This window comes from Variovorax sp., from assembly GCF_035634955.1.
Lineage (GTDB): Bacteria > Pseudomonadota > Gammaproteobacteria > Burkholderiales > Burkholderiaceae_C > Variovorax.
In genome coordinates this window covers 1-55460 of record NZ_DASQBZ010000021.1, presented here as the reverse complement: position 1 = coordinate 55460, position 55460 = coordinate 1, and the positions used below count along the sequence as shown (strand labels likewise).

Here is a 55460-nt window from a genome sequence, read left to right as displayed (position 1 = left end):
TTAGCTTTCAGATGGCGCGGCGCATCAGGCCTGCGCCGCGCCGTGGCCGCGGCGCAGCCACCATTCGAGCGCCTCGAACGCTGCTTCCGCGACCAGCGCCAGCGCCGCGGCAGGCAGCGCGCCGGCCACCAGCAGCTGGGTGTCGTTGAGCGCCAGGCCGGTGACGATGCGTTCGCCGAAACCGCCGGCGCCGATGAAGGCGGCGATGGTGGCGGTGCCGATGGCGATGGTCGTGGCCGTGCGCACGCCGGCCACCAGCGTGGGCAACGCCAACGGCAGCTGCACCAGCCGGAGCGTCTGGCCCGGCGTCATGCCCAGCGCCGTGCCGGCCTCGCGCAGGCCGTCGGGAACCTCGGCCAGGCCGGCGACGGTATTGCGCATGATGGGCAGCAACGCATACAGCGTGAGCGCCACCAGCGCCGGCACCATGCCGATGCCGTTGAGCAGCCAGATCAGGATGGCCAGCATGGCCAGCGACGGGATGGTCTGCAGCAGCCCCGTCAGCCCCAGCACCAGGGCGCGCAACGGCGGCCGCCGGAACACGGCAATGCCCACCGGCACCGCGACCAGCGTGGCGATCGCGACCGACACCGCCACCAGCAGCAGGTGCTGGCGAGTCAGGCGCGCAAGGTCGTCCCCGAACAGCTTGCCCATGAAGCCGCGCCCGGCGGCCGCCGGCTGCGCTGCCGTTGCGCCACCGGCGGGGCCTCGCGTGGCGGCTCCGGCGTTGCCGGTTGCCAGGTAGTCGCGCGCGATCGTGTCGAAGGCCGCGCCGTCGAGTTCAGCGCGCGCGTTCATCGCGATCATCGCGTGTTCGTCGATGCGGCCCGCCAATTGGCCGATCGCTGCCCAGGCCTTGGGAAAGCGCTGCGGCACGTCGAGCCGGTACAGCACCACGGCGTCGTAGCGCGGAAAGTAGTTGCGGTCGTCCTCCAGCACGCGCAGGCCGAGATGGTCGATCTTCGCGTCGGTGGTGTAGATGTCCATCACGTCGATCTGGCCGGCCGCGATCGCGTCGTACGCCAGGCCGTGGTCCAGCCCGGTGGGCCGCTGCGGTAGCCCGTAGCGTGCGGCAAGGCCGGCCCAGCCGTCGGCGCGTCCGATGAATTCGTTCGACAGGCCCAGGGTCAGCTCGGGATGCCGCGCCAGGTCGCTCAGGTTGCGGATGCCCAGGCGATCGGCGTCTGCCGCGCGCATGGCCAGCGCATAGCCGTCGTTGAATCCCAGTGCCGGCCCCAGTCCCAGCCCGAGCGGCGCGAGCCCGGCCTGCATCTGCTCGCGCGACATCGTGGGCGAGCCCTTGAGGATTTCCAGCGCGATCGTGCCGGTGTATTCGACGTACAGGTCGATCGCGCCGGAACGCAGTGCCTCGTACACGATGGCCGTGTTTCCCAGGCCCTGGCGCACTTGCGGCGGGGCGGGGAGTGCGGGCGCAGCCTTCTGCGCCAGCACCTCGGCCAGAACGTAGGATTCGGTGAAGCGCTTGGAGCCGACACGAAGCGTGTCTGCCGCCGCCGCTGGCAGGAAGGCGAGGAGCGTGACGCCGGCCAGCAGCATGACGGCGAAGGCGCCGGACAGGCGGCGAAGGGTGGGCCGATGCATCATGCGCAGTGTAAAGGCGTGAGTTGTGCACCCGGGCGGTGCTCGCGCCGGGCTCCTACACGCGATGGCGATGCGCACTGCCGCAGACCGGCCGCGGCGCCACCCACAGTGCGCGCATGAAATCAGACTCAGCCCGGACACGCCGCAAACCCGTCGACGAAGCAGCCGCGCTGCGACATGGCGCGCTGAACCTGCCTTCGGTGCACGTGGACGGCTACAGCCTCATGGTGCGCGGGCCCACCGGCTTCGTCGGCGATGCCGCCAGCCAGACCGCCTTCCGAAAGCTCCTGCAAGCCTGGCGCAAACGCCATCGGCGCCGCAACAGGGCCGACCCGCTGCGCGGCAAGGACAGCAAGCGCATCGCCAAGCGAGAGCTCGACGAGGTGCTGCGCGCACCGGTGGCCAGCGCCGCGAGCGACATGCTCGACGCCGCGATCGAGGAATTCGCGGTCGAGCTGGTGCAGGTGATCGAGCGCTATTGCAAGCATCCGACCTGGCAGCGGGTCGAGCGGGTGGTCATCGGCGGTGGCTTTCCCGGCAGCGCGGTGGGCGAGCACGCGCTGCTTCAGGCCGGCACCATCCTGCACCAGCAGGGCAGCCGCGTGACCTTGGCGCGCCTGTGCAACGACGTGGACGATGCCGGCCTGATCGGATGGGTGCACCTGACGCCGCCCGCGCTGGTGGCGCAGTACGACGCGATCCTGGCGGTGGACATCGGCGGCACCAATGTGCGCTGCGGCATCGTCGAGACGCGGCGTGCCAAGGCCAAGGACTTGTCCCGCGCCAGGGTGCTGCGCCGCCACAAGTGGCGCCATGCGGACGACTCCCCGTCGCGCGGCGACCTGATGGAGGGCATCGCGCAAATGCTGCACGAACTGGCCGCGCACGCCAGGCGCAAGGGCATCGCGCTGGCGCCATTCGTCGGCGTGGCATGCCCGGGCCGGGTCCTGGGCGATGGCAGCATCTCGCGCGGCGCGCACAACATGCCGGGCGACTGGAGCAGCGACCACTTCCACCTGCCGCAGGCATTGGCCCAGTTGCTGCCTGACATCGACGGCCGGCGGCCAGATGTGCTGTTGCACAACGACGCGGTGGTGCAGGGGCTGAGCGAACTGCCCTTCATGCAGGACGTGCGGCATTGGGCGGTGCTGACGATCGGCACCGGGCTGGGCAACGCCACCTACACCAACGTCGCCGCCGAAAAGAAGGGTTGAGGCGGCCCGGCCGTGGCGGCACTCCGGTGGGGCCAGCGCTTCACAGCTGGAAGGCCAGCGTCAGCACGAGTCCCTCGCCGATGTCGCGCGCCAGGCTCGGCGTGCGGGCCCGGTAGGTTTCACCGGCGGAGGCCGTGACCTCGATCCAGTGGGCCAGCCATTCGATCTGCCGGATGTCGTAGAAGATCACCGTGGCCTCGTGGTTGAGCAGCAGGCTGCGTCCGTCGAGGTTGATCGATCCGCAGGTGGCCAGGTCCTCGTCCACCACCACGGCCTTGGCATGCGACATGAACGGCAGCATGCGGAAGATGACGCCGGCACGCGCCAGGTCGCGCATCGCGCGGGCGCGTACGAAATCGGCCAGGCGGTGATTGGACACCTGCGGCATGGCGATCGTCACCTGCACCCCGCGTCGCGCCGCCAGCCGCAAAGCATCGCGCAGCCCGTCGCTGGGCACGAAGTAGGGCGTCACGGCCAGCAGGCGATGCTCGGCGCGAAAGCACGCGTCGATCAGCAGCGCCATGGCCGTGTCCTCGCTCTGGTCGGGGCCGCTCGGCAGGAACTGGGCCAGGCAGGCGCCACGCGGTGGCTGCGCCGACGAGGCGATGGGGCGGGCGTCGTGTCCGCGCGCCGAAGCCCAGTCCTGCTCGAACTGGCGCGCGGCCGCCGTGGCCGCGTCGCCATGCAGGTCGAACGACAGGTCCCGCCAGGGCTGCGGATGGGCCGCGTTGCCGCAGAAATACTCGCCGGCCAGGTTGCGCCCGCCGGTCCACAGCCACTGGTCGTCGGCAATGGTGAACTTGCGATGGTTGCGCAGGTTGCGCGGCCCGTTGCGGCGCAGGCTGAACAAGGGGCGAAAGACCGCCACCTGGGCGCCCGCGGCGCGCAGCTTGGTGAAGTGTCCGCGCGGCAGCTGCAAGGCGCCGAAGCCGTCGAGCAGCACGCGCACCTTCACGCCTTCGCGCGCGCGGCGGGCCAGGCGCTCGAGCGCCTCCTGGCCGAGTTCGTCGGCGCCGATGATGAAGGTGCAGACATCGAGGCGCTCGCGCGCGCCCTCGATCACCTGCCACAGCGCGTCGCGCGCGGCTGCGCCATCGGCGTGCATCCGGATGGCGCAGGGGGCGGGTGCGGCCAGCCCGAAGCTCTCGGCCAGCTCGGCGGCCCAGTGCTGCACGGCGCCGTTGCGCGGGGGGCGCTGGGTGCCTGCCGGCCGCAACTTGCGCTGGCCGAACAGGAGGTACATCGGCAGCATCACGTACGGCAGCAGCACCAGCGCCATCACCCAGGCGATGGCAGTGGTCGGCGCGCGATGTTCGCGCCGCACGCGCGTGGTCAGCACGTACACCAGCAGGGCGACGCTGACCACCAGGAAGTGCTGGGAGGGGCTGGGCAGCCAGTCGAGCGGCGGGGCCTTCATGGCCGCCAGTTCACCACGGCCGCGGCGTCAGGTCGAGCCCCAGACCTCCTGGGCGGTCTCGACCACCAACTGCAGCTTGCGGCGCTGGTCTTCCACGGCGATGTTGTTGCCGTGCACGGTACTGGAGAAGCCGCACTGCGGGGACAGCGCCAGCTGCTCGAGCGGCACGTACTTGGCCGCCTCTTCGATGCGCCGCTTGAGTTCGTCCTTGTCCTCGAGTTCGCCGAACTTGGTGGTCACCAGGCCGAGCACGACCGTCTTGCCCTTGGGCAGGTAGCGCAGCGGCTTGAAGTCGCCCGAGCGGGCGTCGTCGTATTCCATGAAGTACGCGTCGACGTCCATTTCCTTGAGCAGCGCCTCGGCCACCGGCTCGTAGTTGCCGGCCGCGGCGTGCGTGCTCTTGAAGTTGCCGCGGCACAGGTGGATGCCCAGCAGCATGCCTTCGGGCTTGTGCGCCACGATCTTGTTGATGAACTGCGCATAGCGGTGCGGCAGCTCGTTGGGGTCGTCGCCGCGCTGGCGGGCCGCCTCGCGCAGGTTCACGTCGCACAGGTAGGCCAGGTTCGTGTCGTCCATCTGGACGTAGGTGCAGCCGGCGTCGGCCAGCGAGCGCAGCTCGTCGCCATAGGCCTTGGCCACGTCGTCGTAGAAGACCGGGTCCAGCTCCGGGTATGCCTCGCGGCTGATGCCCGCGCGCCCGCCGCGGAAGTGCAGCATGGTCGGCGAGGGGATCGTCACCTTCGGCGTGTTGCCCGCCGAGACCTGGCTCTTGAGGTATTGGAAGTCCGCCAGCTGGATGTTCTTGGCGTGCCGGACCTTGTCGATCACGCGGATCACCGGCGGAGCCAGCTCCTCGGTCCCGTCCGGCTTGCGGATGGTGACCGGGATGTCGGTCTTCACGCCGCCGAGCTGCTCGAGGAAGTCGATGTGGAAATAGGTGCGGCGGAACTCGCCGTCGGTGATGCTCTTGAGGCCGATGCCTTCCTGGAACTTCACGATCTCGGTGATCGCCTTGTCTTCGACTTCGCGAAGCTGCTGGGCGTCGATCTCGCCTTTGGCCTTCTTCTCGCGTGCCTCGATGAGGTAGGCGGGACGCAGGAAGCTGCCGACGTGGTCATAGCGGGCAGGCAAGTGGGCGTGTTGGGACATGGGGGGTCTCCGTGCGGGCAGGAAGAAAAGAGGAAAGATCGTAAACGGACTACAAACCGCTGCACTGTATACAGCAAGCTCGGTGTTTACCCTCGAATTGTCGCAAAACTATTGGATTTGACGCTTGTTCTGTATACATTGAGTATCCATGAACGCTGCATCTCGCCCTTTTCCGCTGAACGCCTGGTATGCCGCCGCCTATGACGTGGAGGTGCGGCACGCCCTCATGCCGCGCACCGTCTGCAACCAGAAGCTGGTGCTGTTCCGCCGCACCGACGGCCAGGTGGCGGCATTGGAGGACGCCTGCTGGCACCGCCTGATGCCCTTGTCGCTGGGGCGCCTCGAGGGTGACGAGCTGGTGTGCGGCTACCACGGGCTGGTCTACAACAGCCAGGGCCGCTGCACCCACATGCCGAGCCAGGAGACGCTCAATCCGTCGGCTTGCGTGCGCAGCTACCCGGTGGTGGAAAAGCACCGCTTCATCTGGGTCTGGCCGGGCGATCCGGCCAAGGCCGATCCGGCGCTGGTGCCCGACATGCATTGGAACGACGACCCGCAGTGGGCCGGCGACGGCAAGATGATCCGCGTCGCCTGCGATTACCGGCTGGTGGTCGACAACCTCATGGACCTGACGCACGAGACCTTCGTGCACGGCTCGTCGATCGGCAACCGCGCCGTGGCCGAGGCGCCTTTCGTTGCCACCCATGGCGATCGCAGCGCAACTGTCACCCGCTGGATGGAGGGCATCGACGCGCCGCCTTTCTGGGCCGCGCAGATCCGCCATGCGCGCGGTTACCAGGGCAAGGTGGACCGATGGCAGATCATCCGCTTCGAGGCGCCCTGCACCGTGAACATCGACGTCGGCGTGGCGCCCGCCGGCAGTGGCGCCGTGCCCAGGGGCGACTCGCCGGGCGACCGCAGCGGCGGCGTGAACGGCTATGTGCTCAACACGATCACGCCAGAGACCGACAAGACCTGTCTGTACTTCTGGGCCTTTGCGCGCAACTACTGCCTGGGCGAGCAGCGCCTGACGCACGAGTTGCGCGAAGGCGTCGCCGGCATCTTCCGCGAGGACGAACTGGTGCTCGAGGCCCAGCAACGCGCCATGGACGAGCGGCCGGATCACACCTTCTACAACCTCAACATCGACGCCGGCTCGATGTGGGCGCGCCGGCTGATCGACCGCCTGGTGGCGCGCGAGGCACCGCCTGTCCCGGTGATTCCGATTCGGCCGGCGGTGGCGGCGGCATGACGGCCGCCGGCCCGCGCGGCCTGGAGGCCGGCGCTGCCGAAACGCAGGAGGCCGGTGGCTCGCAGGCCGTCAAGGCGCAGCTGCGCTTGCGCGAGATGATCCTGGCCGGCGATCTCGGCGGCGGTGCCCGCATTGCCGAAGTGGCGGTGTCCGAAATGCTCGGCGTGTCGCGCACGCCGGTGCGCAGCGCGCTCATGCGGCTCGAACAGGAGGGCCTGCTGGAGGCGCTGCCCAACGGCGGATTCGCGGTGCGCACGTTTTCCGAGCGCGACGTCTCCGACGCCATCGAACTGCGCGGCACGCTCGAAGGCCTCGTCGCGCGGCTGGCCGCCGAGCGCGGTGCGCCCCCGGTGGTGCTGCGCGAAGCGCACGGCTGCCTGGCGCGCATCGACGAGCTGCTGCGCCAGCCGGCCCTGGACGATGCGGCCTTCTCGCGCTACGTGGAGTTCAACGCGCGCTTTCATGTGCTGCTGTCCGAAATGGCGGGCAGCGCGGTTCTGGCCAAGCAACTCGACCGGGTCGTGAACCTGCCTTTCGCCTCGCCTTCCGGCTTCGTGGTGGTGCAGGCGAACTCGCCGGCGGCACGCGACATGCTCGTGATCGCCCAGGACCAGCACCGGCAGGTGCTGGACGCCATCGAGGCGCGCGAGGGCGCGCGTGCCGAGGCGCTGATGCGCGAGCACAGCCGCATGGCGCGGCGCAACCTCCACGAGGCACTGCACGGCAGTGCCCACCACGCATTGCCCGGCGTGCAGCTGATCCGCCGGCGCAACTGAACATTCTTCGATTCCAGACGACCTTCGACCATGAAAAGCGACATCCAATGGATGCCGGCGCGCATTGCCGCCACGCGTACGCTCAGCCCCACCGTGCGGGAGTTCGAGATCCGGCCCGAATCCGGCGTGGCCGCGCCCTACGAACCTGGTGCCCATCTTCAGGTGCAGGTGCTGGCGGGCAACGTGCAGACGCGTCACTACTCGCTGATCGGCGCTCCGGACGGACTGAGCTGGCGCATCGCGGTCAAGCGCATGGACGAAGGTCGGGGCGGCTCGCGCGCCATGTGGCAGCTCGAACCCGGCGACCGCCTGATGGTGAGCGATCCGCAGAACCACTTTCCGCTCGATCTGCAGGCGCCCGGCTATCTGCTGGTGGCCGGCGGCATCGGCATCACGCCGATGGTGTACATGGCGCAGCAGGCCGCCGCCGTCGCGGCCCGGCGCGGCGCCGCGCTGCGCATGCTCTACGGCGCCAGGACCACGGAGGAACTGGCTTACGGCGAACCGCTGCAGGCCCTGCTGGGCGAGCGCCTGGCCTTGCACGCGGGCAGTGCGGCGATCGACTTCGCGGCCGAGATCGCGGCGCTGGCGCCCGGCGCGCAGCTCTACGCGTGCGGGCCGGTGCCCATGCTGGAGGCGGTCAAGCAGGCCTGGGCCGACGCGGGGCGGCCGCCGGTCGACCTTCGCTTCGAGACCTTCGGCAGCAGCGGGCGCCTGCCCACGCAGGCCTTCCGGGTGCGCATCCCGCGCCACGGTCTCGACATCGAGGTGCCCGCCAACAGCACCTTGCTCGAGGCCCTGGAGGCGCATGGGGTGCAGGCGCTGTCGGACTGCCGGCGCGGCGAATGCGGCTTGTGCGCCATGGATGTGTTGGCAGTGGATGGTGAGATCGATCACCGCGACGTGTTCCTCTCGCCGCACGAAAAGCAGGCCTGCACGCGGATGTGCGCCTGCGTCTCGCGCGCGGTCGGCGCGATCACGCTCGACTCGGCCTACCGGCCCGATTGAGCTTTTTCCGTCGTCTGCGCGATGATCGCGCAGCCCCTATGGTTATCGCGCAACAATCGGCGCCGATACCGCCGCCATTGGGGCATGCAACGAACCCGAAATGTTGCAAAGTGTTCAAAATAGGCCGGCTTTGCACAGACTCTCTCATCGAAAAGGAGCTTCGGAATGAATCGCCGTCAACTCATTCAGGTCACCGGGCTGACCGCGCTTGCGCTGGCCTCGTCCATCGCGCTGGCGCAGGACGCACCTTTCAAGATCGGCCTGATCCTGCCGATGACCGGCCAGCAGGCCAGCACCGGCCGGCAGGTCGAGGCCGCGGCGCGCCTGTACATGGCCCAGCACGGCGACACGGTGGCGGGGCGCAAGGTCGAGCTGATCGTCAAGGACGACACCACGCTGCCGGACGTGACCAAGCGCCTGGCGCAGGAGCTCATCGTCAATGACAAGGTGGACGTGCTGGCCGGCTTCGGCATCACGCCGGCCGCGCTGTCGACCGCGCCGCTGGCCACGCAGTCCAAGACGCCGATGGTCGTGATGGCCGCGGCCACGTCCGCCATCACCAGTGCCTCGCCGTATGTGGTGCGCTCGAGCTTCACGCTCCCGCAGGTGTCTGTCGCGATGGGCGACTGGGCCCCCAAGAACGGCATCAAGTCGGTGGTGACGCTGGTGTCCGACTACGGCCCGGGCAACGACGCCGAGAAGTACTTCACCGAGCGTTTCGCCGCCAACGGCGGCAAGGTGCTCGACAAGCTGCGCGTGCCGCTGCGCAGCCCCGACTTCGCGCCGTTCCTGCAGAAGGTGCGCGACGAGAAGCCCGATGCGCTGTTCGTCTTCGTGCCCTCGGGCGCGGGCGCGGCGGTGATGAAGCAGTTTGTCGAACGCGGCATGGACAAGGCCGGCATCAAGCTCATCGCCACTGGCGACGTGACGGACGACGACCAGCTCAACGACATGGGCGACGGCGCGCTGGGCGTGGTCACCACGCACCACTACTCGGCCTATCACCCGTCGGCGCTGAACAAGAAGTTCGTCGAGTCGTTCGAGAAGGCCAACAAGGGCATGCGTCCGAACTTCATGGCCGTGGGCGGCTATGACGGCATGCGCATCATCTACGAGGCGCTCAAGGACACCAAGGGCAAGGGTGGCGGCGACGCGCTGCTGGCCGCCATGAAGGGCCAGGTCTTCGAGAGCCCGCGCGGCGAGGTGCTGATCGACGCGCAGACGCGCGACATCGTGCAGGACGTGTACCTGCGCAAGGTCGAAAAGAAGGACGGCAAGCTCTACAACGTCGAGTTCGACGTGATCAAGCAGGTCAAGGACCCGGGAAAAGCAAAGTAAACCCCCAGGCTGCACGCGCCTGACGGGGCGCTGCGCCCACCCCCCTGCCGGGGGCGACACCCGAGGACCGGCGAAGCCGGGCCCCTGGAGTCTCCCGAATGGGGGGTTTCCTTTTCAAGCGACTCATGCTCACCATCCTCTTCGACGGTATTGCCTACGGCATGCTGCTCTTCGTACTCGCGGTCGGCCTGGCCGTGACGCTGGGCTTGATGAACTTCATCAATCTGGCGCACGGTGCCTTCGCCATGGCCGGCGGCTACCTGACGGTCATGGCAATGCAGCATTTCGGCGTGCCGTTCCTGGCCTGCCTGCCGCTGGCATTCCTGGGCGCCGCGCTGCTCGGCGCGATCCTCGAGCGCACGCTGTATCGGCCCATGTACGGCAGGTCGCACCTGGACCAGGTGCTGTTCTCCATCGGGCTGGCTTTCATGTCGGTGGCGGCGATCGACTATTTCGCGGGCTCGTCGCAGCAGAATATCCAGATCCCGGAATGGCTGCGCGGCCGCACCGAGATCGGCGACGGCGCCTTTCTGCTGGGCATGGGCCACTACCGCCTGTTCATCATCGGCGTGTGCGCGGTGCTGACGGTCGTGCTGCAGCTGATCCTCACGCGCACGCGCTTCGGCAGCCGGCTGCGCGCGGCGGTCGACGACCCGCGCGTGGCATCGGGCATGGGCATCAACGTCAATGCCGTGTTCCTGCTGACCTTCGCCTTCGGGTCCGGCCTGGCCGGGCTGGGCGGCGCGCTGGGCGTGGAGGTGCTGGGCATGGACCCGAGCTTTCCGCTCAAGTACATGATCTATTTCCTGATCGTGGTCTCGGTGGGTGGCACTTCGTCCATCACCGGCCCGCTGCTCGCGGCCCTGCTGCTCGGCGTTGCCGACGTTGCCGGCAAGTACTTCATCCCCAAGATGGGGGCATTCACCGTCTATCTGCTGATGATCGTCATTCTCCTGTGGCGCCCGCAGGGCCTGTTCACCCGCAAGGGAGCCCGCTGATGGCCAATGCTTCTTCGCTGCAAGCCGATCTCCTGGGCCGGGCGCGCTGGCGCTGGTGGGAGCTGGTGTTCTGGCCGGTGGTCTTCGTGCTGCCGCTCGTCATGCCTTCGCACGCGCTGATGATCAACGAGATCGCCATCGTCGCGCTGTTCGCGATGTCGCTCGACCTGATCCTGGGCTACACCGGCATCGTCTCGCTGGGCCATGCGGCTTTCTTCGGCTTCGGCGCCTACACGGCCGCGCTGTTCGCCAAGCATCTCAATCCCGATCCGACGCTGGGCCTGCTGGTGGCGCTGGTGCTCAGCGCCGGGCTGGGCGCGGTCGCCAGCGTGACCATCCTGCGCGGCACCGACCTCACGCGGCTGATGGTGACGCTGGGCACCGCGCTGCTGCTGCTGGAGCTGGCCAACAAGCTGGGCTGGCTGACCGGCGGCGCGGACGGCCTGCAGGGCGTGATCATGGGTCCGGTGCTGGGCCGGTTCGACTTCGACCTCTACGGCCGCACGGCGGCCTGGTATTCGTTGTCGGTGCTGTTCCTGCTGTTCCTGCTGATGCGCCGCATCGTGCATTCGCCCTTCGGTGCAACGTTGCAGTCGATCCGCGACAACCGGCTGCGCGCCATGGCGATCGGCGTGCCGGTGGTGGGGCGCCTGTTCGCCATCTACACCGTGGCTGCGGCCGTGGCCGGTGTTGCCGGTGCGCTTCTGGCGCAGACCACCGGCTTCGCTTCGCTCGACGTGCTGGCGTTCGACCGCTCGGCCGACGTGATGCTGATGCTGGTCATCGGCGGCGTCGGCTGGCTGTACGGCGGCGTGGCCGGTGCGGTGGTCTTCAAGCTGCTGCAGGACTGGCTGTCGAGCGTGACGCCGCAATACTGGATGTTCTGGATCGGCCTGATCCTGGTGCTGCTCGTGCTTGTCGGACGCGAGCGGCTGCTGCGGCCCTGGACGTGGTTCGGCGGCGCCCGCAACGGCCACAGGAAGGTTGCCCGATGAGCGCGATCAGAACTGTCATCGATGCCGCACAGCCGCCGGTGCTGTCGGCCAGCGGCCTGGTGATGCGCTTCGGCGGCATCACGGCCACCAACGACGTGTCGCTGCAGTTGCGCCCCGGCGCGCGGCATGCGCTGATCGGCCCGAACGGTGCGGGCAAGACCACCCTGATCAACCTGCTGACGGGCGTGCTGACGCCGACCGCCGGCCGCATCGAGTTGCTCGGCCGGGACATCACCCGGCTGGCGCCGCACCAGCGGGTGGGGCGCGGGCTGGTGCGCACGTTCCAGATCAACCAGCTGTTCGACGCCATGACGCCCCTGCAGACGCTGGCGCTGGTGGTGTCGCAGCAGCGCGGCCTGGGCCGCAAGTGGTGGCAGCCGCTGGGCCGCGACCTGGCGGTGATGGAGCGTGTGGCGCAGCTGCTGGAGACCTTCCGGCTGACCGACGTGGCGAACCTGCGCACGCGCGAGATGGCCTACGGCAAGCGGCGCCTGCTGGAGATCGCCATCGCGCTGGCCTGCGAGCCGCGCGTGCTGCTGCTGGACGAGCCAGTGGCGGGCGTGCCCGCCGGCGAGCGAGAAGAACTGCTGCAGACGGTGGCGGCATTGCCTTCCGACGTGTCGGTGCTGCTGATCGAACACGACATGGACCTGGTGTTCAGCTTTGCCGACCGCATGACGGTGCTGGTCAACGGGACGTTGCTCACCGAAGGCACGCCGGAAGAAATCGCCAACGACCCGCGAGTGCGCGAGGTCTACCTGGGCCATGGGGAGGCCGCACATGAGTGAGCTGCTGCAAATCGAGCAGTTGAGCGCGGGCTACGGCGAGGCGGTCGTGCTCAACGACGTGTCGCTGACGCTCGGCGAGGGCCAGACGCTGGCGCTCCTGGGCCGCAACGGTACCGGCAAGACCACCCTGATCAACACGCTCGCGGGCGTCACGCGCCAGCATGGCGGCCGCATCCAGCTGGCCGGCGTTGCGCTGTCGAAGCTCGCGCCGCACCAGCGCGCCGCGGTCGGCGTCGGCTGGGTTCCGCAGGAGCGCAACATCTTCAAGTCGCTCACGGTGCATGAGAACCTCACCGCGGTAGCGCGGCCCGGCCGCGCCGGCGCCAGCAGCGCGCCGTGGACGCCCGAGCGCGTCTACGAGATGTTCCCGCGCCTGGCCGAGCGCAAGGGCAACCTGGGCACGCAGCTGTCCGGCGGTGAGCAGCAGATGCTGGCCGTGGGCCGGGCGCTGGTCCTGAACCCGCGGCTGCTGCTGCTGGACGAGCCGCTGGAGGGCCTGGCGCCCATCATCGTCGAGGAGCTGCTGCGCGCCATCCGCCGCATCACGCAGGGCGAAGGCCTGGCGGCGATCATCGTCGAGCAGCATCCGCAGGCCATCCTGGCGATCTCGGACGAAGCGGTGGTGCTGGACCACGGGACCGTCGTCCACCGCGACAAGGCCGCGACGCTGCGCGCACAGCCGGAGGTGCTGGGGCATCTGCTGGGCGTGGGGCGCTGAGGCAGGCGCCTGCGCCGGCTGCGCGCCAGGTCAGTCGGCCTGGGCGCCGCCGATCTCGGGCCAGTGCCGGCGCATCACCCACCAGGCCACGATGCCGATGCCGAGCATCAGCGCCGAGGTGAGGGCCATCGCGCGGGTGGAGTGCATCACCAGCGGTGCCACGGCGCCGGCGACGATGCCGTTGGCGACCGCGCCGATCACCGCCTGCAGCGACGAGGCCATGCCGCGCCGCGTGGGATGCAGGTCGAGCACCAGCAGCGTCACGGCCGGCACCATCAGCGCCCACCCGAATGCGAACACCGCCAGCGGCCACAGCGCCCAGCTCACGTGCGGCTGGAACAACAGGTTGGCGGCCACGTTGACGATCGAGGTGACCAGCATGATCAGGAAGCCGTCGCGGATCTGGCGCTTGGGCCGCACTTTGCCGGCCTTTCGGCCGCTGAGCCACGCGCCCGACATGATGCCGCCGATGGTGAGGATGAAGAACCAGAAGAACTGCTGCGGCGCCAGCGCCAGGTGGTGGCCGAGGAATTCGGGCGCGGACAGCACGTACAGGAACATGCCGTTGAACGGCACGCCGCTGGCCAGTGCCAGCAGCAGGAAGCGCGGGTCGGACAGCAGCGTCCAGTAGCCGCGCATCAGCGGCGCCGGATGGAACGGCTGGCGCTCGCTCGGGTGCAGCGTCTCGGGCAGCATGCGCCAGTTGAAGGCGAACAGCAGCACGCCCACCGCGACCAGGAACCAGAACACGCTGTGCCACCCCAGGTGCACGAACAGGAAGCCGCCGATGATCGGCGCCACGGCCGGCGCTACGCCGAAGTAGATGGTCACCTGGCTCATCACCCGCTGCGCCTCGGCGGGCGGGAACATGTCGCGGATCACCGCGCGTGAGACGACGATGCCGGCGCCCGAAGCCAGCCCTTGCAGCGCGCGAAACAGCACCAACTGCCCGATGGTCTGCGACAGGGCGCACCCGAGCGACGCCAGCGTGAACACCGCCAGGCCGCCAAGGATCACCGGCCGGCGGCCGAAACTGTCCGACAGCGCGCCATGGAACAGGTTCATGAACGCGAAGCCGAACAGGTAGGCAGACAGCGTCTGCTGCATCTCCACCGGCGACGCGCCGATCGACTGCGCGATGCCCGAGAACGCCGGGATGTATGTGTCGATCGAGAACGGCCCCAGCATGCCGAGCAGGGCCAGCAGCACCGCCAGCGCCCAGCGCGGCGCCTTCCAGATCGTTGCGGCGTCAGGATTCATGGGACAGGCTGGCAGAAAAAGAAGCGCCCGACACGTGGCGGGCGCATTGATTGGGGAGTATGCGGCGCGGAGCCTCACCACAGGCGTTTTCCGGCGACAGAGCGGAAAACCGCGGCGAGCGCTGCGAACCCCTTTCGGGAACACCCGCGGAACCGGCTTGGCCGGGCCGCAGGGTGTGCCCCCGGCAGGGGGTTGGCGTAGCGGCACGAAGTGCCGCGCAGCCTGGGGGCGAGCTCAAAGTGTATCGATGAAGCTGCGCAGCTTGTCCGAGCGGCTCGGGTGCTTGAGCTTGCGCAGCGCCTTGGCCTCGATCTGGCGGATGCGCTCGCGGGTCACGTCGAACTGCTTGCCCACTTCCTCGAGCGTGTGGTCGGTGCTCATCTCGATCCCGAAGCGCATGCGCAGCACCTTGGCCTCGCGCGGGGTCAGGCTGTCGAGGATGTCCTTGACCACGTCGCGCAGGCCGGCCTGCATGGCCGCCTCGATCGGCGCGGTGTTGGTGCTGTCCTCGATGAAGTCGCCCAGGTGCGAATCGTCGTCGTCGCCGATGGGCGTTTCCATGGAGATCGGCTCCTTGGCGATCTTCATGATCTTGCGGATCTTGTCCTCGGGAATCTCCATCTTGGCCGCCAGGATGGACGCATCGGGCTCGAAGCCGAACTCCTGCAGATGCTGGCGCGAGATGCGGTTCATCTTGTTGATGGTCTCGATCATGTGCACCGGGATGCGGATCGTGCGCGCCTGGTCGGCGATCGAGCGCGTGATGGCCTGGCGGATCCACCACGTGGCGTAGGTCGAGAACTTGTAGCCGCGGCGATATTCGAACTTGTCGACCGCCTTCATCAGGCCGATGTTGCCTTCCTGGATCAGGTCGAGGAACTGCAGGCCACGGTTGGTGTACTTCTTGGCGATCGAGATCACCAGGCGCAGGTTGGCCTCGATCATCTCCTTCTTGGCGTCGCGCGAGGAAGTCTCGCCGGCGATCATGCGGCGGTTGATTTCCTTGAGTTCGGTCAGCGGCACGACGACCTGGGACTGCACGTCGGCAAGCTTCTGCTGCAGTTCCTGGATCGGCGGGATGTTGCGCTGCATCACCGAGCTCCAGGGCTTGCCGGCGGCGGCCTGCTTCTCGACCCACTTCGGGTTGAGCAGGTTGGAGGCGACGCGGTTGCCCTTCTTGTCGAAGCCGGAGAAGTCGCGGATGAACTCCTCCTGCGGGAAGCCGCACTTGTCGACGATGATGCGTCGCAGCTCGCGCTCCTTCTTGCGCACGTCGTCCACCTGGGCGCGCACCATGTCGCACAGGCGCTCGATGGTGCGGGCCGTGAAGCGGATCGTCATGAGCTCGTCCGACAACTGCTGCTGCGTCTTGTGATAGGTCGGCGAGCCGTAGCCTTCCTTGTCGTAGATCTTGTGGATCTTCTCGAACAGCTCGGCCATGCGGTCGAAGCGCACCAGCGCCTCGCGCTTGAGTTCCTCGAGCTTCTTGGTCAGGGCCTTGGAGCCACCGTTGCCGTCGTCGTCGTCTTCCTCGTCGAATTCGTCGAAGTCTTCCTCGGCCACGTAGTCGTCAGCCTCGTTCGGGTTGGAGAAGCCGTCGACCACGGTCGAGATGACGACCTTGCCTTCGCGGATCTCCTGGCCCATGCGCAGGATCTCGGCAATGGTGGCGGGCGATGCGGAGATCGCCAGCATCATGTCCATCAGGCCGCCCTCGATGCGCTTGGCGATCTCGATCTCGCCCTCGCGCGTGAGCAGCTCCACCGTGCCCATCTCGCGCATGTACATGCGCACCGGGTCGGTCGTGCGGCCGAATTCGCTGTCCACGGTGGACAGGGCGGCCTCGGCCTCTTCCTCGGCTTCCTCGACGGTCGCAGCCGTGGGCGCCACGTTGTTCTGGAACAGCGTCTCGGCGTCGGGCGTCTGCTCGTACACGGCCACGCCCATGTCGTTGAGCATGGACACGACCACTTCCATGGTCTCGGCATCGACCAGCTTGTCGGGCAGGTGGTCGGAGATCTCGCCCTGGGTCAGGTAGCCGCGCGTCTTGCCCAGCGTGATCAGGGTCTTCAGGCGCTGGCGGCGCTTGGCCAGGTCTTCCTCGGACAGGACGGTCTCGTCCAGGCCGAATTCCTTCATCAAGGCGCGTTCCTTCGCCTTGCTGATCTTCATGCGCAGGGGCTTGACCTTCTCCTCGACGACGACGGCGGCCGCCGGCTCCCCGGTCAGGTCGTCCTCGAGGTCGGACAGATCGATGTCGTCGGTCTCGGGCTTGGCCGCCGCCGCCTTGGGCTTGCGGCCGCGCTTGGCGCCGGTGGTGGCCGGCGCGGCGCCGGCCGCCTTGGGCGGGCGGCCGACCTTGCGGGCGGGCGCGGCGTCTCCGCTGGCTGCGGCCTTGAGGATCTTCTTGGTTTCGGCGGCCGCCTCGGCGGCCTTGGTGGTCTTGGTGGTGGTGCTGGTCACTGACTTGGCTTTCGATGCCGTGGCTGTCTTGACAGCCGCGGCTGCCTTCCGGGCCGGGGTGGCCTTGGATGGCTTGGCGCCGGCAGCGGATTTCGTGGCGGAAACGGCAGGCTTCTTTGAACTGGGCATAAGACCTCGAACAACAAGAATTGACTAGCGGATCACAAGCGCCACAAACCCGGCGCGGGCATGAAAAGGCGGATGCGCCGGGAGCTGATGCCACCGGGCGCATGCGAGGCGCCGGCAAGATGTCGGGCGAACATTTGGTGTGCAGTCCTTGCGGTAATTTGGCCCCGATCCCGTGTTGTCGGGATGTGCATTGCGCGTCTGAGGGCCGGCCCGGAGGTGCTGCTGTCGCTCTTGCCAGCTCGTGCCTGCAGCTGCGGCTGACCCTATTGGCCGGCCAGCAGTTGTGCACGAAGCCTTACATTATAGCCTTTCCCCGATTTTTCAAGCGCCTGGCAACTGCTGGAAACCCCTATGCGGGCCTGGCGGGGCGCCCCGGGCAGCCGGATTTCAGGCCTTCAGTGTCATCTGGAGTTCGCGACGCCTGGCTTCAAGGGCCCGGTAGCGGTCCGGTGCCCCCGGGTCGGAGCCGAAAGCCTGGGCCGTCTCGGTCAGCTCCTCGCCCAGTCGCTCGATCAGCATGCGCGCCAGGACATCGCGCAACTCGGCCTCGGTGTCTGCCGCGGCATGGTCCGGCCCCGGCTCGCCCAGGGGTGCGCCATCGGGCCCGGTCATGAGGCGCATGGCCACGGCCTCGGCGGCATGGCCGCGCAGCCCTTCGCGCAGTGCCGCCCAGGGCTGGTTGCCGTGCTCGTGGAACTGGGCGTCCAGCCAGCGGAAGAGTTCGCCGACGTCGCCGGGGGCGTCGCACAGCAGGCCATGCAACTCGTGCGACAGCCCCCCCCAGGGCGTCATGTCGGCCAGCAGCATCCGCGCGGCAATCTCGGCGCGCCCGAGCGGCTGGACCCTGGGAAGGGCGGGGCGGGCCCGCCATTCGCGCGACCGCCCTCGGCCGCCGTCGAAGCCGCGTCGGTCACGCTTGCCCTGCCAAGGCCGGCTGCCGTAGCCGCCGGCATCGGGCGGTGCCCACCCACCGCCGTCGTCGCCGAAATCGCCCGGATCGCCGGGGTAGGGCGGCACGTCGGCCCCCCACGCCGGCGCACCCTCGCCCTGGTACGGCGCCGGCGCCGCGGCGGCTGCACGCGGGCGCGGCGCGGCCGCCGCCCACAGCGACTGCAGCGCCTGCGCGTCGAGCTGCACCAGGCCGGCGATCTCGGCCAGGAGCTGCTGCTTGAGCGCACCGTCGGGCAATGCGCTCCACAACGGGCGCGCGTTGCTGCTCAGGTGCGCACGGCCCTCGGCGCTGCCCAGGTCGCAGCCGTCCCGGGCGGACTCGACCAGGAAGCGGCTGAGCGGCGTTGCCTCGTTGACGAAGCGGGCGAATGCCTCGCCGCCGAATTCGCGGATGAAGCTGTCCGGATCGTGCTCGGCTGGAAGGAACAGGAACTTGACGCTGCGCGTGTCGTTGGCAAAAGGAATGGCTGCATCCAACGCCTTGCGGGCGGCGCGCCGGCCGGCAGCGTCGCCGTCGAAGCTGAACACCACCGATTCGGTGAAACGGAACAGCTTGTGCACGTGCTCGGCGGTGCAGGCCGTGCCCAGCGTGGCCACCGCATTGGGAAACCCCAGCTGCGCCAGCGCCACCACGTCCATGTAGCCCTCGGTGACCAGCGCGTACCCATGCTCGCGCAGCGCGGCGCGCGCCTCGAACAGGCCGTACAGTTCGCGGCCCTTGCTGAACACCGGCGTCTCGGGTGAATTGAGGTACTTGGGCTTCTCGTCGCCCAGCACCCGCCCGCCGAAGCCGATGTATTCGCCCTTGACGTTGCGGATCGGGAACATGATCCGGTCGCGGAAGCGGTCGTAGCGCTTGCCTTCTTCTTCCTCCGAAGCGATGACCAGGCCGCTTTCGACCAGCAGCGGATCGTCGTACTCGGGAAACACGCTGGCGAGCGAGCGCCAGCCTTCGGGCGCGTAGCCCAGGCCGAACTCGCGTGCAATCTCGCCGCTCATGCCGCGCCCCTTGAGGTATTCCACGGCGCGCGGCGAACGCTTGAGATGCGCCTTGTAGGCATTGGCCGCGCGCGCCAGCACGTCGCCCAGCGTGGCCTGCTTCTGGCGCAGCCCGGCGGCGCGGGCGCGCTCTTCGGCCGAACCCTGTTCCTCGGGCACCTGCATGCCGTACTGGCCGGCCAGGTCGTGCACGGCTTCGACGAAGCCCATCCCGAGATGCTCCATCAGGAATCCGATGGCATTGCCGTGGACCCCGCAGCCGAAGCAGTGATAGAACTGCTTGGTCGGGCTGACCGAGAAGGAAGGCGACTTCTCCCCATGGAACGGGCACAGCCCCATGTAGTTGGCGCCGGCTTTCTTGAGCGGCACATGGCGCCCGACGATCTCGACGATGTCGGCGCGAGCGACCAGGTCCTGGATGAAGCCGGCGGGAATGGGCATGGGGAGTCCGGGCCGCGGCGCCGGTGGCGCGCGGGCCTGCGATCAAAGACTAGCGCGGGGCCAGGCGGATGGCGCCATCCAGGCGGATCACCTCACCGTTGAGCATGTCGTTCTCGATGATGTGCCTGGCCAGCCGGGCGTAATCCTGCGGCGTGCCCAGGCGCGACGGGAAGGGTACCGAGGCGGCCAGCGCGTCCTGAATCTCCTGCGGCATGCCGAACAGCATCGGCGTTCCGAAGATGCCGGGGGCGATGGTCATGTTGCGGATGCCGTTGCGTGCCAGATCGCGGGCGATCGGCAAGGTCATGCCGACCACGCCGCCCTTGGAGGCGCTGTAGGCGGCCTGGCCGATCTGGCCGTCGTACGCAGCAACCGAGGCGGTGGAGATCAGCACGCCGCGCTCGCCCGTGGATTCGGGCTCGTTCTTCGCCATGGCGTCGGCCGCCAGGCGGATCATGTTGAAAGTGCCCAGGAGGTTGACGGTGATGGTCTTGCTGAACACCGCCAGCGCGTGCGGGCCGTTCTTTCCCACGGTCTTTTCGGCCGGCGCCACGCCGGCGCAATTGACCAGGCCGACCAGCTTGCCCAGCTTCAGCGCCGCGGCGACGGCTGCCTGCCCGTCGGCTTCCTGGCTGACGTCGCACTTGACGAAGGTGGCGCCGATTTCCCGGGCGACCGCTTTGCCCTTGTCCACCTGCATGTCGGCGATCACCACCTTGGCGCCAGCCTCCGCCAGCATTCGGGCGGTGCCTTCACCCAGGCCGGACGCGCCGCCGGTGACGATGAACACCTTGCCTTCGATTTGCATGAATGAATCTCCAATATTTGTTGCCAGTAGGCATTATCGAAGCTGCGCCCGCGGCAGCAGCAGGAAGGCCGTCGTGCCCACCGCGAGCATGCCCGCGATCGTGAGGAAGACGGCGCGGAACGGCTCGACCCCGCCGGAGGTCGCCCACGAGGCGGCCAGGCCCGTGGCCCACTGCATGAGCGACACCCCCAGGAACATCGCCATGTTGAGCAGCGACAGCGCGCGTCCCGTCATCGCCGCCGGATAGGCCGCGCGCGTGTACGAGTACTGCAGCACCGAGTAGCCGGACAGCAGCCCGTAGAGGATTGGCAGGCCGATGTCGACGGCCAGGGAATGCGTCAGCGCCATGAGCGCGAACATCGCCGCGCCGGCGAATGCGCAGCCCGTGAGCCAGCGCGCCAGATGGGCGCCGCGCGGGTCGAGCCGCCCGAACACGACCGGGCTGATCATGCCGGCGACGGTCATGACCAGGGCCACGTTGCCGGCGTTCACGAGGGACAAGCCGTGCCGGTCGTGCAGGACGGGGCCGAGCCAGAGGCCGCGCAGCGTGATGAACGCCGCGTACGACACGCAGGCGAAGCACAGCAGCCCCAGCGTGTGCCGCATCGCGAACAGCGGCAGCAGTTCGCGCACCGCCCCGGCCAAGGTCTGGCGTTGCTGCGCCACGGCGCGCGGCGGCTCGTGCACGCGCCGATAGACGAAGGCCCACGACAAGGCCGCGAAGACTGCCAGGCAGGCATAGCCGGCACGCCAGGTCGCCGCCTCGATCAGCAGCGCCAGCGGCGTGCCGGTGAACAGGATGCCCAGGCCGGCCATGCTCATGACGAGTCCGGACATGGACGTGAACCGCGAGGCGTCGAAGTGGCGCGAGATGAACACGGTGCAGGCCAGGAACACGGGCGCGCAGCCCACACCGATCAGGGCCTGCCCGAGCAGCAGCGAATGGAAGCCGGGCGCCATGGCGCACAGCACCGCGCCGGCAATGGCCAGCGGGAACGCCGTGAGCACCGTGCGCCGCACGCCGTACATGTCGATCGACACGCCCATGGCGAGCTGCGTCGCGCCGAACATGAAGTGGAACGTACCCGCCCACAGGCCCAGGGCCTGGGCGGTGAGGCCGAAATGCTGGGCGAGCGGTGTCGCCATCATCGCGCCGACGGTGCGGAAGGCCTGGCTCAGCGCGAAGGCCGATGCCAGCACGATCAGCATCGAAGTGATCGAACGGGACGATGCCGGGGAGGGGGTCATGGGGGAACGGGAAGCGGGAGAACGGAAAGCGGCACCGATCCTAACGGTACAAAAAAAAGAGCCCCGTCCGAGGGCGGGGCTCAATTGGATCCCGAGGGACCCAAGGAGACAACTTGTGGCACCCCGGCACGGTGACGCGCCGGTCGTGCGGTGTCGGTCAGCGCTTGCGCGAAGCCGTGGCGGTCGTCTTGGCTGCGTTGACGGCGGAGGCCGAGACTGCAGCGAAATTGGCTTCGGCGACGTCCGATGCCTGCTTGACGGCCTTTTGCACCGACTCGAAGGCGTTGTTGGCGGCAGCCACGGCGCTCTTGAGCACGGCGACGGCGGTTTCGGAGCCAGCCGGGGCGTTCTTGGAGGCGCTGTCGATCAGGCTGACGATGGTCTGCTGGCCTTCGGTGGCCTTGGCCTCGAAGGCCTTGCCGAACTCGGCGCCGGTGCCTTGGGCGATGTCGTACAGGTGACGGCCGTAGGCGGCGGTCTTTTCGGCCAGCGGCTGCAGCAGGCTTGCTTGCAGGGCCAGGAACTCTTGCACGTCCTTGACTTCCAGGGCGGCCTGGGCGGTGCCGGCGGCTTCGGTCAGTGCGGCCTTGGACGCCGTGACGTTCAGTTCGATGATCTTTTCAACGCCTTCGAAGGCCTTGGAGGTCAGGCCGAAAAGGGTTTCCAGATTGGCTTTTTGGGCGGCGACGAGTTGGTCAGCGGTCAGGGCCATGTGCAATGCTCCAGATGGTCGGGTGGTGGTGGTCGGTTCGCTATCGGCTGGTATCAGCTGCAGCCCACTCAACTTATGTTGCGGTGCAGCATGGAACGAAGTATGCGACAAGCCGGCGGCCGGGGCAAGCGATTTTTGCTGCATTGCAGCAAAAATAGTATCCGGTCTTTTCGAGGCGCCCCGGTCGGGCGTGTGCCAGAGGGGCGGGCGCATCTCCGGGCGACTGGCGGCGAGCGCTTGCGCCGCTGGCAGAATGCCCCGCCATGAGCAGCCGCCCCAGCCCGAATCCACGCAGCCATTACCGGGTATTCCGGGACATCTCGACTCGCTGGATGGACAACGACGTCTACGGCCACGTCAACAACGTCGTCTACTACAGCTGGTTCGACACCGCCGTGAACGCCCACCTGATCGAGCAGGGCGCGCTGGATATCCACCAGGGCGCCGTGGTCGGGTTCGTCGTCGAGACCCAATGCAATTACTTCGAGCCGCTGGCATTCCCGCAGACGGTCCAGGCCGGCATCCGGGTGGCGCACCTGGGCAGTTCCAGCATCCGTTACGAGGTCGGCCTGTTTGCCGAAGGGTCGGGGGCGGCGGCTGCTCAAGGACATTTCGTCCATGTCTACGTCGACCGGGCCACCCAGCGGCCGGTGCCGCTGCCCGCGGCGCTGCGCGGCGTGGCCGACTCGCTGCGCACGCCCCGAACATGAAAAAGCCGGCCTGCCCGTGAGGGGCGGCCGGCTCTGCGAGGGCAGGGCCCTTACATCTTCTTCATGGCATCGACCTGGACCTTGCCACGAGCCTTGTCGGCTTCAGCCTGCTTTTCACAGGCATTCTTGGCATCACCCTTCTGGTCTTCGCACTTTTCCATGGCGATGTTGTAGGCCACATCGACCTTCGTCTGTTCGGCCTCGCGGGCGTGGTCGTTGCTGGGCTTGTACTGCTGCTCCAGCTCGGCCTTGGCGATCTTTTCCTTGCCCTGCGCCTGCTTCATGCAGACGTCCTTGGCATTGCCGTCCAGCGTTTCACATTTGGCCTTGTCGACCTTGTAGTCCGCCTCGACCCGTTCCTTGGAGACCTTGTATTCGTCCTGGGTCATGGCGCCGGCCTGTGCGGCGGCAAAACAGGAGACGAGCGCAATCGTCAGCAAATGCTTTTTCATAGACACAATTCCTTATTCTGGGTGGGGGCGCGCTGGCGAGCCGCGTAGCTCAGTAGGTTTCGAAGCGGTAGTCGGGGTTGCGCGATTCCCAGTCCTTGACTTGGCGCTCGGCTTCGTCGCGACTGATGCCGTGGCGTTCCTGGATGCGGCCAAGCAGCTGGTCGCGCTTGCCGGCGATGACGTCGAAGTCGTCGTCGGTCAGCTTGCCCCATTGCTCGCGAACCTTGCCCTTGATCTGTTTCCAGTTGCCTTCCATGGTGTCCTTGTTCATGACGGATCTCCTTGCGTTGAATGATCGGATCGGCGTTGTCTGCCGGCGTGAGGAAACTGTAGGCGCCGGGCTGCGCCACGCCGGTAGGACCGCCAGGGCAGCACCCGTAGGCACCCACCGACGCGGACCGTGATAATCGGGCGCACGACCTCGCGAGACTTCGCCTTCGAAGATGATCATTCAGAGCCTGCTCGACACCGACCTGTACAAGTTCACGATGATGCAGGTGGTGCTGCATCGATTCCCCGGGGCGCGCGTGGAATACCGGTTCAAGTGCCGCAACCCGGGCGTGGACCTGGCGCGCTTCGCCGGGCAGATCCGCGACGAACTTCGGGCGCTGTGCCAGTTGCGGTTCAAGGAGCCGGAACTGGCCTACCTGCGCTCGATGCGCTTCATCAAGAGCGACTTCGTCGACTTCCTGGGCCTGTTCCAGCTCAACGAAAAGTACATCAGCATCTCGCCGCAGCCTTCGGGCGAGCTCGAGATCCGGATCGAGGGGCCATGGCTGCACACCATCCTTTTCGAGATCCCGGTGCTGGCCATCGTCAACGAGGTGTACTTCCGCAACACCCAGCCGCAGCCAAACCTGGCAGAAGGGCGCCGCCGGCTCGAGGAAAAGATGGCCTTGCTTGCCGGCGACGGTCTGTCCGACCTGAAGATCGCCGACTACGGCACCCGCCGGCGCTTCTCGAAGGTCTGGCACGAGGAGGTGCTGCGCACGCTCATGGCGCGCCTTGGGGCCGTCCATCCCCCCGGGCCCACCAGCACGGCGCCGGCTCCGGCGCAGCGCCCGCCGCAATTCGCCGGCACCAGCAACGTGCTGTTCGCCATGAAGCTCGGCCTGATCCCGCTAGGCACGATGGCGCACGAATACCTGCAGGCGTGCCAGTCGCTGGGCCCGCGCCTGCGCGACAGCCAGGTCTTCGGCTTCGAATGCTGGGCCCGCGAGTACCGCGGCGACCTGGGCATCGCCTTGTCCGACGTCTATGGCATGACCGCCTTCCTGCGCGACTTCGACATGTATTTCTGCAAGCTCTTCGATGGCGCGCGCCACGACAGCGGCGATCCTTTCCAGTGGGGCGAGCGCATGCTGGCGCACTACGCCGCCAACCGGGTCGATCCGCGCACCAAGACACTCATATTCAGCGACGCGCTCACGGTACCGCGTACCATCGAGCTGTACGAGCGCTTCCGGGGTCGCTGCCAGCTCGCGTTCGGCATCGGCACCAACCTGACCAACGACCTGGGCTACGAGCCGCTGCAGATCGTCATCAAGATGATCCGCTGCAACGACCAGCCGGTGGCGAAGCTGTCGGACACCCCGTCGAAGAACATGTGCGAGGACGAGCGATACCTGGGCTATCTGCGCCAGGTCTTCGACATTGCCCAACCTTCCTGAGAACGAGAAAAATACTCAATGAACGGAGACTCCCTGTCGCCCCTGTGGGGCGTGCCATTTGCCGGCCTGCTTCTTTCCATCGCCGTCCTGCCGCTGCTGGCGCCGCGGTTCTGGCACCACCACTACGGCAAGGTGGCGGCCGCCTGGGCCCTGGCCTTCCTGGTGCCTTTCGCGACGAGCTTCGGCGCCTCCGAGACGGTGCACGAACTGGTGCACGTGCTCGTGGCCGAGTACCTGCCGTTCATCCTGCTGCTGACGGCCCTGTTCACGGTGGCCGGCGGCATCTACATCCGCGGCAACCTGCACGGCAGCCCGGCGCTGAACACGGGGCTGCTGGCAATCGGCGCGGTGCTGGCCTCGTTGATGGGCACGACCGGCGCGTCGATGCTTCTGATCCGCCCGCTCATCCGCGCCAACGACAACCGCCAGCACAAGGCGCACGTGGTGATCTTCTTCATCTTCATCGTCTCGAACGTCGGTGGCTCGCTCACGCCGCTGGGTGATCCGCCGCTGTTCCTGGGCTTCCTCAAGGGCGTCGAGTTCTTCTGGACGGCCAAGCACATCTTCCCCGAGACGCTGTTCATCGTGGGGGCGCTGCTGGTGATCTTCTGGCTGATGGACAGCTACTTCTATCGCAAGGAAGGCGTGCTGCCGGTCGACCCGACGCCCGACACGCAGCGGCTCGGATTCGACGGCTCTGCCAACTTCATCCTGCTGCTGGCGGTGGTGGGGCTGGTCTTGCTCAGCGGCATCTGGAAGTCGCCGGTGACGATCGACGTCTACGGCACGCCGATGGACCTTCCCGGCCTGGTGCGCGACGTCGGCCTGATCGTCATCGTGTTCGTTTCGCTGTGGATCACGCCGCAGCGCGTGCACGACGCCAACCAGTACAGCTGGGGCCCGATGGTCGAGGTCGCCAAGCTGTTCGCCGGCATCTTCCTGACCATCGTGCCCGTCATCGCCATGCTGCGCGCCGGCGTCGACGGGCCGTTCGGCGCCATCGTGAGCGCGGTGACGCGGCCCGACGGCTCGCCCAACCCCGCCATGTACTTCTGGGCGACCGGTGTCCTCAGCTCGTTCCTCGACAACGCGCCGACCTACCTGGTGTTCTTCAACAGCGCCGGCGGCGACGCGGCCGTGCTGATGACCACCCATGCCGCCACCCTGGCCGCAATCTCGGCCGGCGCGGTGTTCATGGGGGCCAACAGCTACATCGGCAATGCGCCGAACCTGATGGTCAAGGCGATCGCCGAAGACCGCAACGTGCGCATGCCCAGCTTCTTCGGCTACATGCTGTGGTCGATGTGCATCCTGCTGCCGCTGTTCGCCATCCAGACCTACATCTTCTTCATCTGAACGCCATGACCCGAGCCAAGATCCTCGTTGCCCGCGCCGTATTCCCGGAAACCCTGGCCAAGCTGGAACAGCATTTCGAGGTCGAGGCCAACCAGTCCGACGCGGACTGGGGCCCGGCCGAACTGGCCGCCCGGCTCAAGGACAAGTCCGGCGCCTTCACCACCGGCACCGAGCGCATCGACGCTGCGCTATTGGCGGCCTGCCCGCAACTGAAGATCTGCGCCAACATGGCGGTGGGCTACAACAACTTCGACGTCGACGCGATGACGGCCCGCGGCGTGCTGGCCACCAACGCCCCGGACGTCCTGACCGAGACCACGGCCGACTTCGGCTTCGCGCTGCTCATGGCCACGGCCCGGCGCATCTGCGAGAGCGAGCATTCCCTGCGCCGCGGCGAATGGAAGAAGTGGCGCTACGACATGTTCGCTGGCAGCGACGTCCACGGCAGCACGATGGGCATCATCGGCATGGGGCGCATCGGCCAGGCCATCGCCCGGCGCGGCGCCCTGGGCTTCGGCATGAAGGTGATCTATCACAACCGTTCGCGCCTGGCCCCCGACCTCGAGGCCCGGTGCGGCGCGACCTACGCGAGCAAGGAAGAACTGCTGCGCACGGCCGACCACGTCGTGCTGGTGGTGCCTTACAGCGCCGCTTCGCACCACACCATCGGCGCGGCGGAGCTGGCGCTGATGAAGCCCACCGCCACCCTTGTCAACATCGCCCGCGGCGGCATCGTGGACGACGCCGCGCTGGCCCAGGCTCTCAAGGACAAGCGCATCGCGGCCGCCGGACTGGACGTCTTCGAAGGCGAGCCGAAGGTCCACCCGGGCCTGCTCGAAGTCCCCAACGTGGTGTTGACGCCGCACATCGCCAGCGCCACCGTGCCGACCCGGCGCGCCATGGCCGACCTGGCGGCGGACAACCTGATCGCCTATCTCACCCGGGGCGAGGCGCTGACGCCGCTGAACCCGTCGGTCATCGGCGCGTCCGCGAACCCCTGAGCCTCGGCAGACGCAATTGGACATTCTCTGGATCCTCGCCGGCCTGGGCGCCCTGGCCGTGCTGAATCTCGCCCTGCTGGTGTGGCTGCTGTTGCGCAAGCCGCCGGCGCCGGACCATCACGAACTGCTGCAGGCCATTGCCGCGCAGGCCGACCGGACTCAGCGCGAACTGCGTCACGAGATCGCCGACAGTGCCCGCGGCAGCCGCCAGGAGCACACGCAGGCGCTGGCGCACTTCCAGCAGGCCATCCTGGCCCAGGGCGCTGAAGCCACGCGCACCCAGAACGCGCAGATCGACGCCTTCGCGCACCAGTTGGCCAACCTGCAGAAGATGCTGGCCGACACGCTGCACACGCAGTTGCAGGACCTGATCGAAGCCAACTCGCGCCGCCTCTCGGAGGTGCGCAGCACCATGGAAGCGCAACTCGGCGCGTTGCACCAGGCCCATGCCACGAAGTTGGACGAGGTGACGCAGTCGACCTCGGCGGCCCGGCGCGAGCAGGGCGTGGGCCTGGCCAGCTTCCAGAGCGCGCTGGTCCAGCAGGGCGCCGACGCGGCCCGCGTCCAGGGCGAGCGCCTGGATGCCTTCGCCCGCCAGATGGAGGCCTTGCGCGAATCGCTGGCGCAGGCGCTGGTCAGCCAGTTGCAGAGCCTGGGCGAATCGAACGCCCGGCGCATCGCCGAGGTGCGCGCAACCATGGAAACGCAGCTGGCCCAACTGCAGGCAAGCAACGCCACCAAGCTGGACGAAATGCGCCAGGTGGTCGACCAGAAGCTGCAATCCACGCTGGAGGCGCGCCTGGGCGAAAGCTTCCGGCAGGTGGCCGAGCGGCTGGAGCAGGTTTATCGCGGCCTGGGCGAGATGCAGACGCTGGCGCAGGGCGTGGGCGACCTCAAGCACCTGCTGACCAACGTCAAGACGCGCGGCATGTTCGGCGAGGCGCAACTGGCAGCGCTACTGGAGCAGGTGCTGGCGCCCGAGCAATATGCCGAGCAGGTGTCCACGCGGCCCGGCTCGCGCGCCGTGGTGGACTTCGCCATTCGCCTGCCCGGACGCGGCGACGACGGCCGCCCGGTGTGGCTGCCGATCGACGCGAAGTTTCCAAACGAGGACTACGAGCGCCTGCTCGACGCCCAGCAGCGCGCCGACGTGGAGGGCGCAGCCATCGCCGCCAAGGCCCTCGAGACGCGCATCCGGCTGGAGGCGCGCGGGCTGGCAGAGAAATACATCGAGCCGCCGCACACCACCGACTTCGCCATTCTTTTCCTTCCCACCGAAGGACTCTATGCCGAGGTATTGCGCCGTCCCGGCCTGATCGAAGCCTTGCAGCGCGAGCACCGGGTGACGCTGGCCGGCCCGACCACGCTGCTGGCGATGCTCAATTCGCTGCAGATGGGCTTTCGCACGCTGGCCCTCGAAAAGCGAAGCAGCGAAGTCTGGCAGGTGCTGGGAGCGGTCAAGTCCGAGTTTCTCAAGTTCGGCGGCGTGCTGGCGGACGTGCGGCGCCAGACGCAGACGGTGCTCAACACGCTGGACAAGGCGCAGACGCGCACCAACGTGTTGAGCCGCAAGCTGCGCGAGGTCGAGGCGCTGCCGGAGCCGCAGTCCCAGGACCTGCTGCCGGGCCTGGAAGCGCCGGCCTCCGACGCCGGCGACGACGAGGAGGCATGACCCTTTCGGAAGGTGCCAGCCGGCGCACCCGGGCCCGGCGTCCCGTGATGGCCGGCTTCGCACCGCCTGCCGCCTGATGTCACCCGAGCTGCTGCGCCTGATCCTCGCGCAGGTCTGCCTGCATGCGGCGATGACCGGCACCCGCATGGCGGCGCCGCTGCTGGCCCTGCAACTGGGCTACAGCGCTGCGGCGGTCGGGGTGCTCCTGTCATTGTTCGCGCTGACGCAAGTGTTCCTGGCGCTGCCGGCCGGGCGCTTCGCGGACCGCCATGGCCTCAAGCGTCCGCTCGGCATCGCCGTGGGCGCTGCTTGCTCGGGTGCAGCCGTGGCGGCCTTGTTGCCGGGTTTTCCGGCGCTGTGCCTGGCGGCGCTGCTGACGGGCGGCGCGACCGGCGTGGCGATCATCGCCCTGCAGCGCCACGTGGGTCACTCGGTCAGCGGTCCGGCAGAACTGCGCAAGGTCTTCAGCTGGCTGGCGATCGCGCCGGCGGCGGCCAATTTCATCGGCCCCTTCAGCGCCGGCCTGCTGATCGACCACGCCGGACGCTCGGCGGGCGACACGCTCGGATTTCGCGTCGCCCTGGGTGCGATGGCGCTGCTGCCGCTGGCATGCTGGGCACTGGCCCGGGGCGCCAAGGACTCGCCTGGCACGGCGGCGCCGGAGGGCGGGGCCAGGCCGCGTGCCCTCGACCTGCTGGCCGCGCCGATGTTCCGGCGCCTGCTGTTCATCAACTGGCTGCAATCGGCCTCGTGGGACGTGCATACGTTCGTCCTGCCGCTGCTGGGTCACGAGCGCGGACTCAGTGCCTCCGTCATCGGCACCCTGCTCGGGGCGTTTGCCGTCGCGGCGGCCGGCATCCGGGTGCTGCTGCCGACGCTCGCCCGGCGCTGGACGGAGCGGCAGGTGATCGTCGCGGCGAACGTCGTGACTGCCGCTGTGTTCGCGGCCTATCCGCTGATGCCGGGGGCGTGGGGCATGGGCCTGTGCTCGGTGATGCTGGGCATAGCCCTGGGCGCGGTGCAGCCGATGGTCATGAGCATGCTGCACCAGATCACGCCGGCGGCGCGCTACGGCGAAGCGCTGGCGCTGCGCGTGATGACCCTCAACGCCTCCAGCGTGGCGATGCCGATGCTGTTCGGCGCCGCCGGGGCCCTGATCGGCGTGGCCGGCCTGTTCTGGGTGGTGGGCACCGTCGTGGCCCTGGGAACGCCGGCGGTGCGCGGCCTGACCGCGCCGCCGCCCGCGTCAGGCGCCGATCACAACTTGTAGAAGCGGCTGATGGCGTCCCACGCGTCCTGCGTGGTGTCGACGTATTCGAACAGCTTGACGTCGTCGGGCGAGATCACGCCTTCCTCGACGAGGAAGTCGAAGTCGATCAGCCGGCGCCAGTAGTCGGCGCCGAACAGGACGATCGGCACCTGCTTGGACTTGCGGGTCTGCACCAGCGTCATCACCTCGAACAGTTCGTCCAGCGTGCCGAAGCCTCCGGGGAATGCCACCAGTGCCTTGGCCCGCATCATGAAATGCATCTTGCGGATGGCGAAGTAGTGGAACTTGAAGCTCAGCGCCGGGGTGACGTAGGGGTTGGGCTGTTCCTCCATCGGCAACGCGATCGACAGGCCGACGCTGAGGCCGCCGGCCTCGTACGCGCCGCGGTTGGCCGCCTGCATGATGCCGGGACCGCCGCCGGTGCACACGAAGAGCTTGTCCTCCGGGTCCTTGTCATGGCTGTAGCGCGCCACCATGGCGCCGAAGGCGCGCGCCTGCTCGTAGTAGTGGCTGCCGCGCGCGAGGCGCTTCCACCGCTGCGCCGCCGACGCGTCGCCCGCGGCCTCGGCCTGGGCGATCAGGGCGCCGGACTCCTCCTGGCTGCGAAAGCGCGCGCTGCCGAACACGACGATCGTGTTCTCGATGCCATGGGCGCGCATTTCCAGATCGGGCTTCATCAGTTCGAGTTGCATGCGCAGTCCGCGGGTCTCGCGGCGCAGCAGGAACTCGGGGTCGGCAAACGCCAGGCGCGAGGGGTCGTTGTCGAGCGGCAGGCCCTTGTCGGCGTGCGCCTGCAAGGTGGCCCAGGCGTCGGCCAGGCGCTTGTCGTGGATGTTGTGCTTGTCGTTCATGGTGTCCTCCTGATGGCGCCGTCGGCGAGTGCGACGGCCATGCCGCCCGCCGTGACGCACGAATCGGGCCGCTCGCCCAAAAAGAAAAGCTCCCGCGGGAGCTTCGAGCCCGCCGCGCGCCTGGCGTTGGCGCGGCATGCGGGCAGCGGTTGGGGCAAGGCTATCAGACGCGCTTGCGGTATTCGCCGGTGCGCGTGTCGACTTCGATGCGGTCGCCCTGGCTGACGAACAGCGGCACGGGGACTTCGAAACCGGTGGAGATCTTGGCCGGCTTGAGCACCTTGCCCGACGTGTCGCCCTTGACGGCCGGTTCGGTCCAGGTGATTTCGCGCTCGACGCTGGTGGGCAGTTCGACCGAGATCGCCTTGCCTTCGTAGAACACGACCTCGACCGGCATGCCGTCTTCCAAGTAGTTCAGGGCGTCGCCCATGTTCTCGGCTTCGACCTCGTACTGGTTGAACTCGGCGTCCATGCACACGTACATCGGGTCGGCGAAGTAGGAGTAGGTGCACTCCTTCTTGTCCAGCACGATCTGGTCGATCTTGTCGTCGGCCTTGAAGACCACTTCGGTGTTGAAGTTGGCGATCAGGCTCTTGAGCTTCATGCGCACGGTGGCGGAGTTGCGGCCGCCGCGGCTGTATTCGGTCTTGAGGACGACCATCGGGTCCTTGCCGTGCATGATGACGTTGCCGGCGCGGATTTCTTGAGCGATTTTCATAGCGAGTCTCTGGGCTGATGTGCAGATGTGCCGCTCGGCGCATCGGCAAGGCGCGCGGCAGCATCGTCCAGGGAAGGTGCTGCCCGGCCCGGCGCGCATGACCCGCGGCGGGTTCGGCGGTGCGAAGGCGTCTTGGCAATCGCCTGCAGCCCATGCTGCAAGCGCGCCCCTTCGTCCGCAAAGCCAGCTATTTTAGCTTTTTCGGCCGACGAAGCGGCAAAGTCGTTGGGCGAGCGCGTCTTGCGCCTGCAATGCCGAGCGTCCAGCCTCGACGACCCGCCTCCATTCGGCCAGGGTCGGCGCCGCCGGCCAGCAGGGCCTGTCCGCGGAAAAACCATTCCAGCTGTGATGGAAACGACGCAGCGGTTCGGGCGCGTCCAGCCAGTCCAGAAAGGCATTGAGCTTCACGTGATGGGCGTCGTCGTCCTGCGGATAGATCTGCCAGACCAGCGCGGCGCCGGCCCAGATGGCACGGACCAGGGAATCCTCGCCGCGCACGAAGTTCAGGTCGCAGGACCACAGGAGGCGGTCGAAGTCGTCCTGCGGCACGTGGGGCAGCCATTGCAGTCGAAGGGCGCCGCTGGGGCCGGCCTGCGCCTCGGATGCCGGCAGCAGGTTCCTCACCGCCGCCGCGGCCCGGCCCGGCGTCACCAGCAGCAGGGTCGGTTCCGGGCCGGTACGCCATGCGTCGAGCAGGGCGGGAAGGCCATCGGGCTCGTAGCAGAACAGGCAGACCAGCCGCTCGCCTCGCCAGTCGATTCCCTGGCTGCGCAGCCAGGCGGCCCGATCGAAGGCTTGCCGCGCGGTCGACAGCCCGTCCTCGCGCAGGAGACCTCCGGTGGCGGGCGTGAAGCCCGGATAGAAGAAGTGCTTGGTCAGGCCGGCGCCCGGGCCGCGAAAGACCGGCGAGGGCAGGCCATGCAGGCGCTCGACATAGGGCTCTGCCGAGAGGTATTCCAGATTGATCCAATGGCGCCGGCTGCCGCCGCGCGCCGCGGCGTCGGCAAACTGCGCCACCACCGGCGCCGCCGGTTCGCAGCCGAAGGCCTCGATCAGCACGTCCGGCGCCTGTGCGGGCGCCAGCAAGGCCGGATCGATGGCGTCGTCATCGCGCCAGGCCAGGACGTCTACGCCCGGAGCGCCGAGCGGAGCCATCCACGCCAGGGCCGAGGCATCGTCCATCCAGAGGCGGACCGGATCGCCGGTGGCGGCCAACTGCCGCGCCAGGCGCCAGCAGACGCCGGCGTCGCCGTGGTTGTCGATGACCTTGCAGAAAATATCCCAGCGCATGGCGGCGATACTCTACGCCCCGCGAACGAAGCACCGGGAGCCCCGGGCCGCTACCTGCCTGAAATGTCGGAAAGTCAACTGGAATCATTGCTTGCCCAGGCGCTGGGTCTGCCTTCGCTGCCGGGGGTGTACCGCTACATCGACGCGACCGGCGGGGTGCTCTACGTGGGCAAGGCGCGCAACCTGAAGAAGCGGGTGTCGAGCTACTTCCAGAAGAACCATGGCGGCACGCGCATCGGCCACATGGTGAGCAAGATCGCCCGCATGGAGACGACGGTGGTGCGCAGCGAGGCCGAGGCACTGCTGCTCGAGAACAACCTCATCAAGTCGCTCAAGCCGCGCTACAACATCCTTTTTCGCGACGACAAGAGCTATCCGTACCTGAAGATCGCCTCGCACGAGTTTCCGCGCATGGCGTACTACCGCGGCGCGGTCGACCGGCGGCACCGCTACTTCGGACCGTACCCGAGCGCCTGGGCGGTGAAGGAGTCCATCCAGTTGCTGCAGAAGGTGTTTCGCATCCGCACCTGCGAGGACACGGTCTACAGCAACCGCACGCGTCCGTGCCTGCTCTACCAGATCAAGCGCTGCAGCGGCCCATGCGTAGGCCTGGTGTCGAAGGAGGACTACGCCGCCGACGTGGCCGACGCGGAGGCGTTCCTGCTGGGCGATTCGCCGCTGGTGCTGCGCCAGCTCGAGGCGAGGATGACCGCGCACGCCGAGAAGCTGGAGTTCGAGCAGGCCGCCGAACTGCGCAACAAGATGTCGGCGCTGTCTCGCGTGCTTCACCAGCAGGCGGTGGAGAGCACTTCGGACAAGGACGTCGACATCCTCGCCGTGAAGGTCCAGGGTGGCAAGGCCTGCGTCAACCTGGCGATGGTGCGGGGTGGCCGCCATCTCGGCGACCGGGCCTACTTTCCCGTGCACGTGGAGGATGCGGCCGTACTGCAGGCCGAGGACGAAGCGCTGCCTGACGCAGCGATCGAGCAGCAGGTGCTCGAAGCCTTCATCGCGCAACACTACATCGACGTGCCGGTGCCGCCGACGCTGGTGCTGGGCGAGCCGGTCTCGCGCGAACTGGTCGAGGCCGTGTCGCAGCAGGCCGGCTGCCGCGTGACGGCGGTGTTCCAGCCGCGCGAGCAGCGCCGGCTGTGGCTGGAGATGGCGCAGAAGAATGCGGACATCCAGCTGGCCCGCCTGCTGGCCGAGGAGGGCTCGCAACAGGCGCGCACGCGTGCGCTGGTGGAGGCGCTGGAGATCGTGCCGGACGACCTCGACACGTTCCGCATCGAGTGCTTCGACATTTCCCACACGGCGGGCGAGGCGACCCAGGCGTCATGTGTGGTGTTCGAGCACCATGCAATGCAGAACCGCGAGTACCGACGCTACAACATCGAGGGCATCACGCCGGGTGACGACTATGCGGCGATGCGGCAGGTCCTCACGCGGCGCTACGGCAAGCTGGCGGAGGCGATGGCGGCCGAAGTGGATGCGCCCGCCGCGGGCGAGGCCTCGGGTGCCGACGCCCGGCCCGGCACCGCCGGCGCCCGCATGCCCGACCTGGTGCTCGTCGACGGCGGCAAGGGCCAGGTGTCGATGGCGCGCGAAGTGTTCAGCGAACTGGGGCTGCCGCTGTCGCAGATCGTGGGCGTCGAGAAGGGCGAAGGCCGCAAGGTCGGACTGGAGGAACTCGTTTTCGCCGACGGACGCGACAAGGTCTACCTGGGGCGCGACTCGGCCGCGCTGATGCTGGTGGCGCAGATCCGCGACGAGGCCCACCGCTTCGCCATCACCGGCATGCGCGCGCGTCGGGCCAAGGTGCGCGTGGGCGGCAGCCAGCTCGAGGACATCGCCGGCATCGGACCCAAGCGCCGCGCCAGGCTGCTGCAGCGTTTCGGCGGCATACGCGGCGTGGCGGCTGCCAGCGTGGAAGACCTGGCATCCGTGGACGGCATCGCCTTCGAACTGGCCGAGGAAATCTACCGGGCCCTGCACTGAGCATCGGTTTCGCCGGCGCGCGCGTGCGGCGAGCAGCCCTCGCCGCGACAGCCGCGCCGCATGCTTGCGCCCCGCATGCCACAATCGCCGACATGTTCTGGACACTGCCCACCATCATGACCTGGACGCGCATCGTCGCGATTCCGCTGATCGTCGGGGTGTTCTACCTGCCGCTGGACGCGTCCATGCGCAACCTGATCGCCACGGTCATGTTCATCGTGTTCGCCGCCACCGACTGGCTGGACGGCTATCTGGCACGCAAGCTCAACCAGACCTCCGCCTTCGGCGCCTTCCTCGACCCGGTGGCCGACAAGTTCCTCGTGTGCGCTTCGCTGCTGGTGCTGGTGCACCTGGACCGCGCCAACGTGTTCGTCGCGCTGATCATCATCGGCCGCGAGATCGCCATCTCGGCCCTGCGCGAATGGATGGCGCAGATCGGCGCCGGACGCAGCGTGGCGGTGCACATGCTGGGCAAGGTCAAGACCACCGTGCAGATGGTGGCCATTCCCTTCCTGCTGTTCGACGGCATGCTGTTCGGCGTGATCGACACCGGCCTGTGGGGGCAGTGGCTGATCTGGGCCGCGGCGGTTCTCACCGTCTGGTCGATGGTGTACTACCTGCAAAAGGCGATTCCCGAGATCCGGGCGCGCACGCAATGACCGCGGCCGCGGCGCCGGCGCCGCCTTCTGTGTGGCTGCGTGCCATGCCGGGCATCTTCGTCCTGATCTGGAGCACGGGCTTCATCGTCGCGCGCTACGGCATGCCGTATGCCCCGCCCATGAAGTTCCTGGCCGTGCGTTTTGCGCTTTCTCTCCTGTGCTTCGGCGCCTGGGTCGCGGTTGCGCGCGTGCCGGGGCCGAGCCGGCGTGCGCAGTGGTTGCATCTCGCCGTCACGGGCGTCCTGATGCAGGCCGGCTACCTGGGCGGCGTGTGGGGCGCGGTGAAGGTCGGCATGGGGTCCGGCCTGGCGGCGCTGCTGGTGAGCATCCAGCCGGTGCTGACGGCGATCTGGCTTTCGGCATGGGGCGGGCAGGTTTCGCGGCGCCAATGGGTCGGACTGGGCCTGGGATTCGCCGGCTTGGTGATGGTGGTCTGGCGCAAGCTGGGGCAGGGCGGCGAGGTGACGCCCGAGAGCATGTCGCTGGCGCTGCTCGCGTTGCTGTCGATCACCGCCGGCACCCTCTACCAGAAGCGCTTCGTCGCGCCGTGCGACGTGCGCACCGCCAGCATGGTGCAGTTGGCGGCTGCGCTCGTGGTGAGCCTGCCGTTTGCGCTGCTCGAGCCCGACGCCATGCAGTGGAATGCCCATTCGCTGGGAGCCATGGCCTGGTCCGTGCTGGCGCTGACGCTGGGCGGCAGTTCGCTGCTCTACCTGCTGATCCAGCGCGGCAGCGCGACTTCGGTCACCAGCCTGCTGTACCTGGTGCCGCCGTGCACCGCCTTGATGGCCTGGCTGCTGTTCGGCGAACCGATCACCGCGGTGACGCTGGCCGGCATCGCGGTCACCGCCATCGGCGTGAGCCTGGTGGTGCGCGAACAGCGACAAGGCTGAGCCTGGACGGCGTTGCTATCGGGTTGCGGCCTTGGCGTTTGCCGCTGCCTTCCACGGTTCCTGCCTGAACTGCGCAGCCAGCGCGTCCGCCAGCAGCTGTACCCGGCGCGGCGTACGCGGTTGGTGCGGCGCGATCCAGTGAATGTCGGCATCGTTCATGGCGTGCTGGGGCAGCACCCGCACCAGCCGGCCGGCCGCCATGTGCGGCGCGACGTCCCACAGGCTGCGCAGCATCAGGCCATGGCCGGCCAGGCACCAGTCGCGCACGAGTTCGCCGGAATTGCTCGACAGCGGGCCATCGACGCGCACGCGGCTGGTCGTGCCATCGCGCTCGTGACGCAGGCTCCAGAACGTGGCTGCCTGCGTCGGGCGGCCCGCATCGTCGTTTTCCTGCACGCGCAGGCAAGCGTGGTCGGCCAGGTCGGACGGGATCTGCGGCGTGCCGTGGGCCTTCAGATACGCCGGCGCGGCCACCACCACGCGCTGGTTGCGCGCCAGCCGGCGTGTGCGCCAGTCGGCTGTATGGCGGGCGCGGACCGACCACAGCCAGACCGCACCGTCGAAGCCTTCGGCGGCCAGTTCCGGCAACTTCTCGCCAAGCCGCAGGTCGATGCGCAGTTGCGGATGCGCCGCCTGGAACTCCGCCAGCGCAGGCCCGACCCATTGCCGCCCGAAACCGAGCGTTGCAGCCAGCTTCACGGTGCCCGACAGGCCCAGTTGCCGCTCCCTGAGTTCCGATTCGAGCGCGGCGAACCCGTCGAGCAGGCCGCGTGCGTGAGCGCACACCGCTTCGCCCTCGCGCGTGAGCACGAGGCTGCGGGTCGTGCGCTCGAACAGGCGCTGCCCGAGGCGGGCCTCCAGCGCCGCCAGCCGCTTGGTGACGACCGATGGGACCACGCCGAGCGCGTCGGCCGCGGCGGCCAGGCTGCCGCCGGCCTGCACCTTGAGCACCAGGTCGAGGTCCGCGCGTTCCAGGGAATTCATTCCATTTTGGAAATAGTCGATTGGCGTATTGTTTCTTGATCGAAGGCGCCGCGCAACGCAGAATCACCGCCGTGCTTGACGATTTCACTCCCTTCGACCTGCAGCGCGACGGCGTGCGCATCCACGGCCGCCGCGGCGGCCAGGGCGCGCCATTGCTGCTGCTGCACGGTCATCCGCAGACGCATGTGATCTGGCACCGCGTGGCACCGCTGCTGGCCGCGCATTTCACGCTGGTGATGATCGACCTGCGCGGCTACGGCGATTCCGGCCGTCCGGACCCGGGCGAACGACATGTCGCCTACAGCAAGCGCGAGATGGCGCTGGACGCGCTGGCGGCCATGCGGCATTTCGGATTCGACCGCTTCGACGTTCTGGCCCATGATCGCGGAGCGCGCGTTGCGCACCGGCTGGCGGCCGATCATGCGTCGGCAGTGCATCGGCTGATGCTGCTCGACATTGCGCCGACGCTCGCCATGTACGAGGGCACCGGCGAGGAATTCGCGCGTGCGTACTGGCATTGGTTCTTCTTGATCCAGCCGCCGCCGCTGCCGGAGGCACTGATCGAATCCGACCCTGCACGCTACGTGCGCAGCGTGATGGGCGGACGCCACGCCGGGCTGGCGCCGTTCGCGCCCGAGGCGCTGGCCGAGTACGAGCGCTGCATGGCATTGCCGGGCGCGGCGCAGGCGCTGTGCGAGGACTATCGGGCCTCCGCCGGCATCGACCTGGACCACGACCGCGCGGATGTTGCCGCCGGCATGCGGCTGGGCCAGCCGCTGCGCGTCCTGTGGGGCGCGCACGGCATCGTCGGCCGGTGTTTCGACGTGCTGGCGCTGTGGCGCGAGCGCGCAAACGCGGTGAGCGGCGGGGCGTTGCCCTGCGGCCACTACATTCCCGAGGAGGCGCCCGAGGCGCTGGCCCGCGAGGCCCTCACTTTCTTCAAGGACCCAACGTCATGACCAAGAGCAACAGCAAGAAGCGCATCGCCGTCATCGCCGGCGACGGCATCGGCAAGGAAACCATGCCCGAGGGCATCCGCGTGCTGGACGCGGCCGCGCGCAAGTTCGGCATCGACCTGGCCTTCGACCACTTCGACTTCTCGAGTTGGGACTACTACGAGAAGCACGGCCAGATGATGCCCGACAACTGGCGGGACCTGGTGGGCGGCCACGATGCGATCTACTTCGGCGCCGTCGGATGGCCCGAGAAGATCGCCGACCATGTGTCGCTCTGGGGCTCGCTGCTGCTGTTCCGGCGCGAGTTCGACCAGTACGTCAACCTGCGCCCGGCGCGGCTCATGCCGGGCATCATTGCCCCCGTCGTGCGCCGCGACGGCAAGCCGCGCGAGCCCGGCGAGATCGACATGTACATCGTGCGCGAGAACACCGAGGGCGAATACTCGAGCATCGGTGGCCGCATGTTCCCGGGGACTTCGCGCGAGATCGTGATGCAGGAGACGGTGATGTCGCGCGTGGGCGTGGACCGTGTCCTGAAGTTCGCCTTCGAGCTCGCGCAGTCTCGCCCGAAGAAGCACCTGACCAGCGCCACCAAGAGCAATGGCATCGCGATCACCATGCCGTACTGGGACGAACGCGTGGCCGAGATGGCGGCGCAATACCCGGGCGTCAAGCTGGACAAGTTCCACATCGACATCCTCACGGCGCACTTCGTGCAGCGCCCCGATTTCTTCGACGTGGTGGTGGCCAGCAACTTGTTCGGCGACATCCTGTCCGACCTGGGGCCGGCCTGCACCGGCACGATCGGCATCGCGCCGAGTGCCAACCTCAATCCGGACAGGACGCATCCTTCGCTGTTCGAGCCGGTGCACGGTTCGGCGCCGGACATCGCCGGCAAGGGCATCGCGAACCCGATCGGGCAGATCTGGTGCGGCGCGATGATGCTGGAGTTCCTCGGTCACAAGGACGCGCACGACGCAATCCTGGCGGCCATCGAGCAGGTGCTCACGCCCCAAAGTGGCGCGCCGCGCACGCCCGACGTCGGCGGCAAGGCCAGCACGAGCGACCTCGGCCGGGCGATCGCCGCGGCGCTTTGAGCCAGTCGCTGCGCCGTTGACCGGATGAGACGACGCGGCGAGACGCATGTCACAGTCGCACACGGGGCCTCGTTTCAGGCGGCAGACGAGGCCCCGCAGCTCGTCTTAGAATCGTGGGCATGGCTGGCCGAGAAGGGGGCACCGTCTTATTGACACCCCGTAGGCCAGTGGCTTTAATCCCTTTCGGCAGTGCGCTGCCGACCTGCCTGATTTCCTCCTCCATCGCCGACGCCCTGGCGGCAGTGCCGTACGGGGCTTCGCCATGCAGTCGACGAATCAACCGATCAACACCCATTTCGACAAGGGGCCCTTGTGAACAAGACTGAACTGATTGAGCACATCGCAAAGAACGCAGATATCTCCAAGGCAGCCGCCACCCGGGCCCTCGAGTCCACGCTCGGCGCGATTCGCACCACGCTGAAAAAAGGCAACTCGGTGTCGCTCGTCGGTTTTGGCACTTTCGCAGTCGGAAAGCGTGCCGCCCGCACCGGCCGCAATCCACGCACCGGCGCTGCGATTAAAATCAAGGCCGCCAAGATTCCGAAGTTCCGTCCCGGCAAGGCCCTCAAGGACGCGCTGAACTGAATTTCCGGATCTTCTCGGTGGGGTGCTTAGCTCAGTTGGTAGAGCGGCGCCCTTACAAGGCGTAGGTCGGGGGTTCGAACCCCTCAGCACCCACCACCACCCGGGCGAACAAGGCGAACAATATGTTCGCCTTTTTTGTTGCGTATCGATCGTGCGGGCCACGAAAGCGAGTGAAAGAGCATGTTTGAATCCATCCGCAAGTACAGCAAGTTCACGATGTGGATCTTGTTCTTGCTCATCATTCCGTCGTTCGCGCTGTTCGGCGTCGAGCGGTTCTTCGACGGCAACCAGCGCGGCGAGACCGTGGCCAAGGTGGACGGCCGCGAAATCACGCGCCAGGAATGGGACTTCCGCCATCGCAACGAGGTCGACCGCATCCGCCAGCGCATGCCCAACATCGACGCCGCCATGCTCGACTCGGACGCCGCACGCTACGCGACGCTCGAACGCATGGTGCGCGAGCAGGTGCTGAACATGGCGGCTGCCAAGGCACACCTGACGACCACCGAGGATCAACTGGCCCGCCTGTACGCCGCAGAACCCGCGCTGTCCTCGTTCCGCACGCCCGATGGCAAGTTCGACCGCGAAGGGTTCCAGCGGGCGACGGGGCAGACGCCTCAGCAGTACGAGGCTGGCATGCGCGCGGCCCTGGCCACCCAGCAGGTGCTGGACGGCCTGAGCAACGGCGCCTTCGCGACGACGGCGCAGGCCGACGCGACCCTCGACAGCCTATATGCGCGCCGCGAGGTGCAGCTGGCGCAGTTCAAGCCGGAGAATTTCGCGTCCAAGGTCAATCCGACGGATGCCGAGATAGAGGCGTACTACAAGGAACATGTCGCGCAGTACCAGGCGCCCGAAGAGGCGACCATCCAGTACGTCGTGCTCGACATGGATGCGGTCAAGAAGGACATCACCCTGAACGAGCCTGACCTGCGCACCTACTACGAGCAGAACAAGGACCGGATGGGCAAGCCGGAAGAGCGGCGTGCCAGCCACATCCTGATCACCGTGCCCGAAGGTGCCAGCGCCGACCAGCGCCAGCAAGCCAAGGCCAAGGCCGAAGATCTGCTCAAGCAGGTGCTGGCCAAGCCCGACAGCTTTGCCGAGCTGGCTCGCAAGAATTCGCAGGACCCGGGTTCGGCCGAAAAGGGCGGCGACCTCGACTTCGTCGCGCGCGGCGCCATGGTCAAGCCGTTCGAGGACGCCATGTTCTCCCTCAAGAAGAGCGAGATCGATCCCAAGGTCGTGGAGACCGAGTTCGGCTATCACATCATCCGGCTCGACGACATCAAGCCGGGGTCGGTGCCCACCTTCGAGGAGGCGCGCGCCCGCATCGAGGGCGATCTGCGCACGCAGCAGGCCGTCACCGAGTTCGCCAAGGCGGCCGAGGGCTTCAACGACGTCGTCTATCAGCAGGCAGACAGCCTCCAGCCGGCCGCGGACAAGTTCAAGCTCAAGATCCAGACCGCCAAGGTGAGCCGGCAGCCGGCCCCGGATGCCAAGGGCGCGCTCGCCAACCGCAACTTCCTGGCTGCACTGTTCGCGCCCGACTCGCTCGAGCGCAAGAACAACACCGAGGCCGTCGAAGTCGGAGCCAACCAACTGGCCGCCGGCCGCGTCACGGCGTATGCGCCGGCGCGCACGCGCAGCCTCGACGAGGTCAAGGCGCAGGTGCGCAAGTCGCTGGTCGACAGCCGAGCGGCCGAACTGGCACGCAAGGAAGGTGAAGCCAAGCTGGCAGCATGGCAGGCCGACCCGAAGGGCGCGACCCTGGCGGCGCCGGTGGTGCTGTCGCGCGCCGATGCGCAGAACCAGCCGCCGCAGGTGGTCGACGGCGCGCTGCGCGCAGACGCGGGCAAGCTGCCGGCATGGGTCGGCGTGGACCTGGGCGCGCAAGGCTACGTCGTGGTCAAGGTCGACAAGGCCGTGCCGCGCGAAGCGCCGGCGGCGCAGGCTGCCCAGGCCGAGCAGCAGCAGTTCGCGCAGGTCGTGGCGCAGGCCGAGAGTGCGGCCTACTACAACCTGCTCAAGGCGCGCTACAAGGCGCAGATCCTGGTGCCGAGGCCCCTGCAGGCCGTGCTCGGCGGTTGATCGAACGCCGCTGGTTGGCCTTGCGGACCGGCGGCGACGAATCGGTAAAATTTGAAGCTACAATAGCGTGCTTCATAAATGGTGGCTGTAGCTCAGCTGGTAGAGTCCAGGATTGTGATTCCTGTCGTCGTGGGTTCGAGTCCCATCAGCCACCCCACCGAATAGAAGCGCGTCAAGCGCAAGGTGCCCGGTCCCGCAAGGAACCGGGCATTTTTGTTTGTGGTGCCAGCGCGGCGCCCGCGCGAGCGGCGGCGGCCATGCGGCAGAATCGTCCCATGCAATGCGAGGAGCAATGAATGGGAGAGCTGACCGATCTGGATGCCGAGGCGCTCTCACGCGCCATCCACGCCCGCGAGGTGTCCTGTCGCGAAGTGATGCGGGCCTACCTGGACCGCGTGCATCGGATCAACCCGCACTTCAACGCCATCGTCAGCCTGGCGCCCGATGACGTGCTGCTGGCGCAGGCGGACGAATGCGATGCCGAGCTGGCTCGGGGCCACTCGCGCGGCTGGTTGCACGGCATGCCCCAGGCCATCAAGGACACCGGTCATGCGCTCGGATTTCCGTCGACCATGGGCAGCGCCGTCTATCGCGACCTGATGCCGCAGGCCGACAGCCTCTATGTCGCGCGCATGAAGGCGGCAGGCTGCATCGTCATCGGCAAGACCAACATGCCCGAGTTCGGCCTGGGTTCCCACACGTACAACAGCGTGTTCGGCCTGACGCGCAATGCGTGGGATGCGACCCGCTCGGCCGGTGGCAGCAGTGGTGGCGCTGCCGTCGCGCTGGCCCAGCGGCTGCTGCCGGTGGCCGACGGCTCGGATTTCATGGGGTCGCTGCGCAATCCTGCCGGCTGGAACCACGTGTTCGGCATGCGTCCGAGCCAGGGGCGCGTGCCGGGCTGGCCGCGTCCGGACGTCTGGATCATGCAGTTGGCCACTGACGGCCCCATGGCGCGCAATGTGCGCGATCTGGCCCGGCTCCTGTCGATCCAGGCCGGGCATGATCCGCGCGCTCCGCTTTCCATCGCCGAGGGCCCGCGCGATTTCGTCCCGGGCGCCGTTGCGCGCGCGGGCGATGTCCGCGTCGGCTGGCTGGGCGATCTGGGCGGCCACCTGGCGATGGAGGACGGCGTCCTCGCGACCTGCGAAGGGGCCTTGGACATCCTGGCATCGGCAGGCGCGCAGGTCGAACCCATGGCCCATGGCTTCGCCGCCGAGGCGGTCTGGCAAAGCTGGCTGGTGTGGCGGCGCGCGCTGGTGGCGCCGAACGTGGCCGCGGCGCTGGCATTGCCCGGAGCACGGGACAGGATCAAGCCCGAGGCGCTGTGGGAACATGACAGCGAGCAGGGCCTGAGCTTCGACGCGTTCATGCACGCCAGCATGGCGCGCACCGCCTTCCATTCGCACATGCTGGCGCTTTTGGCGCGTTGCGACGTCCTGGCGCTGCCTTCCGCGCAGGTGTGGCCATTCGACGGCCAGACCCACTGGCCCCGGCAGATCGCCGGCCGCAGCATGGATACCTATCACCGCTGGATGGAGGTGACGCTCTATGCCACCTTTGCCGGGCTGCCGGCCATCAGCATACCGGCCGGATTTGATCCGCAGGGGCGCTGGCCGATGGGCCTGCAATTGATCGGGCGGCCCGGCGGCGATGCCGAACTGCTGCAAATCGCGGCGCTCTACGAGCAATTGGCCCAGCCGATGTTGCAGCGCCGTCCCGCCGAGCCTGTTCAATAGCGCCCGGTTTGCGCGGTGCGTTGCGTAAAAGCCCCTCCGCCTGCGGCGTGAATTCGCTTTGCCGGTGCGGCGGTGCGCCGGTTTACGCCGGGCTCAATATGCAAAGCGCACGTACGACTTAGTCGTCAAACCGGTGTGTTGCGTTTTTTTCTCGTTTGTGACGACGAGAAGGGCTTCTGGTTGGTTTGCGGGTTGGGATGAAATAGAATTTCGCCCATCTCCTAACCTCAGGACTCGCAATGGCCACTCTCGAAGAAATCAATTCACAGATCAAAAAGCATGACGAGCAGATTTCCCAATTGCGCCGTCAAGCCGAGACGCTGCGCAATCAGGAGCGCTCGAGTGTGATCGAGGAGGTGCGCAAGAAGATTGCCGAGTACGGCATTTCGGCCTCCGACCTGAAGCTGAGCGGTCGTTCCGTCGGTCGCCGCGGCGCCGCCGGTGCGGCGGCCCGCACGGTGAAGTATCGTGGCCCCGCTGGCGAGACCTGGTCGGGCGGCCGTGGTCGCAAGCCGCGCTGGGTGACCGAGGCGCTGGCGGCTGGCAAGTCCCTGTCCGACTTCGAAGTCTGATCGCCTGCGCTGGCGGACGGCCGCACAGGCTGCGTCCGACGTCGCCAATATGCTCAAAGCCCGCTTGCGCGGGCTTTTTCATTGCCGGTCCCTGCCTCAGTTGACCATGACCAGCTTGCCTTTGACGCTGCGCGAGCCCATCAACGCATAGGCTTCCTTCAATTGCGCCATCGGGAGGGTGCGGTCGATCACCGGCTTGATCTTGCCTTCGCCGTACCACTGGGCCAATTGCGCCATCATTTGCGCGTTGGCCTGCGGTTCGCGCCGAGCGAAATCGCCCCAGAACACGCCGACGATCGAGGCGCCCTTGAGCAACGTCAGGTTGAGCGGCAGCGACGGAATGGGGCCGGAAGCGAAACCAACCACGAGATAGCGGCCACGCCAGGCGATGGAGCGGAACGCCGGCTCGGCAAAATCGCCGCCCACCGGGTCGTAGATGACGTCGGGCCCTTTGCCGTTCGTGGCCTGCTTGATCGCCTCGCGGAAATCGCCGGGTACGGCGTGCTGGCTGTAATTGATGGTGGCGTCGGCACCGATCGATTTGCACAACGCGCATTTGTCGTCGCTCGAAGCCGCCGCGATCACCCTGGCCCCTGCGGCCTTGGCGATCTGGATGGCGGCCGTGCCGACCCCGCCAGCCGCGCCCAGCACGAGCACCGTTTCGCCCGCCTTGAGCTGTGCGCGGTCGATCAGCGCGTGCCAGGACGTGGCGTAGATCATGATGAAGGCCGCTGCATCGGCGTGGCTGAAGCCATCGGGCAGCGGCATGCACAGGGCTGCCGGTGCCAGCGCATGGGTGCCGAAGCCGCCCGTGCCGGACAGACAGGCGACGTTCTGGCCGACTTTGAGGTTCTTCACGTCGCTGCCGACCGCTTGCACCACGCCAGCGTATTCGGAGCCGGGAACAAACGGCAGGGGCGGCTTGTTCTGGTATTTGTTCTGGACGATCAGCAGATCTGGAAAATTGAGGCTGGCAGCCTTGATTTCGACCAGGACCTGGCCCGGGCCGGGCTGGGGCGTGGGAAGCTCCTTCCAGGTCAGTGCCTCGACACCGATCGGGTTCTCGCAAAGCCAAGCGTGCATGGGGAAAGATCTCCTCTTTGGAGCGGTCATGATACGAGCCGGCGGGGGCGGGCCGATGTCTCAGCGGCGACCTGCCGCGGCCTAGAATCCCGAGGATCCATTCGACGACATGAAAATTCTTATCTCCAACGACGATGGCTACCAGGCGCCGGGCATCGTCGCGCTGCACGAGGCACTGCGCGAAGTGGCTGACGTCGAGGTGATCGCGCCCGAGCACAACAACAGCGCGAAGTCCAACGCCCTGACGCTGGCCGCTCCGCTCTACGTGCACGCCGCGCACAACGGGTTCCGCTATGTGACGGGAACGCCGGCCGATTGCGTGCACATCGCGCTCAAGGGTCTGCTGGACTATCGGCCGGACCTGGTGGTCTCGGGCATCAACAACGGCGCCAACATGGGCGACGACACCATCTATTCGGGCACCGTCGGCGCTGCCATGGAGGCCTATCTGTTCGGCATTCCGGCCATCGCCTTCTCTCAGATCGAGAAGGGGTGGGCGCACGTCGATGCCGCGGCGCAGGTGGCGCGCAGGCTGGTGCGGCAGATCGAGCGCCAGAACATGCTCGGCGGCGAGGCATGGCTTCTCAATGTCAACATTCCGAACCTGCCGCTCGAGCAGATCAAGCCGGTACGCGTGTGTCGCCTGGGACGCCGCCACGCGGGCGAGCGCGTGATCGTGCAGGACAACCCGCGCGGCGAAAAAATGTACTGGATTGCCGGCGCGGGCGGCGCCAAGGACAGCAGCGAAGGCACCGATTTCCATGCCACCGCGGCGGGCCACGTGGCGCTCACGCCGCTGCAGATCGACCTGACCGACCATCAGCGTCTGCCCGCATGGGCCGAAGCGGTGGATCGCCTGGGCAGCACGGCGCTGGACGCGCCGTGAAGGAACGCCCGAGCTTTCCGGCACGGCTCAACACCGGCGGCACATCGACGGGCCCGGCCCGCACGGTGCGTGCCCCTGTCCCTGCGCCTGCACCCGCCAGCCGCGCGACGGCGCAGCGACCCGCGACGGTGGCGCCTGCCGCGCCCGGCGCCGGACAGGCGATGGCGTCGAGTGCGGTGCGTGCGCGCATGGTGCACAAGCTGGCCGCACAAGGCATTGCCGATGCACGCGTGCTGGACGCCATGGGGACCATCGAGCGCCACCGCTTCGTCGACAGCGCGCTGGTCAATCAGGCCTACGAAGACACCAGCCTGCCCATCGGGCTGGCGCAGACCATCTCCAAGCCGAGTGTCGTGGCGCGCATGGTCGAACTGTTGCTCGGCGCACCGGCGCTCGTCGGCCGGCCCGAGGCGCGGCTGGGCCGGGTGCTCGAGATCGGCACCGGCTGCGGCTATCAGGCGGCCGTGCTCGGCCGTGTGGCCGACGAGGTCTACAGCATCGAACGGCTTCGCGGCCTCAACGAGCGCGCCCGAGCCAACCTGCGGCACTTTCGGCTCGCCAACGTGCATCTGATGCTCGGCGATGGGATGCTGGGTTATCCGAAGGGCGCGCCTTATGCCGCCATCATTGCGGCGGCAGGTGGCGACGCCGTTCCGGACGCGTGGGTGGCGCAACTCGCCGTGGGCGGGCGCATCGTCGCACCCACGCGATCAGCACAGGGAGGACAGGCACTGGTCGTGATCGACCGCACGAACGCCGGTGTGCACCGCCGCGTTCTTGAGGCGGTCAACTTTGTCCCTCTAAAATCCGGGATTGCTTGAAGGAGATTGCATGCAGGGACTTGGTCGTCGAGTACGAGTTGTGAGCGCGGTATCCGTGCTGTCGTCGTTGCTCGTATTTGCGGGGTGCTCTACGTCCCATCAGCCCGCCCCCGTGGAAGACCGTGGCGCAGCGGGTACCGGCGTGCCGGGCATGGTGCCGCCGATCACCACTGACGCCTCGGGCAAGCCGCTTCTCGGCATCGAGAACTACGGCAAGCCGGGCTACTACGCCGTGCGCCCCGGTGACACGCTCATTCGCATCGGCCTGGAAACCGGCCAGAGCTGGCGTGACCTGGTCAAGTGGAACAACCTCGAGAACCCCAACGTCATCGAAGTCGGGCAGGTGCTGCGCATCATTCCGCCCAACAGCCCGGCAGCCGCTCCGGCCGCGCCGGTCGTGGCCGCAGCACCCGCCGCTGCACCCGGCACTGCGGCGCCTGCCGCGGCCGCAACAGCTACGGCAGCGGCCGCGGCAGCGCGTCCTTCGCAGCCGCTGGCAGGTGACGACGACCTGGGCTGGATGTGGCCAGCACGGGGTCAACTGCTGGCTGGCTTCGATGACGCGAAGAACAAGGGCCTCGACATCGGCGGCCGCGCGGGCGACCCGATCTACGCGGCGGCCGACGGCAAGGTCGTCTACTCCGGCGCCGGCCTGCGCGGCTACGGCAACCTGATCATCCTGAAGCACAACAACACCTACCTGACTGCCTACGCGCACAACCAGACGTTGCTGGTCAAGGAGGATCAGTCGGTGCAGAAGGGCCAGAAGATCGCCGAGATGGGCAGCACCGACGCCGATCGGACGAAGCTGCATTTCGAGATCCGCCGCCAGGGCAAGCCGGTCGACCCGGCGCGCTATCTGCCTGCACGGTGATGCCGTGGCCGTTTCGCGAACCCGCCGCGATTTCAATGCGAGCGGGTCAGCGAAGCGCGGCGTGGTGGATCCGTCAATCGGTCGAGCGAGCCGGAAACGCTGGAAGTGCGGCGCCTGCGCCTGGGCTTGACGCGTGAGCGCGTGCGGCAGATTCGGAACGAGGCTCCGGCGTCACCTCGTCCGGGCTGGCGTCGGCCGTGATGCCTTTCTTTGAGCCGCGAGCCGCCGCGCGCGGCCTGAGAAAATCCAGCGCATGACGCAATCCATTGAAAATCCCGGCGCTCCTGAATCGCCACCGCACGCCGACGACGACTGGCTCCACGTCGAGTCGCTCGACCTCGACGCGCAGGGCGTCGCCCATCGAGCCGATGGCAAGGTGGTCTTCATCGAAGGCGCGCTGCCCTTCGAGGAGGTGCGCTACAAGCGCCTGCGCGCCAAGAACCAGTGGGAGCAGGGCGTGGTGACCGAGATCCGGCGCGAATCGGCTCAGCGCGTGCGTCCGGGCTGCCCGCACTTCGGACTGCATGCCGGCGCTTGCGGCGGCTGCAAGATGCAGCATCTCGACGAGTCGGCGCAAGTCGCCGTCAAGCAGCGAGCGCTGGAAGACCAGCTCTGGCACCTGGGCAAGGTACGGGCCGAAAACATGCTGCGCCCCCTGCAGGGCCCGGCTTGGCACTACCGCTACCGCGCTCGCCTTTCGGTAAGGCACGTGGTCAAGAAGGGGGCAGTGCTGATCGGCTTTCACGAGCGCAAGAGCCGCTACATTGCCGACATGACCGTCTGCCCGGTGCTTCCCGCGCGGATGAGCGGCATGCTGGTCCCCTTGCGCGGGTTGATCGGTTCGCTCGACGCGCGCGATACCTGCCCGCAGATCGAGCTGGCCTGCGGCGAAGCGCCCGGTTCCTCGGAACTGGGCGTCATCGCGCTCGTGCTGCGTCATCTCGAGCCGCTGTCGAGCGCCGACCTAGCCCGCTTGCGGGCCTTTGCCGACGCGAACGTCGGCGTCCAATGGTGGCTGCAAGCCAAGGGCCCCGACAGCGCGCGCCTGCTCGACGAAGGGGGCTCGGCCCTGTCGTACGAACTGCCGGAGTTCGGGGTGCGCATGCCCTTCAAGCCCACCGACTTCACGCAGGTGAATCCGCACATCAACCGCGTGCTTGTCTCGCGCGCTCTGAGACTGCTCGACGTGCAGCCGGGCGAGCGGGTGATCGACTGGTTCTGCGGCCTTGGAAACTTCACCCTGCCGCTGGCGACGCGGGCCGCCGAAGTGCTGGGTATCGAAGGCAGCGATGCCTTGGTGGCGCGCGCCAACGAGAATTGCACGGCCAACCGGCGTGCGGCGCGGGATGCGGGGCGCAGTTTTGCCGGCAAGGTCGACTTCGTCGCCCGCAATCTCTTCGAGATGACGCCGGACATGCTGGTGCGCGACGGCACGGCTCAGCGGTGGCTGGTCGATCCCCCGCGCGAGGGCGCATTTGCACTGGCCAAGGCGCTGGCGGAACTCCACCAGCAGTCCCTGGCCGGCGCACCTGCGGCGCACGGGTGGGCGCCGCCACGGCGCATCGTCTATGTGAGCTGCAATCCGGCCACCCTCGCGCGCGATGCTGGCCTGCTGGTGCACCAGGCTGGCTATCGTTGCACCCACGCGGGCATGGTCAACATGTTCCCGCACACGGCGCACGTGGAGTCGATGGCGGTGTTCGACCTGGCCTGAGCGGTCCTTGCGCATCCAGGCGAAAAGAGAAAGGGCCCCGAGGGGCCCTTTCGCGTTGAGGTTAGTTGCCGGCCGACGTCAGTCGCTGTCGCCGCCGAAGATGCCCAGCAGGGCAAGCAGGCTCTGGAACACGTTGAACAGGTCCAGGTACAGCGCCAGCGTTGCACTGATGTAGTTGGTTTCGCCGCCGTCGATGATCTGCTTGAGGTCGTACAGCATGTAGGCCGAGAAAATGCCGATCGCTGCGACCGAGATGGCCGCCATGCCCGCGCTTGAACCGACGAACACGTTGATGACTGCACCGACCATGAGCACCAGCGCACCGACGAACAGCCACTTGCCCAGTCCGGACAGGTCGCGCTTGATCACCGTGGCCAGAGTAGCCATGACCAGGAACACGCCTGCCGTTCCGGCAAAGGCGGTCATGACGAGTTCGCCGCCATTCTGGAAGCCGAGCACCGCCGCGATCAGGCGGGAGAGCATCAGGCCCATGAAGAAGGTGAAGCCCAGAAGCACCGGCACCCCGGCTGCCGAATTCTTGGTCTTCTCGATGGCGAACATGAAGCCGAAGGCGCCGCCGAGGAACACGATGAGGCCGAGCCCGCCATGCAGCGAGCGCGTGATCCCGGTGGTCACCCCCAGCCAGGCGCCCAGAACCGTGGGCAGCAGGCTCAGCGCCAGCAGCCAGTATGTGTTGCGAAGTACGCGCTGACGTTGCGCCTGATCGGTATTCAGGCCGTAGCCGCGTGTGGATTCGAGGGTCGTGACGCGCTCGTTCATCGATTCATCTCCTTTGAGTTTGCTTGACTGCGATTGCGCTATCGCCCGGCAGTTGGGGATGATTCTAGGTGGCTGCAAGTGGCAGTGCCCAAATACCCGCGTGCGCCAGTTCCTATTGTCCGTAGGGCTTTGGGGCGGGGAACGCGCCGCGCCGTTGGGCAGTGGCGAAACCTCATTCGAGGGGCGTTATCCTCGAAGGTTCATCGAGCATCCTGAAAGCAATCCATGAAAACCAAGCAATTTCTCGAATTGGCGGACGTCAAGGCCATTGCCGCCGCCGCCGAAGCAGAGGCCCTGAAGAACAACTGGCCGGTCACCATTGCGATCGTCGACGACGGCGGCTACCTTTTGTGGCTGCAGCGCCTCGACGGCGCGGCCGCGGTGTCGGCGCATATCGCGCCGGCCAAGGCACAAACCGCCGCCGTGGGCCGTCGGGAGAGCAAGGTCTACGAAGACGTGGTCAACGGCGGCCGCACCTCGTTCCTTTCGGCGCCGTTCCTGCAGGGCATGCTCGAAGGCGGCGTGCCGATCGTCAAGGATGGCCAGGTGATCGGTGCCGTCGGCGTGAGCGGGGTCAAGTCCAATGAGGACGCACAGGTCGCTCGCGCCGGCATTGCCGCCTTGGGACTCTGACGCAGCGGCCGGACGCAGCGCAGCTTGCTGCGCTTGCGCGTACCGCGACAAGAATGAAAAAAGCCGCAGACCATCGACGTCTGCGGCTTTTCTATTTGAATGTCCCCGTGGAAAAAAATGCTTGGCTGAGGCGAACCAGTGGCTAGCAAAAAACGACCCTCGGAAGCAGATGCTCCTCGAGTCGCCCCACGATGAAACTTGCAAGGGCGGGCGACTGATCCCGGTTATTTGGTCAGGATCAATTTGCCGAGTTTGGTAGCCTGCAGGCGGTAAAGCGCGCCATTGTGCAGAATGCCGACCGTCTTTTGGCCGCGCAGCAGGTCGCCGCTTTCGACCAGCGTGGCAGGCCGTTCTACGACGTCATTCGCATTGCGAACCGCCGGCGTGTGTGCCGGGCGGCCGAGAGGGAAGGCGGTGGTCAGTGTGGTGGACATGGCTGCAAGCAGGTCTTGGCGTTGTCGATGGGCGAATGATAATCGTTATCATTTACCGAGTCAATAGCCCCAATGAAATTGGTGCCATGACGAGGGGTCCCTCTAATGCGAGGCGGGGGTCGGCTCTGTGATAAAGCCGATCTTGGAAACGCCGGCCTCGCGTGCAGCCGACATGGCCTGGGCCACGCGTTCGTAGCGCACTTCCTTGTCGCCGCGGATATGGAGTTCGGGCTGGGGATTCTTCGCTGCCGCCTGGGCGAGCAGCGTCGGCAACTCGGCGTCGGTGATGGTCCGTTCGTTCCAATAGTAGGTGCCGTCCGCGGCGATGCTGAACTGGATCGTCTCCGGTTTGGTCTCTTCGCGCTCGCTGCTGGCGCGCGGCAGGTCGATATTGACCGCATGCTTCATGACCGGCACCGTGATGATGAAGATGATGAGCAGCACGAGCATGACGTCCACCAGGGGCGTCATGTTGATCTCGTTCATCACGTCGTCCGTGTCGTCCTGTGTACCGAAGGCCATGGCATCAGCCCTTCTTCAGGGACACCACCACCGGCGCGCTGCCGGCCTGGACGCGCGCACCCGTGACGAAGTAGGCGTGCAGATCGTGTGCAAAGCTGTTGAGCTTGCCCAGCACGAACTTGTTGCCCCGGACCAGCGCGTTGTAGCCCAGCACTGCGGGAATCGCCACGGCCAGGCCCAGCGCTGTCATGACCAGCGACTCGCCGATGGGGCCGGCGACCTTGTCGATGGTGGCCTGGCCTGCCGAACTGATGCTCATCAGCGCGTGATAGATGCCCCAGACCGTGCCGAACAGGCCGATGAACGGCGCCGTCGAGCCGACCGAGGCCAGGATTGCCAGCCCGCTTTGCAGGCGGGCGGTGAATTCGTCGATTGCATTGCGCAGAGACCGCGTCACCCAGTCGCTGACGTCGAGCGAATCGTGCAGATGTGCCTTGGTGTTGCGGTGGTGAGCGGTCGCCTCCCGGCCCTCCAGCGCCAACACGCGGAACGGGTTGGTGTCGCTGCGTCCCAGCTTTTCCAGTGCAATGCCGAAGTCCTCGCTGTGCCAGAAGTCGGATGCGCGGCGCGCCAGGCGCTTGTAGCGGATGACGTCGATGGCCTTGGTGAGGATCACGATCCAGGAGGCGAGCGACATCACCAGCAGGACGATGGCGACGGCCTTGGTGACGTAGTCCCCCTGCGCCCAGAGGTTCATGAGGCCGAATTGGGATTCCATAGTTGTGACTCCAGCGAGAGATTTGGGGGTTTCAGTTCAGTACGAAGTTGTACGGTGCATCCAGGGCCATGGTCTGGGCGACGCCATCGACCTTGCCGGGAACGTAGGAACAGCGCATGGCGGCCTCGCGGGCGGCCTGGTCCAGGCGCTCATAGCCGCTGGACTTCTTGATTCGCACGTCCCTGGCCTTGCCGTCGGCGCCGACCACGACCGTGAGGGTGACGTGGCCGACTTCGTTCAGCCGGCGGCTCATCGAAGGATAGACCGCGGTGCATGCACGCGCGTAGTCGGCATTGGACGCGGGTAGCTGGACCTTGGGTTGCGCGGGCGGCGCAGGCGGTGCCGGCGGCATGGGCGGCGCGGGCGGTGCCGGTGGCACGGGCGCGGCCTCGATCGGCGGCGGCGGGGGTGGCGGCTTGACCTTGACCACCGGCGCCTTTGGCGCCGGCTTGGGCGACTTCACGGCCAACGGGGCAGGCGGCGGAGGAGGCGGCTCGATGACCGGTGGCTTTGGCGGGGGGGGCGGCGGCGGTTCCGGCGGAGGCGGCGGTTCGATTGGCTTTGGGGGGTCGACGAACTGCGCCAGGATCTGCACCGGCACCACGACTTCGGCAGCGCGCCGCAGCAGGCCCGATTGCAGAGCCCAAAGCGCGCCGACGTGAAACAGCACGACAGTGCCCGCGATGACCGTATTGCGCGAGACGCCGGCCGGCGTCGAACCGAATCTGTCAGACACAGTGAAACCTATGACCAAGGACGGCCACACGGAGTGTCCGCCGGCCGTCCCCACGGGACGAGCCGCTACTTATGAAAAATCCACCAGGCTGTTCCGAGAACGAGGATCAGACTGCAGCCAACCGCGAAGAGTGCCATGCCTTGCTTTCCACAATGGACGTGGCGAGCTCGATGACCGCGGCAGCGCCGTTGCTGTGGCAAGCGGCAACTGAACCCGAAGCGCTGCACTGGGCAACGACTTCGCGCGCGCATCCTTCGCACTGGCCACATTGAGTGGCGACGCCCAGTTCGAGCTGGACTTCATCGAAACTCATGCCCGCGCGCGCATGGCGCGCGATTTCGCGGTCGGAGATTCGGCGGCAGACGCAGACGATCATGGTCGGGGGCAGCAGCGAAGTGGGCTGGCTGTTGGTGAACGGGTTGGGGCATTATAAATACGAATTCCTCGTATTTGCAATCGCGCGTTACCGGTCGGGTCTATCCGGATTCAGACGTCGCTCCACATCCGCAGAAGGTTGTGATATTGGCTTGTCAGGGCCACCGTTTCCTCGCTTTCCCCGAGTCGAGCCCGCAGCTTGATGATGGTCTGGTCGAGCTCGAACAGCATGCGCCGCCGGGTGTCGTCTCGAACCATGCTCTGCAACCAGAAGAAGGCTGCGACGCGCGCGCCGCGGGTCACGGCCTGGACGCGGTGCAGGCTGCTGGCGGGATAGAGGATCAGATCGCCCGCCGGCAGCTTGACTTCGTGCGTACCGTAGGTGTCCACCACTTCCAGTTCGCCGCCGTCGTAGTCGTCCGGATCGCACAGGAACAGGGTGCAGGACAAGTCGGTCCGCAGCAATTCTCCGGAGCCGGGCAGGGCGCGAACGGCGCCGTCCACGTGAAGCCCGTAGTGCTCGCCGCCCTCGTAGCGGTTGAACAGCGGTGGCACGAAACGTCGCGGCAGAGCCGCGGAGAAGAAAAGCGGGTGCTTCGCCAGCGCCGCCACGATCCCCTTGCCCAGTTCACGGCCGACCGGTGAATGCTCCGGCAGCTGGCGGTTCTGCTTGACCTGCGCCCCTTGTTGGCCGACGGTCTCGCGTCCGTCGACCCAGTCGGCGGCATCGAGGGCGTGGCGAAGCTCGCGCACTTGTGGCGCACTGAGCACGCCCGGCACATGCAGCATCATGGTTTGGTTCGCTCCTGATACACCATATAGAGAATGAACAACGCCCCGGCCCGATCTGGGCAGAGGCGCAAGTGTCGCATCGCCGGGAGGCGATGCGCGGTGTGCTCGGTGGCTAGAAAAGGAAGTTGGCGGTGACGCGGAACGAACGCGGGATGCCCGGGGTGTATCGGTAGCCGCTCTTGTTGATGGCTGCCACGTACTCTTCGTCGAAGAGGTTGTAGACGTTGAACTGCAGGTCGAAGTTCTTGTTGATGCGGTAGGA

Annotated in this window: 53 protein-coding genes, 2 tRNA genes and 1 pseudogene (1 of these 56 running past the window's edge); 33 read left to right on the top strand and 23 right to left on the bottom strand. The window is 67.4% G+C overall.

The features are described from left to right. Positions 1-4, top strand: partial view of a tRNA epoxyqueuosine(34) reductase QueG gene (gene queG, locus VES41_RS11035; protein ID WP_414719107.1) — the 3' portion only. Its footprint begins 1046 nt before the window's first position; 4 of the gene's 1050 nt are visible here — the last part of the coding sequence; its start codon lies off the left edge, out of view; its stop codon occupies positions 2-4. Between the two features lie 20 nt (positions 5-24). Here the strand turns inward: queG and VES41_RS11030 are convergent, their stop codons facing one another. Further along, on the bottom strand, positions 25-1602 hold the full coding sequence (locus VES41_RS11030) for a glycine betaine ABC transporter substrate-binding protein (RefSeq protein ID WP_414719094.1): 1578 nt from the start codon (positions 1600-1602) through the stop codon (positions 25-27). Between the two features lie 116 nt (positions 1603-1718). Between VES41_RS11030 and VES41_RS11025 the strand changes: the two genes are divergently transcribed. Further along, positions 1719-2816: an ROK family protein gene (locus tag VES41_RS11025; protein ID WP_324816564.1), complete on the top strand. Its 1098-nt coding sequence runs from the start codon at positions 1719-1721 to the stop codon at positions 2814-2816. 40 nt (positions 2817-2856) lie between these two features. On the opposite strand, the gene VES41_RS11020 is transcribed toward VES41_RS11025, so the two are convergent. Together VES41_RS11020 and VES41_RS11015 are read right to left on the bottom strand one after the other, a co-directional pair. Next, positions 2857-4233, bottom strand: a complete 1377-nt coding sequence (locus VES41_RS11020; protein WP_324816562.1) for a phospholipase D-like domain-containing protein — start codon at positions 4231-4233, stop codon at positions 2857-2859. Positions 4234-4260: 27 nt separating this feature from the next. Further along, positions 4261-5382 (bottom strand): 5-methyltetrahydropteroyltriglutamate--homocysteine S-methyltransferase, encoded by a 1122-nt coding sequence (locus VES41_RS11015; protein ID WP_324816560.1) that lies wholly within the window; start codon positions 5380-5382, stop codon positions 4261-4263. 148 nt (positions 5383-5530) lie between these two features. Between VES41_RS11015 and VES41_RS11010 the strand changes: the two genes are divergently transcribed. The 8 genes from VES41_RS11010 to VES41_RS10975 all read left to right on the top strand — a co-directional run bounded on the left by VES41_RS11010 (position 5531) and on the right by VES41_RS10975 (position 13255). After that, positions 5531-6634 carry an aromatic ring-hydroxylating dioxygenase subunit alpha gene (locus VES41_RS11010; protein WP_324816559.1) on the top strand — a complete coding sequence of 368 codons (1104 nt, stop codon included), beginning with the start codon at positions 5531-5533 and terminating at the stop codon, positions 6632-6634. Beyond that, a complete protein-coding gene (locus tag VES41_RS11005; RefSeq protein WP_414719093.1) occupies positions 6631-7410 on the top strand; it encodes a GntR family transcriptional regulator in 780 nt (259 codons plus the stop codon). The genes VES41_RS11010 and VES41_RS11005 overlap by 4 nt, the downstream gene beginning before the upstream one ends. Before the next feature lie 30 nt (positions 7411-7440). After that, positions 7441-8418, top strand: a complete 978-nt coding sequence (locus VES41_RS11000) for a PDR/VanB family oxidoreductase (RefSeq protein WP_324816558.1) — start codon at positions 7441-7443, stop codon at positions 8416-8418. A gap of 165 nt (positions 8419-8583) precedes the next feature. Next, positions 8584-9756 carry an ABC transporter substrate-binding protein gene (locus VES41_RS10995; RefSeq protein ID WP_324816556.1) on the top strand — a complete coding sequence of 391 codons (1173 nt, stop codon included), beginning with the start codon at positions 8584-8586 and terminating at the stop codon, positions 9754-9756. 125 nt (positions 9757-9881) lie between these two features. Beyond that, positions 9882-10754 (top strand): branched-chain amino acid ABC transporter permease, encoded by an 873-nt coding sequence (locus VES41_RS10990; protein ID WP_324816554.1) that lies wholly within the window; start codon positions 9882-9884, stop codon positions 10752-10754. Beyond that, complete coding sequence (locus VES41_RS10985) at positions 10754-11749, top strand: branched-chain amino acid ABC transporter permease (protein ID WP_324816553.1); 996 nt, start codon at positions 10754-10756, stop codon at positions 11747-11749. The genes VES41_RS10990 and VES41_RS10985 overlap by 1 nt, the downstream gene beginning before the upstream one ends. Further along, entirely contained in the window at positions 11746-12537 is a 792-nt protein-coding gene (locus tag VES41_RS10980) for an ABC transporter ATP-binding protein (RefSeq protein ID WP_324816551.1), read from the top strand. Before VES41_RS10985 ends, VES41_RS10980 begins: the two co-directional genes overlap by 4 nt. Further along, complete coding sequence (locus VES41_RS10975) at positions 12530-13255, top strand: ABC transporter ATP-binding protein (protein ID WP_324816549.1); 726 nt, start codon at positions 12530-12532, stop codon at positions 13253-13255. The genes VES41_RS10980 and VES41_RS10975 overlap by 8 nt, the downstream gene beginning before the upstream one ends. Before the next feature lie 30 nt (positions 13256-13285). On the opposite strand, the gene VES41_RS10970 is transcribed toward VES41_RS10975, so the two are convergent. The 6 genes from VES41_RS10970 to VES41_RS10945 form a co-directional block, all read right to left on the bottom strand. After that, a complete protein-coding gene (locus VES41_RS10970; RefSeq protein ID WP_324816548.1) occupies positions 13286-14515 on the bottom strand; it encodes a multidrug effflux MFS transporter in 1230 nt (409 codons plus the stop codon). A 234-nt stretch (positions 14516-14749) separates the two neighbouring features. Beyond that, positions 14750-17107, bottom strand: coding sequence for an RNA polymerase sigma factor RpoD (rpoD, locus tag VES41_RS10965; RefSeq protein WP_324816546.1), 2358 nt, complete (start codon positions 17105-17107; stop codon positions 14750-14752). A 387-nt stretch (positions 17108-17494) separates the two neighbouring features. After that, a complete protein-coding gene (gene dnaG, locus VES41_RS10960; protein WP_324816545.1) occupies positions 17495-19498 on the bottom strand; it encodes a DNA primase in 2004 nt (667 codons plus the stop codon). A gap of 49 nt (positions 19499-19547) precedes the next feature. Continuing rightward, entirely contained in the window at positions 19548-20306 is a 759-nt protein-coding gene (locus tag VES41_RS10955; protein WP_324816543.1) for a 3-hydroxyacyl-CoA dehydrogenase, read from the bottom strand. Positions 20307-20339: 33 nt separating this feature from the next. Next, positions 20340-21554 (bottom strand): MFS transporter, encoded by a 1215-nt coding sequence (locus VES41_RS10950; RefSeq protein WP_324816541.1) that lies wholly within the window; start codon positions 21552-21554, stop codon positions 20340-20342. Between the two features lie 157 nt (positions 21555-21711). Beyond that, positions 21712-22266 carry a phasin family protein gene (locus VES41_RS10945; RefSeq protein ID WP_324816998.1) on the bottom strand — a complete coding sequence of 185 codons (555 nt, stop codon included), beginning with the start codon at positions 22264-22266 and terminating at the stop codon, positions 21712-21714. Between the two features lie 263 nt (positions 22267-22529). Between VES41_RS10945 and VES41_RS10940 the strand changes: the two genes are divergently transcribed. Then, entirely contained in the window at positions 22530-22976 is a 447-nt protein-coding gene (locus tag VES41_RS10940) for a thioesterase family protein (RefSeq protein ID WP_324816539.1), read from the top strand. A 50-nt stretch (positions 22977-23026) separates the two neighbouring features. Here the strand turns inward: VES41_RS10940 and VES41_RS10935 are convergent, their stop codons facing one another. Together VES41_RS10935 and VES41_RS10930 are read right to left on the bottom strand one after the other, a co-directional pair. Beyond that, positions 23027-23428 (bottom strand): hypothetical protein, encoded by a 402-nt coding sequence (locus VES41_RS10935; protein WP_324816538.1) that lies wholly within the window; start codon positions 23426-23428, stop codon positions 23027-23029. 49 nt (positions 23429-23477) lie between these two features. Next, positions 23478-23699, bottom strand: a complete 222-nt coding sequence (locus VES41_RS10930; protein WP_324816537.1) for a CsbD family protein — start codon at positions 23697-23699, stop codon at positions 23478-23480. 172 nt (positions 23700-23871) lie between these two features. On the opposite strand from VES41_RS10930, the gene pncB reads away from it, so the two are divergent. The 5 genes from pncB to VES41_RS10905 all read left to right on the top strand — a co-directional run bounded on the left by pncB (position 23872) and on the right by VES41_RS10905 (position 30397). After that, on the top strand, positions 23872-25098 hold the full coding sequence (gene pncB / locus VES41_RS10925) for a nicotinate phosphoribosyltransferase (protein WP_324816536.1): 1227 nt from the start codon (positions 23872-23874) through the stop codon (positions 25096-25098). Positions 25099-25116: 18 nt separating this feature from the next. Beyond that, on the top strand, positions 25117-26454 hold the full coding sequence (locus VES41_RS10920) for a sodium:proton antiporter (RefSeq protein WP_324816534.1): 1338 nt from the start codon (positions 25117-25119) through the stop codon (positions 26452-26454). 5 nt (positions 26455-26459) lie between these two features. Continuing rightward, entirely contained in the window at positions 26460-27455 is a 996-nt protein-coding gene (locus VES41_RS10915) for a D-glycerate dehydrogenase (RefSeq protein ID WP_324816533.1), read from the top strand. A gap of 331 nt (positions 27456-27786) precedes the next feature. Then, complete coding sequence (gene rmuC / locus VES41_RS10910) at positions 27787-29127, top strand: DNA recombination protein RmuC (RefSeq protein WP_414719106.1); 1341 nt, start codon at positions 27787-27789, stop codon at positions 29125-29127. Between the two features lie 76 nt (positions 29128-29203). Beyond that, positions 29204-30397: an MFS transporter gene (locus tag VES41_RS10905; protein WP_324816530.1), complete on the top strand. Its 1194-nt coding sequence runs from the start codon at positions 29204-29206 to the stop codon at positions 30395-30397. Here the strand turns inward: VES41_RS10905 and VES41_RS10900 are convergent. The 3 genes from VES41_RS10900 to earP form a co-directional block, all read right to left on the bottom strand. Beyond that, the gene (locus tag VES41_RS10900; RefSeq protein ID WP_324816528.1) at positions 30385-31248 is read right to left on the bottom strand and encodes a TIGR00730 family Rossman fold protein; all 864 of its coding nucleotides are present in this window, start codon (positions 31246-31248) and stop codon (positions 30385-30387) included. The two genes, VES41_RS10905 and VES41_RS10900, sit on opposite strands and share 13 nt — an antisense overlap. 163 nt (positions 31249-31411) lie before the next feature. Beyond that, positions 31412-31966, bottom strand: coding sequence for an elongation factor P (gene efp / locus VES41_RS10895; protein WP_324816527.1), 555 nt, complete (start codon positions 31964-31966; stop codon positions 31412-31414). Positions 31967-32158: 192 nt separating this feature from the next. Further along, entirely contained in the window at positions 32159-33256 is a 1098-nt protein-coding gene (earP, locus tag VES41_RS10890; protein WP_324816526.1) for an elongation factor P maturation arginine rhamnosyltransferase EarP, read from the bottom strand. 63 nt (positions 33257-33319) lie between these two features. Between earP and uvrC the strand changes: the two genes are divergently transcribed. The 3 genes from uvrC (at position 33320) to VES41_RS10875 (ending at position 36806) form a co-directional block, all read left to right on the top strand. Then, a complete protein-coding gene (uvrC, locus tag VES41_RS10885) occupies positions 33320-35254 on the top strand; it encodes an excinuclease ABC subunit UvrC (protein WP_324816524.1) in 1935 nt (644 codons plus the stop codon). 92 nt (positions 35255-35346) lie between these two features. Further along, a complete protein-coding gene (pgsA, locus tag VES41_RS10880; RefSeq protein WP_324816523.1) occupies positions 35347-35913 on the top strand; it encodes a CDP-diacylglycerol--glycerol-3-phosphate 3-phosphatidyltransferase in 567 nt (188 codons plus the stop codon). After that, positions 35910-36806 (top strand): DMT family transporter, encoded by an 897-nt coding sequence (locus VES41_RS10875; protein WP_324816522.1) that lies wholly within the window; start codon positions 35910-35912, stop codon positions 36804-36806. The genes pgsA and VES41_RS10875 overlap by 4 nt, the downstream gene beginning before the upstream one ends. A 15-nt stretch (positions 36807-36821) precedes the next feature. On the opposite strand, the gene VES41_RS10870 is transcribed toward VES41_RS10875, so the two are convergent. Next, on the bottom strand, positions 36822-37781 hold the full coding sequence (locus VES41_RS10870) for a LysR substrate-binding domain-containing protein (protein ID WP_414719105.1): 960 nt from the start codon (positions 37779-37781) through the stop codon (positions 36822-36824). Positions 37782-37852: 71 nt separating this feature from the next. Here VES41_RS10870 and VES41_RS10865 point away from each other — a divergent pair, with 71 nt between their 5' ends. The 8 genes from VES41_RS10865 to VES41_RS10830 all read left to right on the top strand — a co-directional run bounded on the left by VES41_RS10865 (position 37853) and on the right by VES41_RS10830 (position 44830). Continuing rightward, positions 37853-38749 (top strand): alpha/beta hydrolase, encoded by an 897-nt coding sequence (locus VES41_RS10865; protein WP_324816996.1) that lies wholly within the window; start codon positions 37853-37855, stop codon positions 38747-38749. Beyond that, the gene (locus VES41_RS10860) at positions 38746-39843 is read left to right on the top strand and encodes a tartrate dehydrogenase (protein ID WP_324816520.1); all 1098 of its coding nucleotides are present in this window, start codon (positions 38746-38748) and stop codon (positions 39841-39843) included. The genes VES41_RS10865 and VES41_RS10860 overlap by 4 nt, the downstream gene beginning before the upstream one ends. Before the next feature lie 312 nt (positions 39844-40155). Continuing rightward, a complete protein-coding gene (locus VES41_RS10855; RefSeq protein WP_286661617.1) occupies positions 40156-40428 on the top strand; it encodes an HU family DNA-binding protein in 273 nt (90 codons plus the stop codon). A 20-nt stretch (positions 40429-40448) separates the two neighbouring features. After that, positions 40449-40524: transfer RNA gene (locus tag VES41_RS10850), tRNA-Val, on the top strand. Between the two features lie 84 nt (positions 40525-40608). After that, on the top strand, positions 40609-42519 hold the full coding sequence (locus VES41_RS10845) for a SurA N-terminal domain-containing protein (protein WP_324816517.1): 1911 nt from the start codon (positions 40609-40611) through the stop codon (positions 42517-42519). A gap of 81 nt (positions 42520-42600) precedes the next feature. Further along, positions 42601-42676, top strand: a tRNA-His gene (locus VES41_RS10840). A gap of 139 nt (positions 42677-42815) precedes the next feature. Further along, positions 42816-44258: an amidase gene (locus tag VES41_RS10835; protein WP_324816515.1), complete on the top strand. Its 1443-nt coding sequence runs from the start codon at positions 42816-42818 to the stop codon at positions 44256-44258. Between the two features lie 239 nt (positions 44259-44497). Continuing rightward, positions 44498-44830, top strand: a complete 333-nt coding sequence (locus VES41_RS10830) for an H-NS histone family protein (RefSeq protein WP_324816513.1) — start codon at positions 44498-44500, stop codon at positions 44828-44830. A gap of 96 nt (positions 44831-44926) precedes the next feature. On the opposite strand, the gene VES41_RS10825 is transcribed toward VES41_RS10830, so the two are convergent. Then, complete coding sequence (locus tag VES41_RS10825) at positions 44927-45913, bottom strand: NADPH:quinone oxidoreductase family protein (protein WP_324816511.1); 987 nt, start codon at positions 45911-45913, stop codon at positions 44927-44929. A gap of 109 nt (positions 45914-46022) precedes the next feature. Between VES41_RS10825 and surE the strand changes: the two genes are divergently transcribed. The 5 genes and pseudogenes from surE to rlmD all read left to right on the top strand — a co-directional run bounded on the left by surE (position 46023) and on the right by rlmD (position 50208). Continuing rightward, a complete protein-coding gene (gene surE, locus VES41_RS10820; RefSeq protein ID WP_324816509.1) occupies positions 46023-46799 on the top strand; it encodes a 5'/3'-nucleotidase SurE in 777 nt (258 codons plus the stop codon). After that, positions 46748-47620 carry a protein-L-isoaspartate(D-aspartate) O-methyltransferase gene (locus VES41_RS10815; protein ID WP_414719091.1) on the top strand — a complete coding sequence of 291 codons (873 nt, stop codon included), beginning with the start codon at positions 46748-46750 and terminating at the stop codon, positions 47618-47620. The genes surE and VES41_RS10815 overlap by 52 nt, the downstream gene beginning before the upstream one ends. 10 nt (positions 47621-47630) lie before the next feature. Then, complete coding sequence (locus VES41_RS10810; RefSeq protein WP_324816507.1) at positions 47631-48494, top strand: peptidoglycan DD-metalloendopeptidase family protein; 864 nt, start codon at positions 47631-47633, stop codon at positions 48492-48494. Between the two features lie 87 nt (positions 48495-48581). Next, a pseudogene (locus tag VES41_RS10805) lies at positions 48582-48708 on the top strand (RNA polymerase sigma factor RpoS); the annotation flags it as partial. A gap of 39 nt (positions 48709-48747) precedes the next feature. Further along, complete coding sequence (gene rlmD, locus VES41_RS10800) at positions 48748-50208, top strand: 23S rRNA (uracil(1939)-C(5))-methyltransferase RlmD (RefSeq protein WP_324816505.1); 1461 nt, start codon at positions 48748-48750, stop codon at positions 50206-50208. A gap of 78 nt (positions 50209-50286) precedes the next feature. Here rlmD and VES41_RS10795 read toward each other — a convergent pair whose 3' ends face one another. Beyond that, positions 50287-50988, bottom strand: a complete 702-nt coding sequence (locus tag VES41_RS10795; protein WP_324816503.1) for a Bax inhibitor-1/YccA family protein — start codon at positions 50986-50988, stop codon at positions 50287-50289. A gap of 225 nt (positions 50989-51213) precedes the next feature. On the opposite strand from VES41_RS10795, the gene VES41_RS10790 reads away from it, so the two are divergent. Beyond that, positions 51214-51621 carry a heme-binding protein gene (locus VES41_RS10790; protein WP_324816501.1) on the top strand — a complete coding sequence of 136 codons (408 nt, stop codon included), beginning with the start codon at positions 51214-51216 and terminating at the stop codon, positions 51619-51621. A 224-nt stretch (positions 51622-51845) separates the two neighbouring features. Here VES41_RS10790 and hemP read toward each other — a convergent pair whose 3' ends face one another. From hemP to VES41_RS10760, 6 genes are all read right to left on the bottom strand, one after another. After that, on the bottom strand, positions 51846-52055 hold the full coding sequence (gene hemP, locus VES41_RS10785) for a hemin uptake protein HemP (RefSeq protein WP_324816499.1): 210 nt from the start codon (positions 52053-52055) through the stop codon (positions 51846-51848). A gap of 102 nt (positions 52056-52157) precedes the next feature. After that, positions 52158-52577, bottom strand: a complete 420-nt coding sequence (locus VES41_RS10780) for a biopolymer transporter ExbD (protein ID WP_324816498.1) — start codon at positions 52575-52577, stop codon at positions 52158-52160. 4 nt (positions 52578-52581) lie between these two features. Further along, complete coding sequence (locus VES41_RS10775; RefSeq protein WP_324816496.1) at positions 52582-53295, bottom strand: MotA/TolQ/ExbB proton channel family protein; 714 nt, start codon at positions 53293-53295, stop codon at positions 52582-52584. A 31-nt stretch (positions 53296-53326) separates the two neighbouring features. Beyond that, on the bottom strand, positions 53327-54031 hold the full coding sequence (locus VES41_RS10770) for an energy transducer TonB (RefSeq protein WP_324816494.1): 705 nt from the start codon (positions 54029-54031) through the stop codon (positions 53327-53329). Positions 54032-54137: 106 nt separating this feature from the next. Then, positions 54138-54407 carry a (2Fe-2S)-binding protein gene (locus VES41_RS10765; RefSeq protein WP_324816492.1) on the bottom strand — a complete coding sequence of 90 codons (270 nt, stop codon included), beginning with the start codon at positions 54405-54407 and terminating at the stop codon, positions 54138-54140. A gap of 110 nt (positions 54408-54517) precedes the next feature. Beyond that, positions 54518-55198, bottom strand: a complete 681-nt coding sequence (locus tag VES41_RS10760; protein WP_324816490.1) for a Fe2+-dependent dioxygenase — start codon at positions 55196-55198, stop codon at positions 54518-54520. Positions 55199-55460 lie beyond the last annotated feature (262 nt).

Bases quoted from the DNA above. Each gene is read 5' to 3' on its own strand.
- VES41_RS11030 (WP_414719094.1), bottom strand. From the start codon at position 1,602: ATGCATCGGCCCACCCTTCGCCGCCTGTCCGGCGCCTTCGCCGTCATG.
- VES41_RS11025 (WP_324816564.1), top strand. From the start codon at position 1,719: ATGAAATCAGACTCAGCCCGGACACGCCGCAAACCCGTCGACGAAGCA.
- VES41_RS11020 (WP_324816562.1), bottom strand. From the start codon at position 4,233: ATGAAGGCCCCGCCGCTCGACTGGCTGCCCAGCCCCTCCCAGCACTTC.
- VES41_RS11015 (WP_324816560.1), bottom strand. From the start codon at position 5,382: ATGTCCCAACACGCCCACTTGCCTGCCCGCTATGACCACGTCGGCAGC.
- VES41_RS11010 (WP_324816559.1), top strand. From the start codon at position 5,531: ATGAACGCTGCATCTCGCCCTTTTCCGCTGAACGCCTGGTATGCCGCC.
- VES41_RS11005 (WP_414719093.1), top strand. From the start codon at position 6,631: ATGACGGCCGCCGGCCCGCGCGGCCTGGAGGCCGGCGCTGCCGAAACG.
- VES41_RS11000 (WP_324816558.1), top strand. From the start codon at position 7,441: ATGAAAAGCGACATCCAATGGATGCCGGCGCGCATTGCCGCCACGCGT.
- VES41_RS10995 (WP_324816556.1), top strand. From the start codon at position 8,584: ATGAATCGCCGTCAACTCATTCAGGTCACCGGGCTGACCGCGCTTGCG.
- VES41_RS10990 (WP_324816554.1), top strand. From the start codon at position 9,882: ATGCTCACCATCCTCTTCGACGGTATTGCCTACGGCATGCTGCTCTTC.
- VES41_RS10985 (WP_324816553.1), top strand. From the start codon at position 10,754: ATGGCCAATGCTTCTTCGCTGCAAGCCGATCTCCTGGGCCGGGCGCGC.
- VES41_RS10980 (WP_324816551.1), top strand. From the start codon at position 11,746: ATGAGCGCGATCAGAACTGTCATCGATGCCGCACAGCCGCCGGTGCTG.
- VES41_RS10975 (WP_324816549.1), top strand. From the start codon at position 12,530: ATGAGTGAGCTGCTGCAAATCGAGCAGTTGAGCGCGGGCTACGGCGAG.
- VES41_RS10970 (WP_324816548.1), bottom strand. From the start codon at position 14,515: ATGAATCCTGACGCCGCAACGATCTGGAAGGCGCCGCGCTGGGCGCTG.
- rpoD (WP_324816546.1), bottom strand. From the start codon at position 17,107: ATGCCCAGTTCAAAGAAGCCTGCCGTTTCCGCCACGAAATCCGCTGCC.
- dnaG (WP_324816545.1), bottom strand. From the start codon at position 19,498: ATGCCCATTCCCGCCGGCTTCATCCAGGACCTGGTCGCTCGCGCCGAC.
- VES41_RS10955 (WP_324816543.1), bottom strand. From the start codon at position 20,306: ATGCAAATCGAAGGCAAGGTGTTCATCGTCACCGGCGGCGCGTCCGGC.
- VES41_RS10950 (WP_324816541.1), bottom strand. From the start codon at position 21,554: ATGACCCCCTCCCCGGCATCGTCCCGTTCGATCACTTCGATGCTGATC.
- VES41_RS10945 (WP_324816998.1), bottom strand. From the start codon at position 22,266: ATGGCCCTGACCGCTGACCAACTCGTCGCCGCCCAAAAAGCCAATCTG.
- VES41_RS10940 (WP_324816539.1), top strand. From the start codon at position 22,530: ATGAGCAGCCGCCCCAGCCCGAATCCACGCAGCCATTACCGGGTATTC.
- VES41_RS10935 (WP_324816538.1), bottom strand. From the start codon at position 23,428: ATGAAAAAGCATTTGCTGACGATTGCGCTCGTCTCCTGTTTTGCCGCC.
- VES41_RS10930 (WP_324816537.1), bottom strand. From the start codon at position 23,699: ATGAACAAGGACACCATGGAAGGCAACTGGAAACAGATCAAGGGCAAG.
- pncB (WP_324816536.1), top strand. From the start codon at position 23,872: ATGATCATTCAGAGCCTGCTCGACACCGACCTGTACAAGTTCACGATG.
- VES41_RS10920 (WP_324816534.1), top strand. From the start codon at position 25,117: ATGAACGGAGACTCCCTGTCGCCCCTGTGGGGCGTGCCATTTGCCGGC.
- VES41_RS10915 (WP_324816533.1), top strand. From the start codon at position 26,460: ATGACCCGAGCCAAGATCCTCGTTGCCCGCGCCGTATTCCCGGAAACC.
- rmuC (WP_414719106.1), top strand. From the start codon at position 27,787: ATGCTGGCCGACACGCTGCACACGCAGTTGCAGGACCTGATCGAAGCC.
- VES41_RS10905 (WP_324816530.1), top strand. From the start codon at position 29,204: ATGTCACCCGAGCTGCTGCGCCTGATCCTCGCGCAGGTCTGCCTGCAT.
- VES41_RS10900 (WP_324816528.1), bottom strand. From the start codon at position 31,248: ATGAACGACAAGCACAACATCCACGACAAGCGCCTGGCCGACGCCTGG.
- efp (WP_324816527.1), bottom strand. From the start codon at position 31,966: ATGAAAATCGCTCAAGAAATCCGCGCCGGCAACGTCATCATGCACGGC.
- earP (WP_324816526.1), bottom strand. From the start codon at position 33,256: ATGCGCTGGGATATTTTCTGCAAGGTCATCGACAACCACGGCGACGCC.
- uvrC (WP_324816524.1), top strand. From the start codon at position 33,320: ATGTCGGAAAGTCAACTGGAATCATTGCTTGCCCAGGCGCTGGGTCTG.
- pgsA (WP_324816523.1), top strand. From the start codon at position 35,347: ATGTTCTGGACACTGCCCACCATCATGACCTGGACGCGCATCGTCGCG.
- VES41_RS10875 (WP_324816522.1), top strand. From the start codon at position 35,910: ATGACCGCGGCCGCGGCGCCGGCGCCGCCTTCTGTGTGGCTGCGTGCC.
- VES41_RS10860 (WP_324816520.1), top strand. From the start codon at position 38,746: ATGACCAAGAGCAACAGCAAGAAGCGCATCGCCGTCATCGCCGGCGAC.
- VES41_RS10845 (WP_324816517.1), top strand. From the start codon at position 40,609: ATGTTTGAATCCATCCGCAAGTACAGCAAGTTCACGATGTGGATCTTG.
- VES41_RS10835 (WP_324816515.1), top strand. From the start codon at position 42,816: ATGGGAGAGCTGACCGATCTGGATGCCGAGGCGCTCTCACGCGCCATC.
- VES41_RS10830 (WP_324816513.1), top strand. From the start codon at position 44,498: ATGGCCACTCTCGAAGAAATCAATTCACAGATCAAAAAGCATGACGAG.
- VES41_RS10825 (WP_324816511.1), bottom strand. From the start codon at position 45,913: ATGCACGCTTGGCTTTGCGAGAACCCGATCGGTGTCGAGGCACTGACC.
- surE (WP_324816509.1), top strand. From the start codon at position 46,023: ATGAAAATTCTTATCTCCAACGACGATGGCTACCAGGCGCCGGGCATC.
- VES41_RS10815 (WP_414719091.1), top strand. From the start codon at position 46,748: ATGGGCCGAAGCGGTGGATCGCCTGGGCAGCACGGCGCTGGACGCGCC.
- VES41_RS10810 (WP_324816507.1), top strand. From the start codon at position 47,631: ATGCAGGGACTTGGTCGTCGAGTACGAGTTGTGAGCGCGGTATCCGTG.
- rlmD (WP_324816505.1), top strand. From the start codon at position 48,748: ATGACGCAATCCATTGAAAATCCCGGCGCTCCTGAATCGCCACCGCAC.
- VES41_RS10795 (WP_324816503.1), bottom strand. From the start codon at position 50,988: ATGAACGAGCGCGTCACGACCCTCGAATCCACACGCGGCTACGGCCTG.
- VES41_RS10790 (WP_324816501.1), top strand. From the start codon at position 51,214: ATGAAAACCAAGCAATTTCTCGAATTGGCGGACGTCAAGGCCATTGCC.
- hemP (WP_324816499.1), bottom strand. From the start codon at position 52,055: ATGTCCACCACACTGACCACCGCCTTCCCTCTCGGCCGCCCGGCACAC.
- VES41_RS10780 (WP_324816498.1), bottom strand. From the start codon at position 52,577: ATGGCCTTCGGTACACAGGACGACACGGACGACGTGATGAACGAGATC.
- VES41_RS10775 (WP_324816496.1), bottom strand. From the start codon at position 53,295: ATGGAATCCCAATTCGGCCTCATGAACCTCTGGGCGCAGGGGGACTAC.
- VES41_RS10765 (WP_324816492.1), bottom strand. From the start codon at position 54,407: ATGATCGTCTGCGTCTGCCGCCGAATCTCCGACCGCGAAATCGCGCGC.
- VES41_RS10760 (WP_324816490.1), bottom strand. From the start codon at position 55,198: ATGATGCTGCATGTGCCGGGCGTGCTCAGTGCGCCACAAGTGCGCGAG.